This is a genomic window from Lutimaribacter marinistellae, from assembly GCF_042648365.1.
GTDB classification, from domain to species: domain Bacteria; phylum Pseudomonadota; class Alphaproteobacteria; order Rhodobacterales; family Rhodobacteraceae; genus Lutimaribacter_A; species Lutimaribacter_A marinistellae.
The window spans coordinates 57672-112774 of sequence record NZ_JBHRXI010000049.1 but is presented as its reverse complement, the minus strand read 5'-3'; the positions used below and the strand labels follow the sequence as shown (position 1 = coordinate 112774).

The following is a 55103-nucleotide window of genomic DNA, read 5'->3' as shown; positions in this document are numbered from 1 at the left end:
GCTTGTTCACCGGAACGTCCGTCGGTTCGCAAACCGTGCCGCCGGAGTGGTGAAGCCATTTCGACATGTATCCCAGTTTCACGAACTTGCGGAAATCCTCCATCGTGGCATAGCGACGGCCCCCATTGGCATCTCGCACGAAGGGCGGACCGTAGACCGGGGCGAGGACAAGGTTTCGCCCTCCGATCACCACCGACTTTTCAGGGTTGCGGGCATGTTGCGTGAATTGGCTGGGCGCGGTCTTGATCAGTTCGCGCGCAAGACCGCGCGGAATACGGACCCGTTCCCCCTGAACGTCGGCACCGGCATTGCGCCAGCGTTCCAGCGCCGCAGGGTTGTCGACGAAGTTCACACCAACCTCTTCCAGCACCGTTTCGGCGTTGGTCTCGATGACCTGCAGCGCCTCTTCGTTCAACACCTCGAAATTCGGGATGTTGCGTTCGATGTAACGGGCGGTTTCGATCTTGACCGCAGTGCGCTCGGCGCGACGCGCCGCACCACCGCCGCCACGGCTCCGTCGACGGGCAGTTGCTGCTTCAGCCATTCTCATTCCTCATCAAGGGATCCTGGGATTGGCTTCTTTTAGCGCCGGGGCGACGATGCGCCTGAGAGAATTGCGGCCTCTAGCGGTGAAAAGCGACATTCGCGCCTGAACCACGGGCAGCGGTCCATGTCGAGCCATGGTGTATGTCACAAAACGACACGACCGGGCGCCACTGGGCCGAGGTCCTCATGTCGACCTCCGATCAGCACTTGCGCGGTTCACGGCGCTTGACTATTGGCAAGCCATGCAGAGCACTCCCAGTTCCGGCCATGACCGCCTTCTCATCGTCGATTTCGGCAGCCAGGTAACCCAGCTGATCGCGCGTCGCCTGCGCGAGCTGAATGTCTATTGCGAAATCCATCCCTACCAGAACGTGACAGAGGAAAGCCTGCGCGCGCTTTCACCCCGGGCGATCATCCTGTCCGGCGGCCCCGACAGCGTCACGCGCGAGGGTAGCCCGCGCGCGCCACAGGCACTGTTCGAGATGGGCTTGCCCGTTTTCGGCATCTGCTATGGCCAGCAGGTGATGATGGAACAGCTCGGCGGCCGCGTCGAAGGCGGACATCACGCCGAATATGGCCGGGCCCATGTGACGCCGGCCGATGGCCATTCTCTTGACGGCATTTTCGCCGGCCTGTTCGCCGAAAGCGGGCGCGAACAGGTCTGGATGAGTCACGGCGACCGTGTCACCGCGCTTGCCCCCGGTTTCGAAGTCGTTGCGACCTCTCCCAATGCGCCCTACGCGATGATCGTGGACGAGGCGCGCAAGTTCTACGCGGTTCAGTTCCACCCCGAGGTGCATCATACGCCAAACGGCAAGGTCATGCTGGAAAACTTCGTCCGCATGGCCGGCTTTACCGGCGACTGGACCATGGCCGCCTACAAGGACGAAGCGATCCGCAAGATCCGCGAGCAGGTCGGCGATCGCAAGGTGATCTGCGGGCTGTCGGGCGGGGTCGATTCCTCGGTCGCGGCCGTGTTGATCCACGAGGCGATCGGCGATCAGCTGACCTGCGTCTTTGTGGATCATGGCCTGTTGCGTCTGAACGAAGCCGACGAAGTCGTGTCGATGTTCCGCGACAATTATAACATCCCGCTGATCCACGCCGACGAATCCGACCTGTTCCTTGGCGAACTCGAGGGCGTCAGTGACCCAGAGGAAAAGCGCAAGACCATCGGACGTTTGTTCATCGACGTGTTCCAGAAACATGCCGACAGAATCGACGGCGCCGAATTCCTTGCCCAAGGGACGCTCTATCCCGACGTGATCGAATCCGTCTCCTTCAGCGGTGGTCCTTCGGTCACGATCAAGTCGCATCACAACGTGGGTGGACTGCCCGAAAAGATGGGCCTGAAACTGGTCGAACCGCTGCGCGAACTGTTCAAGGACGAGGTCCGTGCCCTTGGCCGCGAATTGGGGCTGCCCGACAGTTTTATCGGCCGTCACCCCTTCCCCGGTCCAGGCCTTGCGATCCGATGCCCAGGCGAGATCACCCGCGACAAGCTCGAGATCCTGCGCAAGGCGGACGCGGTCTATATAGACCAGATCCGCAAGCATGGGCTCTATGACGAGATCTGGCAGGCATTTGTCGCCATCCTGCCCGTTCGCACGGTCGGTGTCATGGGCGACGGGCGCACCTACGACTACGCCTGCGCCCTGCGCGCAGTCACGAGTGTCGATGGGATGACGGCGGATTACTTCCCGTTCACGCATGACTTCCTCGGGGAGACCGCAACGCGCATCATCAACGAGGTGAAGGGCATCAACCGCGTCACCTATGACATAACCTCGAAGCCCCCGGGAACGATCGAGTGGGAGTGATCCCGGCACGTGCGAGCTAGGCCGCGCCGCAGGCGCGGCCCGGCCCAACGCCGAGGACAGCGCCCGAAGGGCGGTGCCACAGGGGGCGGGAGCCCATCCTACTCGGGATATTTTCGCTGGGCCTTTGCCGTTCCCAACGTCTTTCCGCCGCCAAGTTTCGTCTTGGCTACAGCCGTCCATTCATATTGATGGACCCGTCCGGGCGGACACGGGCTCTTGTAGCGGAACTTGCCGGGCGGCACGACGCCATCTCCGGTCATCTCGACCCAGCCACCGCCGTGGTCGTAATGCGGCACGTCCAGATCCTTGAGCCGGAACCGAACCGCCTTGGTGCCGGCCGGCAGACCGGAGATGCGGAATGCCGGACTATTGACGACCGCCGGGCGGCCAGTGGTGCATCGCTGCAGACCGGACCCGTCAAAAGCGATACGAAATTCGGCCGAAACGGGGGCCGACTGCAAGGTCAGCGCAACGGCGGCCAGGGAAAGAAACCTGAAAAACATGGATCGTCTCGAATCTCGCAAAGTGCAATTCAAGATCTATAACCTCGCGCGCAGGTTTCAAACAGGGCGAAACAGGCTTGACCTTCGTGCGCGTTCACGGTCCTCGTAGCCGGCGGGAGGTATCGTCATGCAACACAAGCCCGCCGAGATCGGCAAGGCCGCGCTCTGGATGACCGGGGCGATTGCCTCTTTTTCGTCCATGGCCGTGGCGGGACGCGAACTGGGCGCGGTGCATGATACGTTCGAGATCATGATGTATCGCAGCTTCGTCGGCATCATCGTCGTTTCGCTCATTCTTTCCGTCCGCGGAATCTGGCACCAGGTATCGACGGATCATTTCGGGCTTCACGTCTTGCGCAACACGGTGCATTTCACCGGGCAGAACCTGTGGTTCTTCGCACTGACGGCGATTCCGCTGGCGCAGGTCTTTGCGCTGGAGTTCACCCAACCGCTCTGGGTCATCGTTCTGTCGCCGCTCCTGCTGGGTGAACGGCTTACCCCCGTGCGCCTGCTGGCCGCCATGATCGGCTTCGCAGGCATCCTGATCGTCGCGCGTCCCGGCGCGGCCACCCTGAGCATCGGCGTCGGCGCGGCCGCGCTGGCGGCCATTTTCTTTGCATTGACAACGATTTCGACAAAAAAGCTAACGCAGATTGCGCCGATCGCCTGCATCATGTTCTGGCTCACCGTGATGCAGGCGGTCTTTGGGCTCGTCGCCGCCGGTTGGGACTGGCAGATTCAGGCACCCACAGCGGAAACTCTCCCTTGGCTCGTGCTTGTAGGCTTTGCAGGTCTTCTTGCGCATTTCTGCATCACCAACGCCCTGTCGGTCGCGCCAGCCACAGTCGTGGTGCCGTTCGACTTTGCGCGTTTGCCGACGATCGCGGTCATCGGCATGATTCTTTATGGTGAACCGCTCGACATGTGGGTGCTGCTCGGGGCTGCCGTCATTTTCGGTGGCAATTATCTCAACATCCTCGCCGAAAGGCGCAAGAACCGGGTCGCCTGAGGCGATATCGCAGGCGAGATAGCCATATGACACAGCAATCTCTCTCTGCGCGCGCGTGGGCCGAGCTTTTACTGCTTGGGCTGATCTGGGGCGGTTCGTTTCTGGCCATCCGGGTCGCGCTTGACGAAGTGCCGGTTTTGACAAGCGTTCTGCACCGGGTCTTCTGGGCAATGCTGGCCCTTTGGCTGGCGGTGTTCGCAATGCGCCTGCCCATTCCCCGCGCGCCCAATGTTTGGGGTGCCTTCCTGGTGATGGGCCTTCTCAACAACGTCATCCCTTTCGGCCTCATGGCCTGGGGGCAACTCTATATCGAGACAGGGCTAACATCGATCCTCAATGCAGCGACGGCGGTCTTCGGTGTGATCGTCGCAGCAATGGTCTTTGCCGACGAACGGCTCACCCTTCAAAAGGCCGTCGGCGTCGCCATGGGATTTCTGGGCGTGGCCACGGCTATTGGGCTGAACGCGCTGACACAGTTCGATCCGCGCAGCCTTGCCCAATTGGCCGTGCTCGGCGGAACGGTCTCTTATGCCTGCGCTGCGGCCTGGGCCCGCTCGAAACTGTCGGGGTTGTCCCCGCAGGTCGCCGCTGCCGGAATGCTCACGGGATCGACCCTTGTTCTTGTGCCGTTGACATTGCTGATAGACGGACCGCCGGACCTGGGCCTCAGCGCCTCCAGCTGGCTTGCCATCGCCTATTACGCGCTGATCGCGACAGCCGGGGCCTATTTGCTTTACTATAGGGTGCTGGCGATGGCCGGGTCCGGCAACCTGATGCTGGTGACCCTTGTCATTCCGCCTGTCGCGATCCTGCTTGGCGCATGGGTGAGGGGCGAAACGCTTCGGCCAGAGGCCTTTGCCGGTTTCGCTTTGCTGGCCTTGGGGCTTTTGGTGCTCAACGGCACGCTCTGGCCCCGGTCGCGAGCCCGTGCACGCGATTGACCCGCCCAGCGGTGCGGTCTAGCAAGGGCGAAAACTAACGGGACAAAACCACATGATCTATGCTTCGGCGGATGACTGGCGCGCGGCAGAGCGCAAGCGCGTGTTGTTTTTCGGCATGTCTGGCCTTGGCAAGACCCATGTCTCGAACATCCTGCGCGATCAGGGCGAGTGGTTCCACTACTCGATCGATTACCGCATCGGCACCCGCTACATGGGCGAGTACATCACCGACAACGCAAAGGCCCACGCGATGAAGGTGCCCTTCCTGCGCGATCTGCTGATGTCCGACTCGATCTACATCGGTTCCAACATCTCATTTTCGAACCTTACACCGGTCTCTGCCTACCTCGGCAAGCCCGGTGACGAAGCGCGCGGCGGACTGCCGATTTCAGAGTACCGACGCAGGCAGGAGCAATTCCGCCTGGCCGAGATCCACGCCTTGCTGGACACCGAGTATTTCGTCGATCGGGCCGAGCGCCTTTATGGCTACCCGCATTTCATATGCGATACGGGCGGATCGATCTGCGAGTGGGTCGACCCTGACAACCCGTCCGACCCGGTCCTGTCGGAACTGGCCAAGCACACGCTCATGATCTGGATCGAGGGCAACGAGGCCCATACCGAAGAGTTGATACGCCGGTTCGACAAGGCACCGAAACCGATGTCCTATCAGCCGGAATTCCTGGCAGAGGTTTGGGACGGCTATCTGGCCGAAACCGGGGCAGCGCCGGATGCTGTGGATCCCGATGCCTTCATCCGTTGGACCTATGCCCGCGCGCTTGCACACCGTCAACCGCGATATGCTGCAATGGCCCGGAACTGGGGTGTTTCGGTCCAAGCCGAGGACATGGCACGCGTGCGTGACGCGACCGATTTCGAGGACGTGATTGCACAGGCCCTTGCCGCGCCGCGCGCCGCGTCTTAAGTCGCCCTTTCCCGAAGACAACTCGAGCTTTCCCAAATGCCGATCAAGATCCCCGCCGACCTGCCTGCCTATGACGTTCTGACCCGCGAGGGCGTCATGGTCATGTCCGAGGATCAGGCAGCCCGACAGGACATCAGGCCGCTGCATATCGGATTGCTGAACCTGATGCCCAAGAAGATTCAGACGGAAAACCAGTTTGCCCGCCTGATCGGAGCGACGCCGCTTCAGATCGAATTGAGCCTGATCCGGATGACCGAGCATCAGACCCGAAACACCGCAGCCGAACACATGGAAGAGTTCTATCAACCTTTCCAGGACGTGAAGGACCGCAAGTTTGACGGGCTGATCATCACCGGAGCGCCGATCGAGCATCTCGAGTTCGACGCGGTGACCTACTGGGATGAGTTACGCGAGGTCTTTGCCTGGACGCAGACAAACGTGCATTCCACCTTCGGCGTGTGCTGGGGCGGCATGGCGATGATCAACCATTTTCACGGCGTGAAGAAACACATGCTGGATCACAAGGCGTTCGGCTGCTTCCGTCATCGCAACATGGCGCCGGCCTCCCCCTATTTGCGGGGCTTCTCGGACGATTGCGTGGTTCCCGTCAGCCGCTGGACCGAGATGAAACAGGACGAGATTGACACCGTCGAAGGGTTGCAGACGCTCCTCGGCAGTGACGAGGTCGGCCCCTGCCTTGTCGAGGACCCGGACCATCGCGCGCTCTACATCTTCAACCATTTCGAATATGACAGTGACACGCTGAAGCAGGAATACGACCGCGACATCGCCTCCGGAACGGCTATCAACGTGCCGATCAACTACTACCCTGACGACGATCCTACGAAAACGCCGCAGAACCGCTGGAGAAGTCACGCGCATCTTCTATATGGCAACTGGATCAACGAGATTTATCAGACCACGCCTTTCGATCTGGATGCAATTGGCCGTTAAACTCCTGCTCTTCGCCCTTGTGGGCATCGCGCTGTTTGCAGCCGCAACCGCCTTTTTTGCACGTCGGCACGAGGCGCGGGCGAATGCCAGCTTTCCGCCTCATGGGCAGTTGATCGAAGTCGACGGTGTCGAGGTTCATGCCGTTGTGTCGGGACAAGGCCCGGATGTCGTGCTTATCCACGGCTCCAGCGGAAATGCGCGGGATATGACTTTTCGCCTTGCTCCCTTGCTGGCTGAGAAATACCGCGTGATCGCGTTCGACCGGCCCGGCCTAGGTTTTACCGAACGGGTAAACGACAGCGGTGCCACCATCACGCAGCAGGCAGAGCTTTTGTCGCGCGCAGCCGTGCTATTGGGGGCTGAGCGCCCGGTCGTCGTGGGACACAGCTATGGCGGCGCTGTTGCCTTGGCCTGGGCGGTGAACCAGCCCGACCGTGTATCCGCGCTGGTTCCGCTTGCCGCGGCATCGAACCCCTGGACCACGCCCCTGGACACTCTGTACCAAGTGACCTCGCACCCAGTCGGTTCGACCCTCGTGGTGCCGATGCTGACCGCTTTCGTGCCTGACGGATATGTCGAAACAGCCGTTGCACGCGCCTTCGACCCGCAATCGGTCCCGGAGGGGTATTCCGGTCATTTCGGACCCGCGCTTACCTTGCGGCGCGTGTCGTTGCGAGCAAACGCGATGCAGCGGGCGAACCTGCTCGATGAAATCGAAGCGCTGCATACCCGCTACGGGGAAATTGCCGTGCCGACAGAAATCGTGCATGGCGATGCCGACGACACCGTGGCGCTGTCCCTTCATTCCGCCAACCTGGCAAACCAGATCCCCGGTGCGAACCTGACCGTCCTGCCCGGCATAGGACACATGCTTCACCATGCCGTTCCCGAAGAGATCGTCCAAGCGGTAGACAGGGCTGCTGCACGCGCGGGTTTGCGTTAATCCGATTCACATATCATATAGTAAGTTACGGATTTCTTTGGGAGGCGCCGGATGACCAAGGTGAAGCACGGGGCAATTGCCCGTTTCCTGCACGAGGAAGCCCCCAAGCACATAAAAAAGCGCGTTCTGGATGCGGGAAAGGACGAAATCCTGAACCCAGCATACCCTTACGACGAACGCATGTCGGGCAAGTCGTACGACAAGCAGATGGACGCATTGCAGATCGAACTGGTCAAGATGCAGTCCTGGGTCAAAGAGACGGGCCAGAGGGTTCTATGCATCTTCGAGGGGCGCGATGCGGCCGGAAAAGGCGGCACAATCAAACGGTTCCGAGAAAATCTTAATCCACGTGGCGCGCGCGTCGTGGCCCTTGCCAAACCGTCGGACGCGGAACGGACGCAATGGTATTTCCAGCGTTACATCACCCATCTGCCCTCGGGGGGCGAAATCGTCTTTTTTGATCGCAGCTGGTACAACCGTGGTGTCGTCGAAAAGGTATTCGGCTTTTGCACAGACAGACAGCGCGAAAGGTTCTTCCGTCAGGTACTTCCGCTGGAGCATGGGTTGGAGAACGACGGCATCAGAATCTTCAAGTTCTGGCTCAATGTCGGTCGGGCGGAACAGCTGAACCGCTTCCTCAAGCGGGAAGAGGATCCGCTCAAGCATTGGAAACTCAGCCCGATCGATGTTGATGGCTTGGGAAAGTGGGATGCCTATTCAGAAGCAATCGAAGAAACGCTCAGGCGCAGCCACTCTACCTACGTTCCATGGACAATCATCCGGTCCGACGACAAGAAACGGGCGCGCCTTGCTGCGATCCGAACCTTGCTGCACGGGCTGGATTACGACGACAAGGACATCAAGGCCATCGGCAAGATAGACGAAAAAGTCTGCGGAGGCCCCGAGCTCTGGGATGCCTAAACGCGGCTATCACCATGGCAATCTCAGGCAGGCGCTGATGGATGCTGCCCTGTCGCTGATCGAGGAGAAAGGCCCCACGGGCTTTACCCTGTCGGAGGCTGCAAAGAAGGCCGGGGTAACCCCTGCCGCCGTTTATCGTCATTACGACGGGCGCGAAGACCTGATTGCCGAGGCCGCGCGGCAGGGCTTTGAAATGTTCGCCGACTTGATGCAATACGCCTATGACAAGGGACAACCCTCGGCCCTCGCCGCGTTCGAGGCCACCGGTCGCGCCTACCTTGCTTTTGCGCGCAGACATCCTGGCCATTACATCGCCATGTTCGAAAGCTCGATTTCGGTCAACCGCACGCCTGAACTGGCTGCGGCCGCCGCACGGGCCAAATCGGTTCTTGAAAAGGCGGCGGCAGACTTGTCGCAGCATATTCCTCCCGAAAAAAGGCCGCCGGCATCGATGTTCAGCGCACATATCTGGGCGATGAGCCACGGAGTCGTTGAACTGTTTGCGCGCAATAACGGCGGGGCCTCTCCATTTCCGCCCGAGGACTTGCTGGAAAGCGGCATCGGGATCTACCTGCGCGGCTTGGGCCTGATCGAACAGGACTGACGCCAGCGCTTGCCGCAGACATGGTGGCTCGCTATGACCGAAGGGACCGTGTGGAGGAGCAGCACCCGTGAGCCATTCTATTTCGAACACCACCCTCGTCCGCCGCGATCGCCTGCGCCAACTCAAGGAACGGGAAAAGGCCTGGTTCGACCTTGGCTTCCTCAAGGCCGTTGAACCGGAGTATCGAAGCCGCTGCATCGACTTGCTGGACCAGTCGAAATCTCAGTTACGGCAAGATCTTTTCGCACTGTCCCGCAACGGGTTCGAGCGCGACAGGTTCTTCGTGGAGTTCGGTGCGACGGACGGTGTGGAGCTGAACAACACTCATCTTCTCGAGCACGCGTTCGGATGGCGGGGGATCCTGGCCGAGCCGGCACGCGGCTGGCATGACGATCTAAAGAAGAACCGCAGCTGTACGATCGAGACGCGTTGCGTTTGGAATGCCAGCGGCGAGAAACTGGGCTTTACCGAGGCGCCGCGGGGCGAGAACTCGGGCATTTCGACCTTCGTCAAGTCCACCCGGCGACTAAGGGGACAAAACTACGAGGTTGAAACGATTTCACTGAATGACCTTCTCGAAAGTCACGGTGCGCCCGCGCATATCGACTACATCTCGATAGATACAGAAGGCAGCGAGCTCGACATCCTGACGGCCGTCGATTTCGACAAGTGGAGTTTCGGCGCCATGACGATCGAGCACAACTTCCAGCCTCAACGCCAACCGATCCACGCCCTGCTGACCGAAAAGGGATACGTTCGGGTGCTGGAGGACTGTTCGCAGTTCGACGACTGGTACGTCCCGGCACCGAGAGAATAGCGCCAACAAAAAAGGCCGCGCAAAGTGCGCGGCCTTTGATCTTTGTGCCTGTTGGCGATCAGCGCTTCGAGAACTGGAAGCTGCGGCGCGCTTTCGCACGGCCATACTTCTTACGCTCGACCACGCGGCTGTCGCGGGTCAGGAAGCCGGCGGCCTTGAGCGCGCCACGCAGCGAGGGATCGTAAAGCTGCAGCGCTTTCGAGATACCGTGCTTGACCGCGCCGGCCTGACCGGTGAGACCACCGCCCTTGACGGTCGCCATCACGTCGAACTGACCTTCGACACCGGCGACCTGGAAGGGCTGGTTTAGGATCAGCTGCAGCACGGGACGTGCAAAGTATTTTGCCATTTCCTTGCCGTTGACCACGACCTTGCCGGAGCCGGGCTTGATCCAGACGCGGGCAACCGCGTCCTTCCGCTTGCCGGTGGCATAGGAACGGCCCAGTTCATCACGAACGGGCTCGCGTGCGATTTCGAGGTCTTCTGCAGTGGAGCCTTGAACGGCGCCGATATCGTCGGTCACGGCCTTGGCGAGCTCGTCGAGCGTCTTGATTTCGTCAGCCATCTGAATCAGCTCCGGGTGTTTTTCTTGTTCATGGACTTTACGTCCAGAATCTCGGGGTTCTGCGCGTCATGCGGGTGCTCGGCACCGGCGTAGATCCGCAGGTTGGTCATCTGCTGGCGCGACAGGCGGTTGCCGGGCAGCATGCGCTTGACGGCCTGGAAGACCACGCGCTCGGGGTGTGCACCCTCGAGGATCTGCTGCTTGGTGCGCGACTTGATGCCGCCGGGATGGCCGGTATGCCAGTAGAAGTTCTCCTGACGTTTGTTGCCGGTCATCTGCACCTTGTCGGCGTTGATGATGATAACGTTGTCGCCCATGTCCATGTGCGGGGTGAAAGACGCCTTGTGCTTACCGCGCAGGCGCATGGCAACGATCGAAGCGAGGCGGCCCAGAACGACACCCTCGGCGTCGATCAGGATCCACTTCTTGTCGATATCTGCCGGAGTTGCAGAAAAGGTTTTCATGGCAGGATGATCCTGTTTGATGTGAAAGACCGACCTGCGAACAGGCCGGTCCGAATTCGATGGTCGGCTTTTAGAGAAGCTTCATTTCCTCGTCAAGCGGCTCGATCCTTGTATTTTCATTACAAAACAACACCTTACAAAATAGGTATCAATATACCCCAAAATCTGATTCATACGCTGATCTGCTCCGGCGGATTATCCAGCAGGGCCCGGAGGCGAAGCATGGCAGCTTCGAACGTGTCCAGTGGTACGTGCCCGTTCATTGCGATGCGTACAGCGTTCGGCGCGCGTCCGTCGCGCAGGGCGAATTCATCCGCCGACCGGATCTGCACCCCGGCCTTCTCTGCCGCACGCGTGAACGCGGCAGCCCGCCAACCAGACGGCAACTTCAACCAGACAAAAGGAATTTCTGCGTCCCATACCAAGTCGAACCTGCCGAGAGCATTCACCGTGACACGAATGTAATCCGACATCCGGCGCCGGACCTTCGTCACCAGATCGGGCGTTCGCGGATCGGACAGCATCAACCTGATCAGTTCCGCCAGCGGCTGGGCAAGCCCGAAAAAGCCATACTCGGCTGCGCGACGCAAATCCGGACCGCGGCCTTCGGGAGCGACGGCAAAGCCGACGCGCAACGCGGGCGTCAACGTCTTGGATATGGACGCAATATGCCACCCCCGTTCGGGCGCCAGCGCGCGAAAGCTGGGCGCACGCGTCTCGCCGATGCGGTAACAATCATCCTCGACGATCTGGATGTCATGACGGCGCGCGACGTCGACGATCTGCTTCCGCCGTGACAGTGGCATGTGCGATGCGGTCGGGTTCTGAACCTCGGGCGAAACGCAGACCGCCTGCACCCTGTGCTGACGTGCGGCCGCCTCCAAAGCGTCCGGCAATACGCCATGCCCATCCATCTCGACGGCCACGACCTCGGCCCGCATCAATTCCGCTGCCCTGCGAAACCCGGCATAAGACAGTTCCTCGACCGCGATCGTTGGTTTCGGCGATTTCAGGATCGTCTGGAACGTGACGCAAAGCGCATTCTGCCCGCCATGGGTCAATACAACGTCCTCGGGCGTCAATGGACCAAGAGGCAGAGTCGAAAGCCAGTCCGCCACGACATGGCGCAGTGGAAGATAGGAATCGCGTGTAGGGTAGTTGAGAAACAATGCGGCATCGGCCTGTGCCACCTTGGACAGGCACTCGCGCATCAGGGCCACCTGCCCCACGTCGGCGAGACGCGGGCTGAACAGGCTCACATGGTCTGGATCAGCCTGTTCCAGTAGGTGCAGCTGTCGCGACCAGACATCGTCAAGCAAAGGTGACTTCGGTGGCGCGACAAAGGTCCCGCGCCCCACTTCGGCCGACAGCAACCCCTCATCCGTCAGGATGGTGTAAGCCCGCGCCACGGTTCCTGGCGTGATGCCCAATCGAAAAGCAAGGTCACGCACCGGGGGCAGCTTGGCCCCCACCGCAAGTGTCCCTGCGTCGATTGCTTGCCGTATCGTGTTCGCCACGGCCTTGTATTTCGGGCCGCTTTGGGTTGGTAGCGCCTCGGGCCAAATTGTATCCATTACAATCTTTCTTTTGCGCAGGGTGCATCATTGATTGTATCGGTATTTCGTACCAAGACAAAACGGATTGTGTCAATACAAACTGAAAGGCCACGATCATGACCCGTGCGATCCATCACCGCCCCCTCACGTTGCTGAACGCCAGCCCACGGCTGCCGCTGATCGCTGCGCTTGCGGTACGTTTCGCGGCGACGGTCACCCTATGGCAACGACGCCGCAGCACGCGATTGAACCTGGGCAAGTTGGATGATCGTCTGTTGCAAGATGTCGGCCTTACACCGAGAGCGGCGCATAACGAAGCGCGCCGCGCCTTTTGGCAGATTTGAGTGTTTCCCCTGTCCCTGTCCCCAGGGACTTCTTCCTGGCCGGGGTTCTCCCCGGCCTTTTTTCGTCTTAGCCCATGCGCGCCGCGGCAGACCCTTCGGGCGGCAGCGAATAGGTCATCGTGGCACGGGCCACCGGCTTGTCCGAGCCTTCTGAGTACATCAGAACATCGCCCACAGCGAGCGTACGACCCAGCTTTAGCAGCCGGCAATCGGCCAGCATGTCCCGGGCTCCCTCGGGCTTGCGCATGAAGTCCATCGAGCAATTGGTGGTAACGGCCAACGCCTGCCGGCCCTTTCGCGCCAGCACCATCGCGTAGACCGCAACATCGGCCAGACCGAACATGGATGGCCCCGAAACCGTCCCACCGGGGCGCAAGTGTCGATCGGTCACCAAGAGGCGCATTGTCAGGCTGTCTTCGTCCAGACGTTCGAGCGCGAAATCCTCGGCGACTTGCGGAAAGACCTGTTTGAGGTATTCCGACAATTCTTCTTTGGCCAGTGCCAGCGCCATGCTTTTACTCCTTGTTACTTGCGCCTAGAGTTGCCCCGAGTTTCTTTGGGAGAGCAAGATGGCAATTCTGGAACGTAACGACGCGGGCGCTGTCGCGTATCTGACGATGAACGCGCCCGAACGCCTCAACGCCCTGAGCGACGAGATGATCGCCGCGCTTCAGGAAACGTTCGACACCTTGAAAACCGACCGCTCGATCCGTGTCATCGTGCTGTCCGGTGCCGGCAAGGCATTCTGCGCCGGTCACGACCTCAAGCAGATGACCGCCGGCAGACAGGCAGAAGATGGCGGCAGGGCCTACTTCAAGGATCTCTTTGACCGCTGCGCCCGGATGATGACGACGATCCGGGGCTTGCCGCAACCTGTCGTGGCTCAGGTGCACGGCATCGCCACGGCAGCTGGCTGCCAGCTTGTCGCCAGCTGCGACATGGCCGTCGCCGCCGAGGGCACCCGGTTTGGCGTGAACGGTGTGAATATCGGGCTGTTCTGCTCCACTCCCATGGTTGCCTTGTCGCGAAACATTCCGCGCAAGCATGCCTTTGAAATGCTGACCACAGGCGAATTCATCGAGGCCGGGCGCGCCCGCGAACTGGGCCTCGTCAATCGCGTGGCCCCAATCGATGAATTGGGGACAGAGGCGCAAGCCCTGGCCAACACCGTCGCGGCAAAACTCGGCTCGGCAGTGAAGATCGGCAAGGAAGCGTTCTACAACCAGATACAGATGCCTGTCGATGCGGCCTACGCCTATACGGGCGAGGTGATGGTCGAAAACATGCTTAACCGTGATACGGAGGAAGGCATCGCCGCCTTTATCGAGAAAAGACCACCGGATTGGAGCCAGTGACAGCGCGTTTGGCATCAATCGAGACAAATTGTTTCCAAATTCGCCCTTTAAAAAAGGGCAAGAACGTGGCATTTCTCTGTCATCGGCTTCGGCCGCAATGATTTTGGGTCGCCGCGGGCGGAAGGTTCCTCCTAGCTGGCTCTCTCTCCAGCGCGACATTCCCGCAGCGGCGACCCCAAAACAGCGACACCCCCACTCGTTAAATCGTGCAAGCCGCGTGGCGCCGTGACATGGCCGTTGCGCATTGCCCCACCCTGCCCTATGTCGCGCCTCATGACAGAGAAACTGCATATCGTAGGCGGCGGCATGGCCGGGTCCGAGGCGGCATGGCAGGCCGCGCAGATGGGTGTGGACGTGGTCATCCACGAAATGCGCCCCAAGGTCGAGACCTTTGCCCATCGGACTGGAAGCCTGGCCGAGATGGTCTGTTCGAACTCGTTCCGCTCGGATGATGACGAGCAGAATGCCGTGGGCCTTCTTCATTGGGAGATGCGGGCGGCCAATGGCTTGATCATGTCCAGTGCCGACGCACACCGTTTGCCTGCAGGCGGCGCCTTGGCCGTCGACCGCGACCCGTTCGCGGAAACGGTCACCAACCGGCTGAAATCGCATCCCCGCGTTTCAGTGACCGAAGAAGAAGTGATCGATCTTCCAGAACACGGGCATTGGATTTTTTCCACCGGCCCGCTGACTTCGCCTGCCCTGGGAGAAGCGATCGCCAAGGCGACAGGCGCGGATTCCCTGGCCTTCTTCGACGCCATTGCGCCGATCGCCTATGCCGAAAGCATCGACATGAACGTGGCCTGGCGCCAGTCGCGTTATGACAAGGGCGACACCGAGGAAGAGCGAACCGCATATATCAACTGTCCCATGACACGTGCGGAATACGAGGCCTTCATCGACGCGCTGCTGGCCGCAGACAAGACCGAGTTCCACGAGGGCGAGACAGCCGGGTACTTCGATGGCTGCCTGCCGATCGAGGTCATGGCCGAACGAGGGCGCGAAACCCTGCGTCACGGCCCGATGAAACCGGTCGGCCTGACCAACCCGCACAAGCCCGACGAAAAACCCTATGCGGTCGTCCAGCTGCGGCGCGACAATGCACTTGGCACGCTCTACAACATCGTCGGGTTCCAGACGAAGATGAAGTACGGCGCACAGACCGAGGTTTTTCGGATGATCCCGGGCCTCGGAGAAGCGCGCTTTGCCCGTTTGGGCGGCATACACCGCAACACGTTCCTGAACTCCCCCACGCTCCTCGACGAGCAGATGCGCCTTCGGTCGCGGCGTCATATCCGGTTTGCCGGGCAGATCACCGGGGTCGAAGGGTACGTGGAGTCGGCCGCAATGGGCCTGCTGGCCGGTCGCCTGGCAGCAGCCGAGATCCTAGAGCGCCCGCTACCGCCTGTTCCGCAGGACAGCGCGATGGGCGCCCTAATCCATCACATCACCGGTGGAGCCGACGCCAAAACCTTCCAGCCGATGAACGTCAATTTCGGCCTGTTCCGACCTGTGGACGGTCTCAAGGGGGGACGACGGGGACGCAAAGATCGTTACAAGGCCTATACCGACCGAGCAAAACAGGCTTGGGCAGCATGGCTAGACAGCTGCGCCGAAACAGGTGTCGAACCTGCATGAATTAACGTCATAGCCGCTATTCCCTTCGCCATGTATGATGTCCTTGGGGGGATGAAGAGATGGTAGTCTTGATTGGCGGACCCGGCGATGACACGCTGCTGGGCCTTTCCGGCAACGATATGCTGATCGGCCTGGGAGGCAATGATCGGCTGGAAGACGATTTCGATGGCGACGATACGCTCGACGGCGGTCCGGGGCGTGATCTTCTTCTCGGCGGGTCGGGTAGCGATCTGATGTTGGGCGGAGGCTCCGCCGACACGATGAATGGCGGCGATGATGGCGACGACCTTCGAGGGGGCGATGGATGGGACATCCTGCGCGGACAAGCCGGAAACGATCGCCTGTCCGGAGCGGACGGCAACGACTCGCTATACGCGGGCATCGGCAATGACAGCGCGTTCGGAGGCAATGGCAGGGACGTAATGTACGGCCATGCCGGACGTGACCTGTTGTCGGGCCAGGCAGATGCCGACTCGATTTACGGCGGCGCGGCGAACGACACGATCTTCGGCGGCGATGGCAACGACACGCTCCATGGGGATGCGGGAGCGGACTCGATCTTCGGCGGTAGCGGCGCGGATGAGCTGCACGGGCATATCGGAAACGATACCCTGCTTGCCGGCCCCGGTAACGATACGGTCGAAGCGCTGGATGGCGACGACCACATCGAAGGCGGCAGCGGCGCGGACGTACTGATCGGTCATGACGGGAATGACGTGATCGATGGCGGTGACGGGGCGGATTCGCTTGCCGGGTGGGCCGATTCCGACACCTTGTACGGCGGTGATGGAAACGACACGCTGAATGGCGGCGCGGGCGACGACTTCATCTGGACCAACCAGGGCAATGACCTGTTCGTCGATTCCGCTGGCGGTGGAAACGACACTGTTATCGGAGGGTTCGGTCAAGACACCCTGACCGCCGTCGACGGCAACGATATCTTGCGAGGTCGCTGGGGAAACGACGTGGTTCAGGGCGGTCTTGGCAACGACACGATAGACGGTGGCATGGGTGATGACCTGCTGTCTGGCGGCGCCGGATCGGATCTGTTCCGTTTCCGGCCCAATTTCGTAATGGGCGATGATACGATCACGGATTACACGGATGGCGTAGACAGTTTTCGCTTCGACGGGTTGTCCTTCGACGCGCTTACCATCGAGGCAGATGGCTTGGATACGATGATCCGCTGGCATGATGGCAGCATCCGCCTAAAGGATGTGGAAAGCTCGGTTATCGCGGAGGAGGATTTCGCGTTTTTCTATCTATGACTGGATCATGCAAGGATCAGTCTGACTGGAAAACGGTTGACACCGCTTCGATCAGCCGAGACCCTTGATACATGTCCGAGAAATTTCTTGATGCCGTCTACAAGGCGCGAAATGCCAAGGAGACCCGCGATCTGTACGATGATTGGGCGTCGACCTACGATGCCGAGATCGCGGAGAACGGTTACGCTACACCTGGACGCGTTGCTGATGCACTGTGGAAACGGGTGTCCGAACCAACGAAACCTGTGCTCGATTTCGGCTGTGGCACAGGTCTTTCGGGTGTCGCGCTGCGCGCAGCTGGCTTTCAGGTCATTGACGGGATGGATCCGTCACCCGGAATGCTCGAAAGCGCGCGTGAAAAAGGCGCCTATCGCGACCTGTCGCTACTGGACCTCGATGACGAGACTCCGATCGCGGAAGGCGCGTATGAGCTGATCACGGCAACCGGTGTTATCGGAGTGGGCGCGGCGCCCCCTAAAACCTTCGACATGCTGATGAAGGCCCTGCCTCGCGGCGGCAAGCTTGCGTTTTCCTTCAATGACCATGCTCTGGCCGATGCAAGCTACGAGGGGCGGTTGTGCGAATGGCTGGACATCGGTGCAGCGCGCTTGCTGAGTAAAGAATATGGCCCTCACCTGCCCGGCCACAACTTGAAGGCAAATGTATACGTCGTTGAAAAGACGTGACCTTCAGAACACGTTTCGCACCTTCACCGACGGGTCCGCTGCATCTGGGCCATGCCTATTCGGCTTTGCTGGCCTATGACATGGCCAAAGCGGCAGGAGGTGAGTTCCTGCTGAGGATTGAAGATATCGACCAAAGCAGGTCCCGCGACGCTTGGGAACGGCAGATTTACGAGGATCTGCGCTGGCTCGGGGTGACTTGGCCCGACCCCGTCATGCGCCAATCGGATCGTCACTCACATTACGCCAAAGTGGTATCGAAACTTAGCGCGATGGGACTGACCTATGCGTGCAACTGCAAGCGGGCCGACATTGACGCCGCAGCGGGTGCACCGCAGGAAGGTATGCCTCAATTCGGGCCTGACGGGCGGATTTATCCCGGGACCTGTCGACATCGTCCCATGTCTGACGCAGGTCCAAACGACGTCATCAGACTGAACATCAAGAAAGCTGTGGATGTCGTTGATTTATCGACATTCAACGAAACAGGCCAGAGGTACTCCGGCATTCATGCCCTGAAGGCGGATGACCTGATCGAAACGATTGGCGATGTGGTTCTCGTGCGCCGGAACATGGCCGGGTCCTATCACCTTTCGGTCGTGATCGATGACGCGGATCAAGGAATAACCCATGTCGTGCGCGGCGAAGACTTGTTCGAGGCGACTCGAATCCATGTATTGCTGCAAACGCTTTTGGGGTTCCCGGTTCCGATCTATCACCATCACCGCCTGGTCAGGGACGCGGCCGGCAAACGTCTTGCCAAGCGCGACGATGCCCGCGCCATCTCAAAATACCGTGGCGACGGTGCAAGCCCGGCCGACATTCGGAAAATGGTCAGGCTGCACATGGCCCGAACCTAGTATTCCGGGCTCATCAACTCGACCTCTTCGCCGTCTCTGACCGCAGTGTAGAAACAGCTGCGCCGATTGGTATGGCAGGCTGGCCCGGTCTGATTGACAACCACGAGCAAGCAATCGCGATCACAATCCACCCGGAAATCAACCAGCTCCTGAACATGGCCCGAGCTCTCGCCCTTGACCCAGAAACTCTGGCGGGAACGGGACCAGTAGGTCACGCGCCCTGTCTCCAGTGTTTTCTGAACCGACTCCGCGTTCATCCAGGCCATCATCAGTATTTCACCGCTTTGCGCGTCCTGTGCGATGGCCGGAATGAGGCCGGCGTCATTATAGCTCAGGCTGTCAGTGGTGAAGTTCTGCGGACTGGACATGATGGAAAACCTTTTGCATCGAAGCGATCGGCCACTATCTATTGAGAACGAAAGACGAGGGAAAGCCATGTCCGGCGAAAACGACCTGATAAAGCTATACTCCGGGCGCATACTGGCGCTTGCAGCCGACATACCCCATCTGGGCCGACTCGACGCACCAGATGCGACCGTCAAGAAGCGTTCGCCCTTGTGCGGCTCGACAGTGACTGTTGATCTCAAGCTCGAAAATGGCCGGGTCGCTGAGTTCGCCCAAGACGTCAAAGCATGCGCGCTTGGCCAGGCTTCGGCAGCAGTTGTCGGTGAGGCCGTGATCGGACGCACCCGTGCCGAGATCGAAACGGCGCGTGACGAGCTAAAGGCAATGCTGAAGTCGGGCGGTGAAGCGCCCTCTGCACCGTTCGACGGTCTCGAAGTACTTATGCCTGCGCGTGAATACAAGAACCGCCATGCCTCGATCCTTCTGGCGCTGGAAGCGACCGCCGAGGCGATGGAACAGGCCGAGAAGGCCGCCTGCGCCTGATACTGCACGAAAAAACCGCCGCACTTCCGGATAGGGAAGAGCGGCGGCAAGAATAGCGTTTCCATGTGGGGTCCGGGCCGACAGGAGAGGCCGAGGCATGGCGTCTCAGGGGTCTTGGGACAGGCAGGTCACCCTTGGCATCGGATAGGATGGGATGCGCGGGCGGCCCGGCACGGTAAACGCAGGCAGAAATCAGAAACCGGGCAAGTGCAGCGCGACCATCAGGATCACTACGAGAGATGCCGCGCCGACCATGTCGTGAAACAGCGTTGCACGCGAACGAAGAAGTGTCGTCTTGATCTGGGTAAGCATGGTCTCTCTCCCGGCAAAGTCAGGTCTTAACTCTTTGTTGACCCTTTGTTCTCATCTTTCACCGACTCGGTCAAGAACTTTATGAGAACATTCGCGAACATCCGAGAACACATTCACCCGACAGATATCAATCGGATCGCTCTGTCCTGTTGCATCAACCACAGGAGGATGCGCGCAGCCTTGCCTCTGGGCCCATCCAATTCAGGATCCGCGGCCAACAAGGCTCTCGCATCGGATTGGGCGATGGCCATCAGACCGGCCTGCCGTTCAAGATCGGCGATCCGGAACCGTGGCAAGCCCGATTGCGCCGTGCCGATCAGGTCACCCGCCCCGCGCATTTCAAGGTCGGTTTCGGCGATGCGGAACCCGTCTTCGGTCTGTCGGAGCACCTCAAGCCGTTTACGCCCCCCTTCGCTGAGCGGGGCCTGATACATCAGAAGGCAGGTGCTTTCGGCCGCCCCACGCCCTACTCGGCCACGCAACTGGTGCAACTGCGCAAGGCCGAATATCTCGGCGCGTTCAATGACCATGATCGAGGCATTCGGGACATTGACGCCGACTTCGATGACCGTGGTCGCCACCAGGACCTTTGTCTGGCCAGACTGGAACGCTGCCATGGCCGCGTCTTTTTCGGCCGGCGGCATCTGACCGTGGACCAGACCGACAATCCCATCGCCCAATGTAGCGCGCAGCCGCTTGAACCGCTCTTCGGCTGAGGTCAGATCGCTGACCTCGGATTCATCCACCAGCGGACAGACCCAATAACACTGTCGGCCCTCACCGATTGCCCGCCGAAGATGACCAACCACGTCGTCCATGCGCTGCGTGCTGACGATGGCGGTTTTCACCGGTTTGCGTCCGGGAGGTTTCTCATCAAGAACGGAAACATCCATGTCGCCATATTGCGATAATGCAAGGCTGCGCGGGATCGGCGTCGCAGTCATAACCAGAACATCCGCGCCCTTGCCTTTTTCTGCCAGTTCCATTCGCTGTCGTACGCCGAAACGGTGCTGCTCGTCGACGATCGCAAGGCGCAGACCGTGAAACTTCACGTCAGATTGGAAAACAGCGTGGGTCCCCACGAGGATCTGGATATCGCCGCGTTCCAGCGCAGCGAGCTTTGCGCGCCGTTCCGGCCCCTTGTCGCGCCCGGTCAACAGTTCGAGGACCACGCCAGCCTCCTCGGCGAGCGGGCGCAACCCTTCGAGATGCTGTCGCGCGAGGATCTCGGTAGGGGCCATCATCACCCCCTGCCCGCCCGCTTCAACGGCGACGAGAAGGGCCATGAATGCGACGAGGGTCTTTCCCGCGCCCACATCCCCTTGGAGCAAGCGGTTCATCCGGGTGTCGGCAGCCATATCCGCGGCGATTTCTTCGATGGCGCGTGTTTGCGCCCCTGTCGGCCTGTAAGGAAGGGTTTTCAGCACTTTCGCCTGCAACCGCCCCGTTGCCCGGCTCGAGATGCCGCGTGACTTGCGCTCACGTCGTCGCGCCAGTGCCAGCGTCAGTTGATGCGCCAGCAACTCGTCATAGGCCAGCCGTGCCCGAGCCGGTGCAGTTGGCAGGATGTCGTCCAAACCGCGTGGCGTGTGGCAGGCACGAATGGCATCTCTCCAGGACGGCCAGTTCTCCCGTTTGACCTGCGCAGGATCAGCCCATTCCGGCAGGTCCGGCGCGCGTGCAAGCGCGCTGTTTGCCGCCTTGAAGGCAGTCTTTTGGGTCACCCCGTGTGTCAGGTGGTAGACCGGTTCGAACTCGGGAATTTCACCTGCGTCTTCGACCGGCGCGATATGGTCGGGATGGACCATCTGCGCCATGCCATCGAAAAGCTCGAGGCGGCCAGACACGAGACGGCGTGCCCCTTGGGGCAATACCCGCCTCAGGTACTCGCCGCGGGCGTGAAAGAAGACGAGTTGAAAGTCTGTCCGCGCATCTTCGACATGGATACGGTAGGCGCCACCACGACTCCGTGGTGGACGGTGCGCACCCACGGTGACCTCGACCGTGGCCGTGGATGGCAGGTCCAGCCCGTCGATCGTCTCGCGCCGCCGCCTGTCGATCACGGCGTATGGGAGGGCAAAGAGAACGTCGCGCGGACTCTCTATCTCGATTTGTCCCAATAATTTCGCGGTTTTGGGCCCCACGCCCTCCAGCGTTTCCAGGTCGGCAAACAGAGGGTAGAGGATTTCCGGTCGCCCACTCATCCGTCGCCGATAAGGGCGAGCCACCCATCCTCGTCAACGGTTTCAATTCCAAGTTCCGCTGCTTTCTTGGCTTTTGATCCGGCACCGGGGCCGGCGACAAGCAGGTCGGTCTTGGCGCTCACAGACCCCGACACCTTGGCCCCCAGCGCTTCGGCGCGGGCCTTGGCCTCGGCACGGGTCATTTTTTCCAATGTCCCGGTGAACACCACCGTTTTTCCAGCCACCGGGCTGTCGCTTGCTTGCGCCGCCAAGGGTTGAATATCGAGATGGGCGACAAGGCGCTCGATCGACGCCCGCTCTTCGGGCTGGGCAAGACTGGTGACCAGCGCTCGGGTCAGCGTATCACCCACACCGTCAATCCCGGTGAATTCGGCCCAGGCGGTTCCGCTTTCACCTTCCTTGGCGGCTCGGTCGGCCGCATCAGCCAGAGCGGCCCAATCACTGAAATGTCGGGCCAGATCCTTGGCAGCCACCTCGCCGAGGTGGCGGATCCCAAGGCCAAAGAGAAGCCGATTGAAATCCACGTTTCGGCTGGCATCAATGGCCGCGAAGAGGTTTTCGGCAGATTTCTCGCCCCAACCTTCGCGGTTCTTGAGTTGTTGAAGTCCGCTGCCGAACCGCTCACGAAGGGTAAAGATCTCAGCAGGTTCGCTGATCCAGCCATCGCGGTAGAATTGCTCGACCTGTTTCGCCCCCAAGCCCTCGATATCAAAAGCTGCGCGAGATACGAAATGCTTCAGCTTCTCCACCGCCTGCGCGGGGCAGATCAGCCCCCCGGTGCAACGGCGGACAGCGTCGCCTTCCTCCCGGATCGCTTCGCTACTACATTCGGGACAGATGGTCGGGAATTCGAAAGGCGTCGCATCTTTCGGGCGTTTAGAAAGGTCCACATCGGCAATCTTGGGAATCACATCCCCGGCACGATACACCTGCACCCAGTCGCCGATGCGGATGTCCTTGCCATCGCGGATCTGGCCGCCTTTTGCATCGCGTCCCGCAATGTAATCCTCGTTGTGAAGTGTCGCATTTGACACCACCACCCCTCCGACCGTGACCGGGGCAAGGCGCGCCACGGGGCTGAGCGCACCCGTACGTCCGACCTGAATGTCGATAGCCTCAAGACGCGTCCAGGCCAGTTCGGCCGGAAACTTGTGCGCAATCGCCCATCGCGGCGTGGTCGACCGAAACCCCAGGCGACCTTGCAGCGCCAGATCGTTCACCTTGTAAACCACGCCGTCGATATCATAGCCGAGGGTGGCTCGTTGTGCCTCAATCTCGCGGTAATGCGCGACCATCTCGTCGGGTCCGTCGCAAAGCCGCGTCAAAGGGTTGGTTGCAAAGCCAAGCGAACGAAGTCTCTCGATGGCCAAGATTTGCGTTTCCGCCAGTGCAGCAGAGGCCTCACCCCATGCATAGGCAAAAAATCGCAAGGGTCGATCGCGCGTGACACTCGGGTCGAGTTGTCTCAGCGACCCGGCCGCGGCGTTGCGCGGGTTGGCAAACCTCTTACCGCCCGCATCTGCCTGCCGCTCATTCAAGTCCGCGAAGTCCTCATGCGACATATAGACTTCGCCACGTACCTCAAGGACATCCGGTGCATCCGCCAACCGCTCCGGGATATCATCGATGGTACGAGCGTTGGCGGTCACATTCTCGCCCACCTCGCCATCGCCACGGGTTGCAGCCTGAACAAGGTTCCCGTTCTCATAGCGCAGCGACAATGACAGACCGTCGATTTTGGGCTCGGCCGTGTAATTCAATCGACTGTCCAGATCGAGGCCCAGATACTTGCGAACCGAACGGTCGAAATCGCGCACTTCATCGTCGTCGAATGCATTGCCAAGCGACAGCATACGAACGGCATGGGTCACCTTGGCAAAACCCTCTGCCGGGCGTGCGCCAACTTGCTCGGAAGGGCTGTCCTCGCGTTTCAGAGCGGGGAACGCGGTTTCGATTTCTGCGTTTCGACGCTTCAGCGCGTCGTATTCCGCATCGCTGATCTCGGGCGCGTCTTCGGTGTGATAAGCTTTGTTCGCGCGGGCCAGGAGATCGGCCAACCGCGCCAGTTCGGACCGCGCTTCAGCCTCGCTCAACTGGCTCGGTTCCTTTGTGTCTGTCATGACCTCGCCCCGGTGCGTTCAATTCCGCACAAGTGATAGGGCGAGGCCATGGGCAGGTCCAGACGTCCCGTGAGTGTGAGGCAAGATCGGTCAGGACTTATGGTGAGGTTCGTCAGGCCCCGACGGCTAGGCGCGGATCGTCGATCGAATCTTTCTGCGGATCGCGCAAAACGTATCCGCGTCCCCAGACGGTTTCGATATAGCTCTCCCCTCCGGTCGCGGTGGAGAGTTTCTTGCGCAGCTTGCAAATGAACACATCGATGATCTTGAGTTCCGGCTCGTCCATGCCGCCATAAAGATGGTTCAGGAACATTTCCTTTGTCAGCGTCGTGCCCTTACGCAAAGAGAGGAGCTCCAGCATCTGGTATTCCTTGCCGGTCAGATGCACGGGTTGCCCCTCGGCCTCGACCGTTTTTGCATCGAGATTGACCGAAACCTTGCCGGTTCGGATCACCGATTGGGAATGCCCCTTTGATCGCCGAATGATCGCATGGATTCGCGCCACGAGTTCTTCGCGATGAAAGGGCTTGGTCAGATAGTCATCCGCACCGAAACCAAATCCCTTGATCTTGCTTTCCGTATCATCCGCACCTGAGAGGATAAGAATCGGCGTTTCGATCCGAGCCATACGCAATTGACGCAAGACCTCGTGACCATTCATGTCGGGCAGATTGAGGTCGAGCAGAATCAGATCGTAATCGTAGAGTTTGGCGAGGTCGATACCCTCTTCCCCCAGATCGGTCGCGTAGACATTTAGGTTTGCGTGCGTGAGCATGAGTTCGATGCTTTTCGAGGTCGTCGGATCGTCCTCGACAAGAAGGATGCGCATTATCAGATCTCCGCCTTAAACCGATGTTCTCATTCGGTTCGACGGTGGCCAATAAAGGTTAACTCCGCGTTACCGATAATGTATTTATTCACAATCAACCTAAAGTTGTCGATATTTTTTGAGCGTCGTTACCTTGAGCGCATCCGCGCCATGTTCGGCCAAGGCACCGACCCAGGAATTGAATTCTTCGTCGCTCAACCCGTAAATGCGTTTCGCCTCGGACGTCGTGATCAACCCATAGAGAACGCCGCGCACCACGGCGATCTTTCGCGATGCTACCCAACGCCGCGTATCGGGCGCCGGAAGATCGGCGCGTGTCATTATCGTACCGTCCGGCAGTGTAACGGATCGCGGGCCTTCAACCTTTCGCAAGAACATCGTCTGCTCCTTTCTCGACTTCGGCTGGACTCTTGCGAAGCCTACTTAACCGCCGATGAAACCGCCCCTTGAGAGTGTGTCGGATTTTCCTATATTCTGGCGGTCTTCTCCGTTTCCGATCAGGATGAATCATCATGGCTCTCGACAGCGAGACACCGCTCAACTCTTTGGGCTTTGCGAAACCGCCCGCGCAAACGCGGGTCGTGGTTGCGATGTCGGGCGGCGTCGACAGTTCCGTCGTGGCGGCACATTTGCACGACCAGGGCTACGACGTGGTCGGAGTGACCCTGCAGCTCTACGATCACGGGGCTGCCCTTGCGAAAAAAGGTGCGTGCTGCGCTGGCATCGATATCCACGATGCGCGTCGGGTCGCAGAAGAACGCGGTTTTCCGCATTACGTTCTCGACTATGAGAACATTTTCAAGGATGCCGTGATCGATGAGTTCGCGGACAGCTATCTCGCTGGTGCAACACCGGTTCCATGCATCCGCTGCAACGAACGGGTGAAGTTCAAGGACCTATTGGAAACGGCCCGCGACCTGGAGGCCGATTGCATGGCGACGGGCCACTACATCCAACGCAAACAAGGCCCGCATGGCCCCGAACTGCACAGCGCCGAGGATGCGAACCGCGACCAAAGTTATTTCCTGTTCTCCACCACACCGGAGCAACTGGACTATCTACGCTTTCCGCTGGGCCATCTGCCTTCGAAGGATGCGACGCGAGCGCTTGCCGCACAGTACGGTCTTGCCGTGGCTGACAAGCCCGACAGCCAAGACATCTGCTTTGTACCCAACGGCAACTATGCCAGCGTGATCGAGAAGCTGCGGCCCGGGGCGGCAGAGCCGGGTGAAATTGTTCACGCGGACGGTCGCGTTCTAGGCGCGCATGAAGGCGTTATCCATTATACCATCGGGCAGCGCCGAGGCCTGGGCATCGGCGGATTGAGCGAGCCACTTTACGTTGTCAAACTGGATGTCGATAACAGGCGTGTCGTTGTTGGCCCCAAGGAAATGCTGGCCACGCGGACCATTCCCGTTCGTGAAATCAACTGGCTAGGCGACGCGCCCTTTACCTCGCAAAAGGAATGGCACCTCTCGGTTAAGGTCCGGTCCACGCGCCCTGGGCGCGAAGCGATCGTGCGTCCGATCTCGGAAACCGAAGCCGAGGTGGAACTGTTTACACCCGAAGAAGGGGTATCGCCCGGGCAGGCCTGCGTGTTCTATGAAACCGACGGAACGCGCATTTTTGGCGGGGGATGGATCTGGCGCGGCGCCTGATCATTGCAGATCGGTCGAGGTATTCGCCAGAATGTAAAGCCCCACCGAGATCAGGATATAGGGCGCAATTTTGTCGGAATGTTCGCCCAGACGTGCCAGCAGCCGTGAGCGATTGTGGCTAAGCGCCGCGAGACATCCCAGTGCTGCGACCGCGACCATTGCGCCGATCAACCCTGTCATTCGGAAAATGCCGGCGGACTCGGCAAGTAGCGGTGCCATGACCGAAAAACTGTCGATCGACAGGCCGAGAAAGACAGTTGCTGCTACCAGAAGTGACCCCTGAGGTCGAATTGCATCGTCACTTTCATTGCCGTTTCGAATCTGTCGCCAAACGCCGTGCACTCCAAGACCAAGGGGAAGCAGGCCGAGAAATCCCGTCCAGCGCGGGGAGATGTCACCGAGGCCAAGCCCGACGGCCATCGCGGCGAGCAAGACGAGGACCTGCGCAAGGATGTAGCCGCCGACGGCACGCGGAACGCCCATAGAAACGCAAGCCGCCATAAGCACCGCAAAGTTATCGAGGTTTGTAAGGATCTGCGCCAGCGCAGCCGTCGCGCCGAACAGAATCACATCAACGGAAGTCACGGCATACGGTCCAGAACGGCCCGCGCGGCGCGGAAGCCTGGCGCCTCACCGCCACGGCCCAGACGTTGCATCGTCGCGCTCATTGCCGAAGCTTGCGCTCCGGGCGATGAATAAACCGCGGTCAGTTTGTCCGCGATACGCTCTGGCGTGCAGTCCGGTCCGAGGCATTCCGGCACCGCCCGAGTTTCGCTCACGAGGTTGACGAGGGTCACTGTATCCACAGTCACCATGCGTTCGGCTATTTTCTGCGTCAGCCAGCTGACCTTGTATGCAATGACCATCGGGGTCGATTGAGCCGCAAGTTCCAGTGAAACTGTCCCGGACGCGGCCAATGCCAGTCCCGCTGCGCCGAACGCTGCTCGCTTTTGCGTCGCAGACCCGGTCGGATCCGAAGAATCCGGTGTGAGGACCACCGGCTTGCCGGGCCACCGGGCCGTGTAGTCCGACACCAGTGCCGCAACATGTGGCACGGTCGGGACAACCACGCGCCATTCAGGCTTGTCAGCAAGAAACCGGGAAACCGCCGCACCGAAAACCGGTGCGAGACGTTCGACCTCCCCACGCCGGGAGCCGGGCAGAACAAGAAGTATCGGCGCCTCACCCAGCCCTGATCGCGTCCTGAACGCCTCGATTTCAACGGCGGTGGCAACGGGTTCATTCACGACAGGATGACCGACGAAATCGCACTTCATGCCTGCACGCTCCATCCAGGGCGGCTCGAAAGGCAACAGAGCGAGAACATGGTCGATGACCTTGGCCATCTTGTCCGCTCGTCCCGGCCTCCAGGCCCAGACGCTGGGCGCGACATAGTGAACCGTGCGGATGCTGCTGGCGGCCTTGATCCGACGGGCTACACGCAGACCGAAATCGGGACTGTCGATCGTGATCAGAACATCGGGGCGGAATTCGAGAACCGCTTGTGCGGTTTCCTCTATCCGCCGTTTGAGGTGAAAGAACTTCGGCAGAACCTCCACTAGTCCCATCACGCTCAATTCTTCCATCGGGAAGCGACTGCTAAACCCTTGGGCTTGCATGTTGGACCCACCGACGCCGTCAAAAACGATGTCAGGGCACAGCTCTCGCAACCCCTCCATTAACGCCCCGCCAAGCCGGTCGCCCGAGGGTTCTCCGGCCACCAGGAAGACACGCATCAGGATGCGCGCTCCCTTACCATGAGGAACAAACCAAGCGCGTTGCATTCCGCTACAACGGCCTCTCGATCGAGAACGATCACCCCGCCCTTTTCAATCACGATGCCGGACAAACCCGCCGCAACTGCGGCATTGACCGTATCCGGACCGATGGTCGGCAAATCGACCCTTCGATCCTGATCGGGTTTGGGAGCCTTGAAGAGGACACCACCGCCTGCATCAGGGCGCAAAGTCAGAGAGCGCAACATCCAATCCGTGCCAAACAAGCTCTCTATCGCCAAAGCTTGTCCGCGCAGGACGACACAGGCTTGCCCCACATCGACAGAACTCATGGCCCGAACGATCCCGGCGGCACGCGCGGCGTCGTCAATATCTTGCTCTTCCGGATGGTGTTCGGTAAGGCACCCGACCGGTGGCAGAATGGCAGGTGCGATTTCATGCGCACCGCTTACGACAAACCCGGCTTCTTCGAAGATCTCGACAACCGCGCGTAGCGCACCGTCGTCACCGGCGAGGATCGCTTTCTGCAGTCGCGGAACGAGGCGCATGGTGGCTGCATCGATGCGGGACGGGTCAACCTCGGGTCGGCGGGTGGCACCCGCCATACAGACCCTCTCGACGCCCCGCTCCTTCAAATCACGCAGAAGCGTGCCAAGCGTTTCTATGCGGAACCATAGGTCGACAGACAGGTCATCCGGCGCGAACCCTTCCAGCCCACAGATCAACGGCGGTTCGGATTGGTGTCGAACCACCTCTGCCGGCAAGGCCCCTTCGCCTGCAATCAAGGCCAGAGCCATGTTCAGACCTTTGGCGTATGGAAGGAGCGATCACTGTCGCTCAGGATGAAATCGGTTATCTCGCGCACATAAGCGCTTTGCGTACTGTCCCGAAGCGCCCGCGCCCTGTCCTGAAACGAACCTTCGGACCCCGCCAGGGCTTTGAAACCGTCCCGCAGTGCAGATATGTCTTCGCGCGGCACGCCGCGCCTGCGCAAGCCGACGAGGTTGAGCCCCACGAGGCTACCGGCAGCGGCCTGAACCTGACCATAGGGAATCACGTCATGCGTGACCTTGGTCAGACCGCCAACAATTGCACCTTTTCCAACGCGCACGAACTGGTGCACGCCCGACAAGCCCCCTATGATCGCGTCGTCACCCAGAACGACATGACCGGCAAGCGCGACCTGGTTGACCACGATCACGCGATCCCCGACTTGGCAATCATGCGCGATATGGCAGCCGGCCATGAACAAACCGTCATCTCCGACCCGGGTTATCCCACCGCCGCCCTCGGTGCCGCAGTTCATGGTCACATGCTCGCGGATGCGGTTTCGCTTGCCGATGACAAGTTTGGTGTCCTCACCGCCGAATTTCTTGTCCTGCGGTATCTCTCCAATCACCGAGAAACTGTATATAGTTGTATCTTCGCCAATCTCGGTGTCTCCGGTGACGACAACATGCGGCTTCAACTCCACCCTGTCGCCCAGTCGCACCTTGGACCCGATCACACAATAAGCACCGATCACGCAATCGGCTCCGACCTGCGCGCCTTCTTCGATGATTGCTGTCGGGTGGATCTCGCTCATGTCGTCTTTTCCATGGTCCAGTCGACATAGGCCGAGAATTCTGCCTCGGCCGCGGTTTCACCGTCGACGACAGCCTTGCCACCGAACTTGAAAATCTTGCCGCCCTGTTTGCCGCGCAGGGTTTCGACATGCATCTCCATTACGTCGCCTGGGACAACCTTGCGACGGAACTTGGCTTTTTCGATGTTCATGAAGTAGATCAGCAATTCGCTGTCCACCACGTCGAACCCTACCCCCAACATTACGCCGGCCGTCTGCGCCATTGCCTCGATAATGGTGACGCCGGGCATGATGGGCGTGCCCGGGAAATGCCCCTGGAAATGCGGTTCGTTCATCGTAACGTTCTTGATCCCGCGCGCGGACTTGTACCCGTCGATGTCGACGACCTTGTCCACCAGCAGAAACGGATAGCGGTGCGGCAAGATCCGTTGGATCAACTGGATATCTGCGCTCTTTAGGGTGTCGCTCATCGTTGGAACGTCCTGTTCTTCGTCGGGAGATGTTTCGGCAACCGCCTTAGCAACCCCGCTCGCACAGGGCAAGCATGGCGGGCTTCACTCTTCCGGGCTATTGCCAAGCTGCGCACCGTCGCCGATGGCCGCATTGATACGGGAAATCGCCAGACCGGTTACATCAGTTCTGTCAGCACTGATGAAGACATTTGACCGCTCCAGAATGACACCGGCGCCGGTGTCCCGCATGAGTTCTGACAGGATCGGTCGCGCAAGTCGAAAGAAGGTGGCCCGCGCCTCGTCATCCTTGATCGCAAGGGCATCAAGCTTTGCCTTCTGGTTCTCGCGATGGCGCTGAACCTTTTCGTCGAACGCCTCTGCCAATGCACGAAATGCATCGGGCTCCATTTCCGAACGTCGCTGCGTCAGATCCTGCTCTTCCCGACTGAGTTCAGCGACAATGCGCTCATTCTCTGCCGCAAGCACCGCACTCTCAGCCTCAAGATCCGCCAGAACACGCTGCCCAAAAGCTGAATCGACAAAAAGCCGATCCGAAGAAATCGTCAGGATTCCGGATTGATCAGTCAACCCAAGTTGCTGTGCGGCAAGTGAGGAAGGGCCAGTGGCGACCAACATAACGGCGAACAGGGCCCCCAAGGGGCCCTGAAACATCGCGCGCAGGCGAGAAAGGAAACGCATTCGTCTCAGAACCGAGCCTGAAGTGTCAGGTCAAAGCTCTGCTCCTTGTCAAAGTCTTCCTTGCTCAAGGCCTTGGAGAAGTTGAAACGCAGCGGTCCGAACCCGGTCGTCCAAAGGATCGAGAAGCCAACAACATGGCGGAACGATCCATCGGCTCCGACGATACAGGCACCGGATGGCGTCGTGCAGTTCATCGGGTCCAGGCCGGTATTCACATCGGACAGGTTCCACAGGTTGCCGACGTCATAAAAAAGGCCACCCCGGATCCCCAGTTCTTCGGGCAGACCAAGCGGGAATTCGGCTTCGAAGCGGGCGACTGCATAGTAGTTTCCGCCTAGCGCGTCATCCTGGCCATTCGACAGGTCACGCGGACCGACACCTGCCGGTTCGAAACCTCGGAAAGTATCCGAACCCAGTACGAAACGATCGATCGTGCGGCTGAACCCGTTTCCGCGCCAGCTGAAGGCGCCTGCTTCGAAGGTGGCGCGCAGCGTCACTTCTTCTTGCAATACGAGAGTTTGCGCAATCGCCTTGGCCGAGGTCTTGACCCACTCGTTATCTCCACCCAAGCCGGCGGCGTCGACACCTGCCTCGAACAGCCAGCCCGCATTGGGGTTGAGACCGCTGCGGCGGCTGTCGAAAATGTACTTCAACCCGAGGGAACTGCTGGTCAACTCGCCCTGGGCGATTTCCGATGCAATCACGACACCGTTGGGTACCGTCGGACGAGAGATCATCTCGCTGTTGTCCCAGTTGTACCGCAACTGCAGCGCCGATTGCTCACCGATGTCGAAGGTGAGCGCCGGATTGAAAAACGCGCGCTTGGTGTCGAACGACGCAAAGCTCGAATTCTGGCGGGCAAGACCCAGATCAACATCGAACCTCAGGCGACGGCCGAGCAGGTAGGGTTCGGTGAACGAGATCACGTATTGCTCTGCATCCTGCGCCGTCGAAAGCGTCAAACCAAGGCTCTGGCCGCGACCAAGGAAGTTGCTTTCCTGCAGTCCGAGAGCGACACCAAATCCATCGGCAACCGAGTAACTACCACCGATGTTCAACGACCCTGTGGGCTGCTCCACGACGTCTACGTCTACGATCACCTGATTGGGCGACGATCCTTCGCGCGTTTCGACATTCGCATCGCTGAAGAACCCGAGCGCACGGATACGTTCCGCCGCATTTCTGATCTCGCGCGGATTGAACGGGTCGCCTTCGACCGTCAGGAACTGGCGACGGATCACGCGATCCAAGGTCGTCGTGTTGCCCTCGATGTCGATGCGCTCGACGAACACCCGGGGTCCTTTGACGAGCGCAAATTGCACATCGAGTGTGAGGTCCCGATCATTCCGCGTAATTCGCGGCTCGACGCGAAGAAAATCGACATTGTTCTTGAGACCTTGCCGCTCGAGGCGCGCAATGGAATTCTCCACCAGGGAGGGTGAGTAGATCACGCCGGGTCGCACCTTAAGTGCGGCCTGGTACTCCGCAGGGTCAACGCCGGGGATTTCGCTGATTGTCGATATTCGGCCGAACGAAAACTGCTGGCCCTCGGTTACGTTCATAACGAGGAAAAAGGCATCGCGCTCGCGCGTGAACTCCACGTTCGAGCTGTTCACGCGGAAATCGACATAGCCGCGCGACAGGTAGAAATCGCGAAGGACTTGTTTGTCGAACTCGATCCTATCGGCGATGAACGTGTCGGACCGGATAAAGGTACGAAGCAAGCCCGCCTGTTTGGTTTCCAGAACCCGACGCAAGCGGCGGTCCGAGTAGGCACGGTTACCCACGAAGCTTACGCGCTCGACCTCGACCGTGTCGCCCTCGGCGATCTCGAACACAAGATCGACCCGGTTGTCGTTCCGGCGGATGATACGCGGAACGACCGTCGCGGCTACCCTGCCCTGCGCCGAGTAGATTTCAGCCACGCGCGCGGCGTCGGCTTCGGCCTGATCCGGAGAAAACACGCGACGTGGTTGAGATGTGATCGCCTCGGTCAGCGCGTCATCCTTGATCCGGCGATTTCCCTCGAAACTGATCTGGTTGATCGTCGGGCGTTCCTGCACTTCGACCACAAGGGTGTTGCCGCGCGGCGTCAGTTCGACTGTTTCAAAAACGCCACTGTCAAGAAGCCGCTGATAAGCGTCATTGAGCTGTCCGCCAGTGACGGATTGACCGCGTTCGATTCCCAAACGGTTGACGATCGTCGATGTCTGTATGCGCTGGTTCCCCTCGACCTGAACGTTGGTAAAACTGTAGGACTGAGCCCGGACTTCGGTAACAAAAAGCGCTAAGGTCATTGCAAAGACGGCGAAAAAAATCCCTGCCGTTTGCGTCAACATCTTGCTGCAGGTGAACCTTTTACCACAGGATCTACCTGCCATTGTCCCGTTATCCATTTTTCGCACAACCCAAATTCAAGCAGACATCGGGTCGTGAGTAACGGCATCGGGAGGCGTTGTCAAAAGCACAAAAAGTAGCGCGGCCTCATGGGCCGCGCCGCTCCGTTCGAGGTATGTGTAGGTAGTCTTGGAGGGGAATCAGAAACTGCCGAGCCACGCTCCCGCGACAAGCGCGAGCGCGATCATTCCGACATATAGAATGCGGTCCCAGTTGAGCTCCATGACAAGGCTCAGGCCGCGGTATGAATGCTGCAATACCTGCATCGCATCTGGTCCTTCGGTTCGGATATTATCCAGACACTAACGGTCGAATATGGCCAGATTTGGGCATATCGTCGCCGATGCGCACATTCCTCAGCAGAAGAGATCGTTGGTCACCGAGAAAACCATCAGCGAAAGGATCAACGTCAGGCCCGCGACCATGAGAACCCGCAACACCTTGTCGCTGGGAGGCCGGCCGGTCACCGCCTCGTAGGCATAAAATACCAGGTGGCCGCCATCCAGGACCGGGATCGGAAAGAGGTTGAGAAGCCCAACTGCTGTCGACAGAACCGCAATGAACCAGATGAAGCTCTGTGCCCCCTGGCTTGCCATTGCGCTCGAGGTTTCGGCGATACCGATCGGACCCGAGATGTTGCAGGTGCTGATCGCACCCGTGATCATGTGCCAGATTCCCGAAAGCGAACCCTCCACGATCCGCCAAGTCTGGCCTACGCCATCGGAAAATGCGTCGACGAAACCCATCGGCTCTGACGCAGGTTCGACCGCCATGCCGCCGACAATGCCAATACGCCAATGGGTGATGAAACCGCCATCTGGCTGCGGTTCGTCTGTCCGTCGGGGTTTGAGCGCGAACTCCAGCATTTCGCCATCGCGCCAGACATCCAGCAGCAGGGCACGCCCATCTGAACCTTCGACCTTTTCCTTCAGCTGCGAAAAGGCAACTATCTTGTCACCGTCGATCGCCGTGATGATGTCGTCCGATTTAAGCTCGATATCCATCGCGGCGCTGCGCGGAGCGACTTGCGCGATCCGCGGTGGATAAAGCCAAGGGCCACGGACAGTCGTCTCGTTACCATCGCGCCGAATGGTGTATTCAACCGTTCGATTTACCGGATGCTCATCGAGAAATGCTTCCCACTGTTTGGTATCGGCAAAACTGGGCAGAGTACGACCGTCGACCGCAACAATCTCGTCGCCGATCTGCAACTCCTGCACTTGCTCCGGCAATGGGTGCAACTCACCAACGGTCAAAGGATCGCTCGGGGCGCCGCGCGCCATGAAGATGGCCCCGAACACCAGCACCGAAAGAACGAAGTTGAACACGGGTCCGGCAGCTACGGTCGCGGCCCTTGCCCACAGGGGTGCGCCATGGATGGTGCGCCGTAGGTTTTCCGGGTTTTCGCGGTACAGCTCTGCTATCGACTTGTCGTCTTTGCCCGATGCCGCATTCGCATCCCCAAGGAACTTCACGTAGCCCCCGAATGGCAAAAGCGCCAACTGCCAGCGGGTACCACGTCGATCAACCCTGCTGAAAAGAACCGGACCGAACCCCAGCGAGAACACCTCGGCATGGATGCCGGACCAACGTCCGACGATATAGTGACCGAATTCGTGAACGGCGACGATCACCGACAGTGCGACCACGAATGCAACGATCGTATAGAGAAGCCCGCCAAACTCGGGTATCAAGGAAACCGCGTCCAAAACCTCACCCTGCCCAATTTTTCACTTCTTCGTCGACCCATTGCCGGGCGACATGGTCCGTTTGCATGACGTTATCAAGGGTCATTTGGGCGTCAATAAGTCCCGACTCGGTCTCAAACCTGTCCAGAACGGCCTCCACGACAGCAGCCATGCTCGGGAAACGGAGCCGCCGAGCGATAAAATGATCGAGGGCACGTTCTTTTGCAGCGTTGAAAGCCGCACCACACAAGCCCCCCCTGCGCATAACAACCCAGGCCAGCCCCAAAGCGGGATAGCGCGCGGGGTCAGGTTCCCTGAAGCTCAAGCGGCCAAGCGCAACGAGATCCAACCGCTCGACAGGTAACGCGCGCCGCTCTGGCCAATGCAATGCGTATCCGATGGCATGTCGCATGTCGGGCGCACCGAGATGGGCCATCAGGGCGCCGTCCTCGAACCCCACCAATGCGTGCACCATCGACTCGGGGTGAACGACGACCTCGATCTTCTCGGGAGCTATGCCGAAAAACTCATGTGTCTCTATGACTTCCAGAGACTTATTGAACATGGATGCGCTATCGATCGTGATCCGTTGCCCCATGTCCCAATTCGGATGGCTCGATGCCTCTTCAACGCTGGCATTAGCCAGGCGGTCCAAAGGCCAGTCACGGAACGCGCCACCGCTTGCGGTGATGATGATGCGCTCTACCTTGCTCATCTCTTCACCGGCGAGCGCCTGAAACACCGCGGAGTGTTCGCTGTCTACGGGCAGGATGGTTCCACCATGCCTTTGGGCCGTTTCCTTGACCAACGACCCGGCACAGACAAGCGACTCCTTATTCGCAAGCGCGAGAGTAGCACCCTGTTCCAGCGCTGCCAGTCCCGGGGCAAGACCTGCCGAGCCCACGATGGCCGACATCACCCAATCGGCTGGTCGCGCACCGGCCTCGATTATCGCGGTTTGCCCCGCAGCCGCTTCGATACCGGTGCCGGCAAGCGCGTCCCTCAGGTCGTCAAGACGATCTTCATGTGCGGTGACAGCCAGTTTGGCCCGCAGTCGACGGGCATCAGCAGCAAGCTGCCCGATGTTTCCGGCCCCTGTCAAAGCGACCACATCATACTCGTCCGGGGTCCGCGCGATGAGGTCGATGGTGTTCTGTCCAATCGACCCGGTCGCTCCAAGGATCGAGACACGGCGCATCACATCCCTCCCGGCACGTAGAAAACGCCGATCACAAGAACGAAGACGGCCGCCCCCATCATTCCATCGAACCGATCGAGAAATCCGCCATGCCCGGGGATCAGGTTCGATGCATCCTTTACGCCCACGCGCCGTTTCAGGGCGCTTTCGGCCATGTCACCAGCCTGGCTGGCCATGGACGCCAGGACCGAAACGATGACGAACCCGGGACCGAACCCGCCATGGATCGCGAAGGCCAGACCGACCAACCCCGCAGCGCCCCATCCGCCTGCCGTTCCCGACCATGTCTTTTTCGGACTGACCCGCGGCCAGAATTTCGGCCCACCAAAGGTCTTTCCGACAAAATAGCCCGCGACATCGGTGGCGACGACAATGCACACCAGCCAAAGCATCCACTCGAGGCCGAGACCCGCACGAATGGTGACAAAACCAAGGCCCGCCGCCACGATCCAGACTGTGAACCCGGCAAAGGCCCTCCGGCGGCGTTTCACCTGTCCCAGACCGACAAGGATCGGGGCCGAAAGAACCGGAAACTGATATAGGGCAGGCAAATGCAGGCTAAGCAGCAAGGCAGCCGCCGTCAGGAACCCCAGCTGAAGCGAAGCCGCTACGGCTTCGGGATCGAGAAGGCGCACGAGCTCCCAGACCATGATCCCGCAGACAACTGCTACAAACACTTCGAACCAGACGCCGCCGAGCCAAAGCTCCACTGCAAAGACCGCAACAAGGACAAGCGCAGACAGGACCCGCGCCAATAGGTCGGACCATCGTCCTTCACTCATGCCTTGACGGCTCCGAACCGTCGGTCACGAGCGCCGAAACTCAGGCAAAGCCGTTCCAGTTCGGCGGCGGTGAAATCCGGCCATAGGGTGTCGATGAACTCGTATTCCGAGTAGGCCGACTGCCAGAGAAGGAAATTCGAGATACGCGCCTCGCCGCTGGTGCGAATGACGAGATCAGGGTCGGGCAAGACATGCGTGTCGAGATAACGCGGCAAGGTCTCTTCATCAACGTCATGAGGGCACAGACGCCCCTCGGCAACGTCCCGCGCCAGCCGCTTGGTCGCTCGGGCGACCTCGTCCCGACCGCCGTAGTTGAGTGCGATCGTCAGGTGGACCCGGTCGTTCCCGCGGGTCAACGCTTCGAGCTGGTCCATCATTTCGACCAGCTTGCGATCAAGACGCACCCGGTCACCGATGAAGCGCACCCGCACACCTTCGGCATGCAGTGCGTGCGCTTCCTTGGTTATGTAGCGGCGGAACAAGCTCATGAGCCCTGCCACTTCGACCTGTGTCCGCTTCCAATTCTCGGTCGAAAAAGCAAAAATTGTCAGATACTTGATACCCAGCCGGGGACAGGCCTCGACGACCTCGCGAACGCGTCGCGCACCGGCATGATGACCGAAAAGACGCGGTCGGCCGCGGGCCTGCGCCCAGCGACCGTTTCCGTCCATGATGATGGCCACGTGGCGCGGGCCGGCGCCCGGTTCGGTATGAGGGTCCTTGGGCATCTGCAGGGATCAGACCTGCATGATTTCGGCTTGCTTCGTCTCCAGAGCGTCATCCACCGCCTTGATCATGCGATCCGTGAGATCCTGTACTTCGGTTTCCCAGAATTTCTGGTCATCTTCGGACATGCCGTCCGATTTCGCCTTTTTTATCTGGTCCATACCGTCGCGGCGTACATTGCGGATTGCGACACGCGCATGTTCGGCGTACTGCCCGGCAACCTTGCCCAGTTCGCGGCGACGCTCTTCGTTCAGCTCCGGAATCGGCAGCATGATGATCGTGCCGTTGGTTTGCGGATTGATTCCCAGCCCGCTTTCACGGATGGCCTTCTCGACCTTGCCCACCAAGCCCTTGTCCCAGACATTGACGGTGACCATGCGCGGCTCGGGGACGTTCACGGTGCCGACCTGGTTGATCGGCGTGGCCTGACCATAGGCCTCGACCATTACCGGCTCAAGCATCGAGGCCGAGGCCCGCCCGGTGCGCAGCGAGGCAAATTCGGTTCGCAGATTGGCCATCGCGCCGTCCATGCGCCGTTTGAGATCGTCGGTATCGAGTTCGAAATCATCAGACATGCTGCTCTTCTCCCCGTCTTGCAGGTGCCATCCGCAAGGCTCTTACCCCAGCGGTTTCGGGATGTATAGCGATGTTGGGCGGCTTTGCGTATCCCCAAAGCCGTCCACACCGACAGGGCCGTCCGGAAACCCGGGACGGCCCTGCCTTTCAAGTCCGATCAATTATGCGTTCACATCAACGACGACGCGCCCCTTGACCTGCCCCTTTAGGATGTCTGCGCCAAGCGACGGCAGGTTCGACAGTGTGGCGGGCTGCACCATCGCTTCTAGCTTGCCCATCGGCAGATCGTTCGCAATCCGCTCCCAGGCACGGACGCGGTTGTCATACGGCTGCATGACCGAGTCGATACCCAGAAGGTTCACACCACGAAGGATGAAAGGCGTTATCAGCGCGCCCTCGATCGCCGCGCCACCGGCAAGCCCCACGGCAGCGACCGAACTGCCATACTTCATCTGTTTGAGAACGCGACCCAGCATTGCGCCCGCAACCGCATCGACGCAGCCGGCCCATTGTTCGCTTTCCAGCGGCTTTCGCGTGACCTCGGTCAGGTCTTCTCTCGCCACGATGCTGGTTGCGCCCAACTCCTTGAGGTAGTCGCCGGTTTCCGGCCGTCCGGTGACAGCGGCCACTTCGTGACCCAGTTGCGCAAGGATAGCAGTCGCGACCGAGCCTACACCACCCGCCGCGCCTGTCACGAGAACCGGCCCGTGCCCCGGCTCCAAACCGTGATCCTCGAGGGCCATGACGGACAGCATAGCGGTCAACCCGGCAGTACCGACGGCCATCGCCTGGCGTGCATCGATACCCTCGGGAAGCGGAACCAGCCAGTCGGCTTTCACTCGCGCCTTTTGCGAGTAGCCGCCCCAGTGCGCCTCTCCGACGCGCCAGCCGGTCAACACGACGCGATCGCCGGGCTTGTAGCGCGAATCCGAGCTTTCCTCGACTGTTCCCGCGAAATCGATCCCGGGCACATGCGGGTACTTGCGGACCAGTCCACCGCCCTTCGCGCTCATGCACAGGCCGTCCTTGTAGTTGACCGTGGAGTACTCCACGGCAACCGTCACTTCTGCGTGGGGCAAATCGTCAATGCCCAGTTGCTTGACCGAGCCGGAGGCCAGACCCTCTTCGTTCTGCTCCATCACCAGCGCGTTGAACATTTCCTATCTCCTTTTCTTCCGGGGTCGGATCCTCGCCCTTCCCCTGTCGTGAAGTTTCCATTCCGTCGGGAACCGCCTGTCCCCGTCCCGGTCAATTCCAGAACGACTCGCGGACCGTCGCGCGGCGCATGCCTGCGGGCGTCTCGACCTCTACCTCTGTGCCGTCATCCCAGTGGCTCAGCCGGATCATCCCGATGGCAACGTTGGTTTCGAAATCCGGCGACCATGCGGCCGAGGTGACCTGACCCACCTTCTTGCCACCTGCAAAACAGGGCCATACACGGTCGCAGGGCGGCACCGCGTCGCCCGCGATCTCGATCGCCCGGATTTGCTGGACCGGGCCTTCCTTGGCGACCCGCAACAGCGCGTCGCGCCCGATGCACCCGATTGCCGTGTGCGTATTGCAGAACCGTCCCAACCCGCACTCATGCGGCGTGTTGTCGTCGGTCATGTCGTTTCCATACGAGAGCAGGCCGCTTTCAATCCGCTCGATCAGGTTGGGACACCCGGCGCGCACGTCCAGATCCTCGCCCGCGGCAAACAGCGCATTCCAAAGTGGCATGCCGATATCGGATCCATCGACATAGATTTCGAACCCGCCCTGCTTGGAGTATCCCGAGCGCGCAACGGCCAGTTCGCGCCCCTCGAACGTAAACATGCCGAAGCGGAAAAACCGGATATCGCGCACCTTGTCGCCAAAAACCCGGGCCATGAGGTCGTCCGCCTTCGGCCCCTGTACGGCCAGCGGCGAAACATCCGGTTCGTCCACCAGAACATCGAGCCGCCAACCATGCGCAATCGCCTTGACCCAAAGCAGCAAGTCACTGTCGGCGATGGAAATCCACCAACGATCTTCGGCCAGTTTCACCGCGACCGGGTCGTTCAGCATCCCGCCTGTCTCGTCCACGATGGGCACGTAGTAGCATTGCCCGGGCAGCATCCCTCTCAGATCGCGTGGCGTCAGCATCTGCATCAGCCGTGCCGCATCCGGCCCGCGCAGTTCGATCTGACGTTCGCAGGCTACGTCCCAGACCTGCACCGCGCGCTTGAGGTGGTGGTAATCAGCCACGACGCTCTCGAAGACCGTGGGCAGCAGCATCCGGTTGTAAACCGTGTAACCCTTGACGCCTGCAGCCTCGACCCCGTCCGAAAACGGCGTCCGGCGCACCCGTCGCGAGGGAGATATCGTGGCCATCAGGCATCCTCCGGCATGAAGAACAGGTCCGACACGGGCGCCTTCGCGTCCGCCTCGGTCAGCATTTTGTGGATCTGACCGTGATGGTGGGTCTGGTGATTGTACATGTGTACAACGAGCATACCCAAAGGCTTCGTCACCTCATGTCCGGCCGCGCCGGAGAACCAGGTCAGAGTTCCGGCCAAACGCTCATCGCTCAGCCCATCCGCCCACGCGACAATCCGAGCATCCATGTCTTTGCGCGCGCTTTGCCAATCGACAAGATCAGCGCACAAAGCTTCGCTGCCCGTAATGCCACCAGCGGGTTTGTCGCCCCCATCGAAACGGGACATCCACATCAGGTCGCCCCACAACAGGTGATTTGCTGTCCCGAGGATCGATCCAAAGTAGGCTCCCCGCTCCCGCCGCAGTTCGACATCAGGCAGCGACAGAAAGCATTCCGTCAACTGCCCGTTCTGCCAGCGGTTATAGGCAGCCATCATCCTGACATAGGACGCCGAGATCATGACGGTTTACCGCGGACCGTGCCAGTCGATCTGACAGATCTCGGCCGAACGTCCATCGAAATCCCAGACGCGACCGAAAGCGCGCACGCGACCCTTGGTGGCCTTTGCGACGGTGATGTCGGGACCCATCCAATACTCGGTATTCGTGACCACGATATCCTTGCCGTCCTTGCCTTCCACCGGCACAACCGCACCCTGGATCTTTCGACCGACCTGGAGTCTGCGTTCATTGCCTTCAGTCTCGAACACGACCTGCTCGCGCTGCGCGCCAAGGAACTCTCCAACGAGAACACCGAACAAGCCGGTCGTGCCACGGGCCGCGCCGCTGAAGATATTGACCAGCGCGTCATATGCGGCTTCGCTTGCGCGGTCGTCGATGAAGGCCGCCGCTTTCCAGTTGCCACGCCCCATGTTGCCGGGAATCTCGAGGAAAAGACCAACGTTCAGGCCAGACAGATCCTCTTCCCCGTAAACGCCTTCATCGATGCGAACGCCTGCCCAAGCCTGGCAATGACCTTCCGTAGGCGGGTGCTGACCCAATGAGACCACGCACGGGCAGAAAACCGTACAATTGCAGTTCAGGATCAGTTCACCCTTGATGGTCCAGGGAACTGTTCCGACCTCCATAGTATCCAACGCCATCGTCACATCCTCCGTTTCTTTTTCGTCAAAATACACCGGCAGCGATCAGACCCGCCGCGGAGATCAGGCAGTAACCGAGCGGCCTCGTGATCCTCCGACCAATCTCGGGCAGTTTCTCAAGAACCATCAGAACCGTCGCCAACCCCATGAAAGCAAGGTTCATGACCCCGCCAACGAAAGCCAGCGCCATGAGCGCCCAGCAACATCCAAGGCAGACCAGACCAAGACGCAGGCCATTGCGCCAGGGGCCTTCTTCGTAATGCGTCATGAAAAACGTCAGGGGATGGCGGCACTTGCTCAGGCAACTCTCCTTGAGCGCCGAGAACTGATAGGCTCCCGCTCCGATCAGCAATAGCGCGGACACCCAAGCAGACGCGCTCTGCCCCAACGGATCCAGCAGCCCCGCGCTGTACAGTGCAAGTTGAGCACCGGCAGCCATACCGGAATATCCCAACCACACGGTTAGATACCCGCCCAACAGCCGCCAAAGATCGGTAGATGCACCGCTGTGCCGAAGATCATCATAGGTCGCGATCGCCGGGAGAACCGTCGGGGCCATCATGGCGGCGGACATCAAAGACCACATGAGCCACATTCTGGCAAAACCCGCAGCATCCGGCGTAACGACGCACAGGTTCCGCCAGAACTCGGCGCCATAGACCGACCCCAAAAGACGCGTCTCTGCCGGGACTGCCATCAGATAGAGCAATGACCATGCAACAAGGATCACCGCAAACACCGCCAGCCAATGTGGCGCGCTCATCGCTCTGATCCTTTCTGCCAGCATGGTTCCTCCCTCCAGACCGACTCGCCTCTTGCCAAATCAAATGTCAGACTTTTAAATGTCAGACAAATAAAAAATCGCGACCATGAAACTTGACCCCCAAAACCCTGCCGACCTGTCGGCCCAGATCGCCCAGGCCATTCGTGATGCCATTGTCTGCGGCGAGTTGATTGTCGATGCCCGGCTGCCATCCGAATCCGAGTTGGCGGCGCAGTTCCACGTATCACGCCCGACTGTCCGCGAAGCGCTCAAGCGGCTGGCCGCTCAATCGCTCATCCGCACCCAGCGCGGAGCCTCTGGCGGGGCCTTCGTCAATCGGTTGAGCTTCGAAGAAGCCTACAGCCAACAGATCACCACGTCGACACTGCTGCTCTCCATGAACGAGGTCAGCTTCGACACGGCTTGCGAGGCGCGATATGCCCTTGAGCGAGCCTGCGCGCCCTTATCGGCCCAGCGGCGAAGCGCGGATCACCTTGCCACGATGCGGGCCGAGATCTTTCGTCAGTCGCAACCCGGATTGACCGACGAGGCGTTCTGCGCGTCTGACGTGGCCTTTCACCGTGCCCTCGTGGATGGTGCGCACAATCCGGTACTGTCCTACCAGCTGGCCGGAGCGGTCGAGGCGATGCAGCCGCTCATGAACATGATCACCTTTACCGCAAGGTCACGCGAAAAAATCGTTATCCTCCACAGCCGGATCGCCGACGCGATCGAGACGCAGGACGCGGATCAAGCCGCCTTGGGGCTGAGCGATCTGGAAAGCGAAACCCGAGCATTGGCGCAGAGTGTCTTCGCAGCCCGCGCCCTTGCCGCAAAGGACAGGGGTGTTAGCTCACAACCGGAGCCTGAGGGAAAACCATGATAGCTGCACTCAATACCATCGCCGCACTTCTGACGATCGGCTTCGGATTGTTCGGTTTCCTGGCCCCGTCATATACCGCGAACGCTCTTGACCTTGCGCCGTCGGGCAGCACGATGGGACTGAGCGAGATACGTGCATCCGTTGGTGGCCTGTTCGTCGTCAGCGGCGTCGCCGTCCTGATCCTTGGCCACCCAATGGCTTGGACCATGCTGGGCATAGCCTATGCCGGTGCCGCCTTGGGACGTTTTGTTTCCATAGTTGCAGACAATCCTCCGGTTGTGAAGGCATTCATTTTCGGCGGCATCGAGGCCGCGCTGGCCGCTTGGCTGATCCTTGCCAATATCGGTCGAACGGGTTGAAGGCATCGAAGCACCGTTTTTTTCTTTACAGCCCAATTGCATGACCGCGTCCCCTCGCCTATATTTCAACTGTTCTTCGGAACTATGGGCATAAACGCGCATGTAATAAGCGGATCGGACCCGGGGGCGGTACCCGGCGGCTCCACCAACATCCCATCGTTGGGGGATCATGGGGCCGAAACAGGATCGACGAACGTGTAAAGATGTGGCTTTGTCCCGGTGAGATACCACCGTTATCGGTTCATTAAGCATAATTGCCAACGACAATCGTGCTCCGGTTGCAGTTGCCGCGTAAGCGGTAACAAGACCGAAATCTAAGCCCTTGCGCCTAGCAGCGTAAGGCGGGGTTCGCAGGTACCTGGCAACAGAAACCTGCATTTCCAATCTCCTATCAGGTTTGTTCAGGGTTTCTTCACCGGTTGGGTCTCATGCTGAGGACTGCAGCGATGGAGGCTTCGATGTCAAAAGCGGAACTGTTGAAGGAATGGTATCAAGAGGTGTGGGAACGCCGGAACTTCGATGCGATCGAACGGCTGTTCAACCCGGATACAATGGCCGAGGGACTTGTTCCTGACATGCAGGTCGGTCCCGGCGATTTCCGCGATCTAGTGATGGCGTTGGGGCATCTTTTCGGCGAAATCGAGGTCGAGATTCCAAAGATCGTGGAAGGTGGCGACTGGGTTTCGGCGCTGTTGAGGTTTCATTCCACCCGTGCCGACAACGGTGCCCCCATACTCGCGACCGGACAGGTCATGGCAAGGTTCGACGGCGATCGCATGGTCGAAGCGTATAATCATTTCGATTTCGTTTCGCTTTTCGAACAAACCGGGCAATTTCCGCAGGACACCTTGCCTGTCTGCATGACAGGACAGCGCCTTGACTGGGCGTGATGCCGTTGACCCGATGCTCCATGCGATCTAGCACCGCGGCCAACCGCCCGGTGAGCAAAACCTGACACGATCTCGTCGTACATCACCGATAGGCAGGGAAGTGTTGGTGACAAAAGGCGAAACATGGACGCTATCAGTTCAAAATCGGGCTACGGGAAGCCGGTTTCCTGGGGTCAAATTCACTCTGTGATAACCTGATGAAAGTCACCTCGCGCGATCTCATCGAGGTTTTTGGCAGGATCGGGCTCTTGTCATTCGGAGGGCCCGCCGCTCAGATCGCGCTCATGCACCGCGAACTGGTAGAGCGCCGCAATTGGTTGGATGAACAGATTTTTCTGCGGGCGTTGTCACTGTGCATGATGCTGCCCGGGCCCGAAGCAATGCAACTTGCCACCTATGCCGGCTGGCGTTTGCGCGGCGTCCCGGGGGGCCTGATCGCTGGCACCCTTTTCATCCTGCCCGGCGCCGTGGTGATTGCCGGGCTCTTTGCCGTTTATGTCACTCTTGGTATTCAGCCCTTGGTTCAGGCGGCATTCCTGGGCATCAAGGCGGCCGTCATCGTCATCGTTCTCCAAGCCTTGCGAAACCTGGCGCGCAAGGCGCTAACGTCGAAGACTGCGTGGGTGATGGCGGGGATGAGTTTCACGGCTATCTACGTTCTTGACCTCCCCTTCCCTCTTATCATCGCCACGGCGGCGCTTTGGGGTTTCGCACGGACCCCCACCGTCGAAGAACCGTCGGATCAGGTTTCTCAAGTCGCTGCGACACCGTTCCGAACAGTGGTCACCTGGTTACCCCTCTGGCTGGGTCCGCTTGCCGCGCTCAAATTGCTCGGGCCGGACATCCTGGCCGAAACAGGATGGTTTTTCGCCAAGCTGGCCGTCGTGACCTTCGGCGGCGCCTACGCGGTGCTTGCTTACATGACACAGACGGTCGTTCAGGACTACGGGTGGATCACCACTGCACAGATGATAGACGCTCTTGGTCTGGCAGAAACCACGCCCGGGCCGCTAATTCTCGTGACGCAGTTCGTCGCTATGTTGGCTGGCTACGGAACAGGCGGCTTGCCGTTGGCTTTCGCAGCAGGCTGCGTTGCCCTTTGGGCGACTTTCGTCCCTTGCTTCCTGTGGATCTTCTTGTCAGCACCGTATCTTGAGAGAATTTCGGCCAATGCCCGACTGGAAGCTGCACTCAAGGGCATAACGGCCGCTGTGGTAGGTGTGATCCTCAACCTTTCGATCTGGTTTGCGCTGCACGTCCTGTTCGGCAACCTTGTCGAGGCTACTCTAGGTCCCGTCAAACTGTCGGTACCGGACATTTCGCAACTCGACCTCAAGGCGTTGATCCTGACCCTTGCGGCCGTCATTTTGCTGATTTGGTTCAAGCGAAGCCTTGGTTTTACGCTCTTCCTTCTGGCTCTTGCGGGGATGGCCCTGTATCTGGTCTGAGCGATGCATCAGCGGCCTTTTATATCGCACCGAATCTTCTATGCTGACCGCAAGTCAAACGGGAACAAGCCATGTCGCGCGACATTGATTATGGAAAACTGATGCATGCGGCTATGCGGGGTCTGATCAAGACCGTGCTGGCCGATGTCGCCCGCGACGGCCTGCCCGGCGCGCATCATTTCTTCATAACGTTCGACACCGGGGCACCGGGCGTCGAAATCGCCGATTGGCTCGCCGATCGATATCCCGACGAGATGACGATCGTCATGCAGCACTGGTTCGAAAACCTCGACGTCGGTGATGACGGGTTTTCAATCACCCTGAACTTCGGCGATTCTCCCGAACCGCTCTACGTGCCTTACGACGCGATCAAGACCTTTGTAGATCCGTCGGTCGAGTTCGGCCTGCGACTGGAAAGCACCTCGGACGAGGACGATCTCGAGGATGAGTTGGACGCGCTGCCCGAACTTGATGATGACGAGGAAGACCTGCCGCCGCAGCGCGATGCCGAGGTTGTGTCGCTCGATAAGTTCAGGAAGTAGCGGGCCTACTCGGCGCGCAGAAACGTTTCGACCGAGCGTGCCTCTTCGCCATTGCGGATTCTCGTGAAGGATAGGTTCAACCCACCATCCGCGAGCGTGCGGTCATATTGTTGAAGTTCGTATCCTCCATCGTCATCGATGAAGAGCGAATAGACCGTCAAGGTTTCCCCATCGATGCGCCCCCAGACGAACGGCTCCCCCTTCATCGGATCGAGTTGGACGGCATGCCCGAACACGTTCCGTTTCATTGCGGCGGAAAATACTCCCTCGCGTGCCGAGGGCAGGAACGCCAGTGAATAGGCCTGCTCTTTGACGCGACCGTCCGTCTTGTAGGTCGTGGTCGTCCAACTCACGGTAAACCCGTCGTCCAATGCGGCAATGTCCACGCTCATGTCGCGCGGTGTCACGGTTCCGTCAGCATCCCGCAACTCGGCCGACCCGACATAGGAGCCTACGAATGGCTCGATTTCGTTGGCACCGGCCGTGGCCGCGAACAGGATCGCCGTCACGACAAGGCCCACGATCCATCGCAGCGCCGACCCGGCGGGGGTCAAGATCTCAGCTCGCATGTAGAACCTCGCAAATTCGAACCCCCCCCATAGTATAGGATGGGATGTTCAGGACAATCTGCCAACAGGACAAGGCTGCGAAAATGTGATCCGCAACTTGGATGCTTGTACCCGTTTGGGCGTCGCGCCTAGACTGCGCGCGAATGCCCGATTGCACCAGCGCGGTCGCGGCAGTAAACGGCATACGACCGCATACCAGACGGAGTGACTTATGTCCCGGACACGCACCGAAACCGACAGCTTCGGCCCGCTCGAGGTTCCCACAGACAAGTATTGGGGCGCGCAAACGCAGCGTTCGATCATGAACTTCCCCATCGGCTGGGAAAAGCAGCCGGTTGCCATCGTGCGCGCGCTTGGCGTGATCAAGAAAGCCTGTGCAATGGCCAACAAGGCGTCCGGCAAGCTCGACGCGAAGATTGCAGATGCAGTCATCCAGGCAGCCGGAGAAGTGGTCGAGGGCAAGTTCGACGACAACTTCCCGCTGGTCGTCTGGCAGACGGGATCGGGAACGCAGTCGAACATGAACTCCAACGAGGTGATCGCGAACCGTGCCATCGAGATCCTTGGCGGCGAGATCGGGTCCAAGGATCCCGTACACCCCAACGATCATTGCAACATGGGGCAGTCATCCAACGACACCTTCCCCACCGCGATGCACATAGCAACCGCCATGATGGTACGCGACGTGCTGATGCCGGGTTTGACCAAACTGGCCGAAGGGTTGGAGGCAAAATCCGAAGAGTTCAAAGACATCATCAAGATCGGACGCACCCACACTCAGGATGCCACGCCGCTTACCTTGGGCCAGGAATTCTCGGGCTATGCGCACCAGATCCGGCAGGGAATTAGACGAGTCGAAGCCGCGATGCCGGGCATTTACGAGCTCGCCCAAGGCGGCACAGCCGTTGGCACCGGCCTGAATACGCAAAAGGGTTGGGGCGAGACGGTTGCTGCCAACATGGCCGAGATCACCGGCCTCCCCTTCGTGACGGCACCGAACAAGTTCGAAGCGCTCGCCGCGCATGACGCGATGGTGTTCCTGTCCGGGGCACTCGCGACCATCGCGGGTAGCTGCTACAAGATCGCCAACGATATTCGTTTCCTCGGTTCGGGGCCGCGGTCCGGCTTGGGAGAACTGATCCTTCCCGAAAACGAACCGGGCAGCTCGATCATGCCGGGCAAGGTGAACCCCACCCAGGCAGAGGCGCTGACACAGGTGGCCGCGCATGTGATGGGCAACGACGCCGCAATCAAGTTTGCCGGCAGTCAGGGGCATTTCGAGCTGAACGTCTATAACCCGATGATGAGCTATAACCTGCTCCAGTCGATCCAACTTCTTGGCGATGCAGCCGACAGTTTCACAGAACGGATGCTGATGGGAATCCAGGCGAACGAGCCGCGGATCGACAAGCTGATGAAAGAGTCGCTGATGCTCGTCACCGCCCTCGCGCCGACGATCGGGTATGACAACGCCACGAAGGTGGCCAAGACGGCACACAAAAACGGCACCACACTCAAGGAAGAAGCCATCGCCTTGGGTTTTGTCGATGAAAAGACCTTTGACGAGGTGGTCCGCCCCGAGCAGATGATCGGGCCCAAAGACTGATGTCAAAGCCGGTCAATCTGAACCGGTATCGCAAGGAAAAGGCGCGGGCCGAGAAAAAGGCCCGCGCTGACAACAATGCCGTCACATTCGGTCGGACCAAGGCAGAAAAAGAAAAGCAGAAGACCGAGAACATCCTTGCTTGGAAAAAACTCGACGGTCACGAGATCGAAGAATGAGCGGTCCACCGGTCAAACGGTCCCTTACCCTCAAGGGTCACCGGACCAGCGTTTCGCTGGAGGAGGAGTTTTGGCGGGCCTTCCGGGAAATCGCCAAGGAAAAAGACATCCCAATCAACAGGCTGGCCGCAGAGATTGATGTCGCGCGCCACCCTGAAACAGGCCTCGCCTCGGCAATCCGCGTCTATGTGCTGAACTGGTTCAAGGACCGTCGGTAGGTACTCCAGCACGGTGTCGGTTGATGTCTCTCCGAAGATAAGCCCCGGCACTGCCAGACAATCCCGGGGCCCGGTTTTACGCAGAGGCCGTGTGGATCTTGTCGATATTGGCTTTGAGGGCCGCATCGAACTCAGCATCCGATTGTTGCTTGGACAAGCCTTCTGTCAGCGCGCGAGAGAACGAGGCAATCATCTTGCCGTTCTTGGCAAGCTTGTCGCAGGCGTCATCTGTCGAGTACCCGCCAGAGAGCGCAACAACACGCAATACACGCGGATGATCGGCAAGCGTGTCATACAGGTTCGGCTCGGTCGGTATGGTGAGCTTGAGCATCACGTTCTGCCCATCCTCAAGCGTGTCGAGATGCTTGAGAAGCTCAGCCTTGAGCATTTCTTCGGCTTCGCTCTTCGTTTCGGAATGGATGTTCACCTCGGGTTCGACAATCGGAACCATCCCTGCCGCGATCACTTCCTGTGCAACGTCGAACTGCTGCGCAACGACCGCTGCAATCCCCTCGGCATTTGCCTCGTGGATGACAGAGCGTTCCTTGGTACCGAACACGCTGGGATATTTGGCAAGCGTATCGCCCAGACCCGGGATGGGCTTCATCATCTGAACACCGTTTTCCTGATCGGCCAGACCCTTGTCGATTTTCAGGAATGGCACGATGCCTTTTTCCTGCCAAAGGTAATCGGCGACACCCTTGCCTTCGATCATCTCGTGCAAGGTCCGTTCGAACAGGATCGCACCGATGATCTTTTCCTTGGTGAAACCGTCGGCAAGGATGATACGCGCCCGCATTTTCTGGATCTCGTCGAACATCTCTTGCTCGGATCCGTATTCCGAGGCATCCACGCCATAGAGCGCCAGCGCCTTGGGCGTGGAACCGCCGCTTTGATCCAGAGCCGCTATGAAGCCTGCGCCATTCTGCATCTGGTCGCGCTGTTCCGCCTTCGACATGTCACTATCCCATGAATTGATTCCGTTCGCCCCTCCGCATACAGCAAGCCCTTGGACGATGGTAGTTTGTTAGCGCTCAAGAACGCGCAGCCAGATACCGTCCGCCGCCCGCACCGTGAGATGCGCTACAGGAACGGGTTCGCGTCCTTCGACGCGTTCGAAGCGGAAGTGACGCAAGAGCATCGAGAGGATAAGAGGCCCCTCCACCATGGCAAAGCCAGCCCCTGTACAGACACGCGGGCCTGCCGAAAATGGCAAATAGGCCTCGCGCCCACACTTGCGCCCGTTTTCGGTTTGCCATCGCGCAGGATCGAAATCGTCGGGGTTTTCCCATAGCCTTTCGTGCCTGTGCAGATGCCATGGGCTTAACACGATCTGTGACTTCTTCGGGACATCACGGTCGCGGAATCTCTCGGGACACGAAGCCTCACGCACCATCATCGGCACCGGAGGGTAAAGACGCAGCGCCTCGCGAAAGACATCGCGGCTTATCCTCAGGCTGGACATGACCGAAAACCCTGCGCCCTCGAGCGCATCAGCCTCTTCTGCCACGCGGTCTTGCCATTCGGGGAACAGCGCCATCAGGTACAACGTCCAGGCAAGCGCCGAGGCACTTGTTTCATGTCCGGCAAGAAAGAAGATCGCGACCTGGTCGACCATCTCTTCGGTGTCAAAAGTCTCTCCCGTCAGCGGATCTGCAGTGGTCATGATCTTGGTTGCAAGATCGTCAGGTGCGGTCCCTTCTTCGATCTGGGCCATGCGAGCGGCCGTCAGTTGCGTAATCAAACCGCGGATCTCTGCCGCATTTGCGCGCGTCCTTCGCGAATGAAATCGCGGCATCCACGCAGGCAACGGCACGAATGCTGCCAGATTGAGAATTGGCTGCTCGCGCTGATAGGCACGGAAGCGATCGAAGACCCGTGTAGCAATCTCATGTTCAATGGGAATCGAGAACAACGTGCGGAAAATAACGTCGGCCGCTGCGTGGCTTGTTTGCGCCTCAATCTCGACCATTTCGCCGACATGAACTCTCAAGCGTTCAACGGCGGCCTCGGCAGCGGCGCGCATGGCGGGAAAGGTGTCTCGCAACCGGCCGCCTTCAAAAGCGGGGTCAATTATGCGCCGCTGCCGTTTCCAGGTCTCACCATTGGTCAGAAAGACGGAGTTGCCAAGAAGCGGCTTCAGGCCCTCGGATATCCGGCCCGACTTTGGAAAATCGTCGGGTCTTTCCTTCAGAACCGTTTCGACCAGCGAGGGCTGGTTCACAAGGTAGGATCGAAAGAAAGGCGTACGGAACTCGGCCATCCACGCCCGGTAAAGGCGGGCCGGCTGCGCCGACAGAAGGTCCTGACGAAATAGCTTCATGTAACGCCAGAGCGATACCCTGTCAGGCCGTGCCTTCGGTTTCGGTGGGATCATGCTGCAGCCACGCTCGTGAACCGCGAGACGGCCTTTTCGATCCGAGATTTCGAGGGCGCGCGACCGTAGAACCGCTCCCCAAGGGTCAAGGGGCCGGCCGTAATGCGGAAGTAATCATAGTCGCCCGGCTTGTCGAAGGCACAAAGGTACTGAAAATGCAGGCGAAAAAAACGCCAGCGAAGGGTCTGCCAGGTCTCGGGCGACAACGTCTGTGTAAACGCCGCCGAGATGACGAGGGGCCAGCGTTTCCCTTCTGGGGCAACACCGCTGACCGAAACCGGATCGCACAGAGCAAAGGCACAGCCATCTCCGGGTGCCGTGACATCAAGCCATGTCAGCAGATCAGACTGACACAAATCCCGCAGATCCGCGCGGAGTTCGTGCGCATCCGGCAGAAACGACACCATTGGAACGACCTGACCAAGTGTCAGAAAGGACAAAGCGGGTCCCCCTGCGGGCACCCTGCCTGCACGGACCAGCTCGGCCAGTACCGATACGCCAAGATGCGCCCCGGAACTGTGGCCAACCACGAGCACTTCGTCCACCGGATCTTGCAAAGCACCAGCGATAGCGTCGCCAAAGCTCTCCAGGCGTTCACGCAGATCGTTGGGTATCGCGCCCCTGTTCTGCGCCGTGTGCGCATAGTCGTGCATCAGGTAATAGGCAAAGAACTTGCCATCGCGCGCGCGGAACCACCGCAGGACAAATACAGCCGCGACCGCGCCACCAATCGCGCCGACCAGAGTTGCACCGAACTCCGTCAATATGGTGCTGGCCAAACCGGCGACCTGCAGGCAGAGCCAGAAGGCCAGAATGGCAAGCGCAAGCTGGGCCAGGAGCATGGCCACCGGATAAAGGGCTGCGATCACGGGCCCCTTGCGCAGCCGCATCAGACGAAAAAGGGCCCCTGAACCGATATAGATCCAAGCGGTGCGCGCGAGTTGCAGATAGGTTGCCGGGATGGAGTTCGACATGCTGTCGCGGACCAGGTCGGACCAGACCAACACTTCGATATCGCTTTCGACCTGATGATCATCCTGAACCGAGGTGACGTGCCAGCCGTAAGGTCCCTTGGTCGTCTTGGGCGTCAGGGCGATCTCATATCCCGAGATCGCGGCCTGCGCGGCCGCTTCCTTGCGATAGAGTTCGCGGTACCGGCGTGGATGAAACGGATCATAGCCGGGTATGTAGAATACCCGGCGCCGTTTCACCGTCTTCACCGTTTCGCTGTTGCTCATGTTCCGACCCTCTGAACACAAGCCTAGACCAGCAATCGGGCGGGTTTAAGACCTCAAAGCGGCGGCTCACCCCAGAACGGCCAGAGCGGGGAAGGTCTCGAGCAGCCAGAAAGAGAAAGTGGTGAAAAGCCCGGTCACCAGCATCACGCCGACCACAAGAAGCAAAGCACCCATCGCCTTTTCAATCGCGCCCATATGAGGTTTGAGCCGGTTCATCACGGCCATCGACCGGCCCAGGAACATCGCAGCAAGCAAGAATGGTATCCCCAGACCTGCCGCGTAAACGCCCAACAACACCGTTCCACGGGCTACCGAAGCCTCTGACGCGGCCAGCGACAGGATTGCCCCCAATTGCGGCCCGATGCAGGGCGTCCATCCAAAGGCAAAAGCCAGTCCCAGAACATAGGCACCGAAGGCCGAGCCGCTTGCCTCGCCGGTCTGCATCCGCGCTTCACGGTCAAGGATCGGGATACGGAACACTCCCAAGAAGTGCAGGCCGAAAACAATCACCACCGCCCCGGCAATCCGGGCGAACAGGACTTGGTTCTGCAAGAAAAACGCCCCGAAGGCGGAGGCCGTGAATCCGAGGAACAGGAACACGGTCGACAGCCCCAACACAAAGAACAGCGCCGACACGACCGCCTTTCGTCTTGCTGTATTCGTACCCTGTATCTCGCCAATGGTAACGCCGCTCATATAGGCGAGATATGGTGGCACGATAGGCAGAACACAGGGACTGAGAAAGCTGATGATCCCGGCCATCAGCGCCACGGTCATGGCGGGCAGCAATCCCGCGTCGATGATATCGATTCCGAACATGCCCTGCACATAGGCCATCGCGCTGCCAAGGTCACGAGGCAGCGCAGTCACATCCGCGTGCCGGTATGCATTTTCCGATCTGGACAGACCCTGCCGACCTGCCTAGGTCTCGGTCATGAAAACCGTTGATGATACGTTGGACGCATTGGGGTTGCTTTGCCCCCTGCCAGTCCTCAAGGCTCGAAAACGCCTCAAGTCTCTGCCGGTCGGTGCGACACTTACCCTTTTGGCCGATGACCCCGCCGCAGTCGTCGACGTGCCGCATTTCTGCACCGAAGCCGGGCATGAACTCCTGTCGCAGGATCATGACGGCGCGCACCAAGTCTACGTGATCCGCAAAGGCCGATAAGAAAAGGGCGGACCGTTTGGCCCGCCCTTTCAAAGTCAGCTTCCCAGCGACCACCAGCCACGCCGCTTGGGCTTGGCCGGTTTCTCCGGTTCATTCGCCGGTTTCTCAGGCTCGGCCGATACTTCTGCGACTGGTTCAGCCACTGCCTCGGTCACCTCTGTTTCGGCTGCAACCGTCTCTGCGGGCGAACTGTCGGCCTCTTCCACGACAGGTATCTCGGCCGGAATCTCCGGTGCTTCAATTTCCGTTTCAGGCGACGCCTCAGCAACTTCAGCCGGGATCTCCGGGTCCGGGAGGGGCTGGGCGGGTTCGGCATCCGCAGGCACCGCCTCGACAGGCTCGGCCTCGGCGAGACCGTTATCTCCGGCTTCCTCCGCACCCTGCTCGGGAGCGACAGGGTCCACCGCAGGTGCAGTCTCGGCAACTTCGGTCGGTGCGGTTTCAGCGGGTTCAACGGTGTCCTCGCGCACCTCCGCAATGGCTTCATCAGCGGGCGCAGTCACTTCGTCGGTCCCTTTGCCGGGTTCAGCTTCGGTCGTCTTGCTTTTGCGACGACGCGGCGCGCGACGGCGTTTGGGCTTTTCCTCTTCGGAACCAGCCTCGCCACCCTCGTCCGAAGCAGCATCTTTTGCAGTTTCGTCCGCAGCTTGGCCTTCGGTCCTGTCCGAAGGTTTGTCATCGCCCTCGGACGCCTGATCTTCCTGCGCTCCGGAATTGTCTGCATTTCCGCCATTGCCGTTCTTTTTCTTGCGGCGGCGGCGGCGCTTGCGCTTTGGCTTGCTATCGTCCTCGGCAGCTGG

The 55103-nt window shown here is 59.8% G+C and carries 60 protein-coding genes, 1 other RNA gene and 1 pseudogene (2 of these 62 cut by a window edge); 27 read left to right on the top strand and 35 right to left on the bottom strand.

Translation table 11 applies throughout. The features are described 5' to 3' along the window. Positions 1-544: the beginning of a trimethylamine methyltransferase family protein gene (locus ACFORG_RS21895; RefSeq protein ID WP_386737718.1), read on the bottom strand. The gene continues 1004 nt to the left of window position 1, outside the view; the window shows 544 of its 1548 coding nt (coding positions 1-544); its start codon is at positions 542-544; its stop codon lies off the left edge, out of view. A gap of 244 nt (positions 545-788) precedes the next feature. On the opposite strand from ACFORG_RS21895, the gene guaA reads away from it, so the two are divergent. Next, positions 789-2366, top strand: a complete 1578-nt coding sequence (gene guaA / locus ACFORG_RS21890) for a glutamine-hydrolyzing GMP synthase (protein WP_386737717.1) — start codon at positions 789-791, stop codon at positions 2364-2366. A 98-nt stretch (positions 2367-2464) separates the two neighbouring features. Here guaA and ACFORG_RS21885 read toward each other — a convergent pair whose 3' ends face one another. Next, positions 2465-2869 (bottom strand): hypothetical protein, encoded by a 405-nt coding sequence (locus ACFORG_RS21885; protein ID WP_386737716.1) that lies wholly within the window; start codon positions 2867-2869, stop codon positions 2465-2467. Positions 2870-2996: 127 nt separating this feature from the next. Here ACFORG_RS21885 and ACFORG_RS21880 point away from each other — a divergent pair, with 127 nt between their 5' ends. The 8 genes from ACFORG_RS21880 to ACFORG_RS21845 all read left to right on the top strand — a co-directional run bounded on the left by ACFORG_RS21880 (position 2997) and on the right by ACFORG_RS21845 (position 9983). After that, entirely contained in the window at positions 2997-3878 is an 882-nt protein-coding gene (locus ACFORG_RS21880; protein WP_386737715.1) for a DMT family transporter, read from the top strand. A 26-nt stretch (positions 3879-3904) separates the two neighbouring features. Continuing rightward, a complete protein-coding gene (locus ACFORG_RS21875) occupies positions 3905-4819 on the top strand; it encodes a DMT family transporter (protein ID WP_386737714.1) in 915 nt (304 codons plus the stop codon). Between the two features lie 52 nt (positions 4820-4871). Further along, complete coding sequence (locus ACFORG_RS21870) at positions 4872-5744, top strand: ATPase (protein WP_386737713.1); 873 nt, start codon at positions 4872-4874, stop codon at positions 5742-5744. A 36-nt stretch (positions 5745-5780) separates the two neighbouring features. After that, positions 5781-6698: a homoserine O-acetyltransferase MetA gene (metA, locus tag ACFORG_RS21865; protein WP_386737712.1), complete on the top strand. Its 918-nt coding sequence runs from the start codon at positions 5781-5783 to the stop codon at positions 6696-6698. Then, positions 6682-7641 carry an alpha/beta fold hydrolase gene (locus ACFORG_RS21860; RefSeq protein WP_386737711.1) on the top strand — a complete coding sequence of 320 codons (960 nt, stop codon included), beginning with the start codon at positions 6682-6684 and terminating at the stop codon, positions 7639-7641. Before metA ends, ACFORG_RS21860 begins: the two co-directional genes overlap by 17 nt. 51 nt (positions 7642-7692) lie before the next feature. Beyond that, positions 7693-8562: a polyphosphate kinase 2 gene (gene ppk2 / locus ACFORG_RS21855; protein ID WP_386737710.1), complete on the top strand. Its 870-nt coding sequence runs from the start codon at positions 7693-7695 to the stop codon at positions 8560-8562. Beyond that, positions 8555-9166: a TetR/AcrR family transcriptional regulator gene (locus tag ACFORG_RS21850; protein ID WP_386737709.1), complete on the top strand. Its 612-nt coding sequence runs from the start codon at positions 8555-8557 to the stop codon at positions 9164-9166. The genes ppk2 and ACFORG_RS21850 overlap by 8 nt, the downstream gene beginning before the upstream one ends. 67 nt (positions 9167-9233) lie before the next feature. Continuing rightward, positions 9234-9983 carry an FkbM family methyltransferase gene (locus tag ACFORG_RS21845; protein ID WP_386737708.1) on the top strand — a complete coding sequence of 250 codons (750 nt, stop codon included), beginning with the start codon at positions 9234-9236 and terminating at the stop codon, positions 9981-9983. 58 nt (positions 9984-10041) lie between these two features. Here ACFORG_RS21845 and rpsI read toward each other — a convergent pair whose 3' ends face one another. From rpsI to ACFORG_RS21830, 3 genes are all read right to left on the bottom strand, one after another. Then, positions 10042-10548, bottom strand: coding sequence for a 30S ribosomal protein S9 (gene rpsI, locus ACFORG_RS21840; RefSeq protein WP_386737707.1), 507 nt, complete (start codon positions 10546-10548; stop codon positions 10042-10044). A gap of 5 nt (positions 10549-10553) precedes the next feature. After that, positions 10554-11012 (bottom strand): 50S ribosomal protein L13, encoded by a 459-nt coding sequence (gene rplM, locus ACFORG_RS21835; protein WP_386737706.1) that lies wholly within the window; start codon positions 11010-11012, stop codon positions 10554-10556. Between the two features lie 170 nt (positions 11013-11182). Next, positions 11183-12586, bottom strand: a complete 1404-nt coding sequence (locus tag ACFORG_RS21830; protein WP_386737705.1) for an aminotransferase-like domain-containing protein — start codon at positions 12584-12586, stop codon at positions 11183-11185. Positions 12587-12684: 98 nt separating this feature from the next. Between ACFORG_RS21830 and ACFORG_RS21825 the strand changes: the two genes are divergently transcribed. Next, positions 12685-12912, top strand: a complete 228-nt coding sequence (locus tag ACFORG_RS21825; RefSeq protein WP_386737704.1) for a DUF1127 domain-containing protein — start codon at positions 12685-12687, stop codon at positions 12910-12912. Positions 12913-12979: 67 nt separating this feature from the next. On the opposite strand, the gene ACFORG_RS21820 is transcribed toward ACFORG_RS21825, so the two are convergent. Continuing rightward, positions 12980-13423 carry a PaaI family thioesterase gene (locus ACFORG_RS21820; protein ID WP_386737703.1) on the bottom strand — a complete coding sequence of 148 codons (444 nt, stop codon included), beginning with the start codon at positions 13421-13423 and terminating at the stop codon, positions 12980-12982. Positions 13424-13481: 58 nt separating this feature from the next. Here ACFORG_RS21820 and ACFORG_RS21815 point away from each other — a divergent pair, with 58 nt between their 5' ends. From ACFORG_RS21815 to gluQRS, 5 genes are all read left to right on the top strand, one after another. Beyond that, complete coding sequence (locus ACFORG_RS21815; protein WP_386737702.1) at positions 13482-14267, top strand: enoyl-CoA hydratase; 786 nt, start codon at positions 13482-13484, stop codon at positions 14265-14267. 273 nt (positions 14268-14540) lie between these two features. Then, positions 14541-15905: a methylenetetrahydrofolate--tRNA-(uracil(54)-C(5))-methyltransferase (FADH(2)-oxidizing) TrmFO gene (trmFO, locus tag ACFORG_RS21810; protein ID WP_386737701.1), complete on the top strand. Its 1365-nt coding sequence runs from the start codon at positions 14541-14543 to the stop codon at positions 15903-15905. A 59-nt stretch (positions 15906-15964) separates the two neighbouring features. Next, positions 15965-17173, top strand: a complete 1209-nt coding sequence (locus tag ACFORG_RS21805; RefSeq protein WP_386737700.1) for a calcium-binding protein — start codon at positions 15965-15967, stop codon at positions 17171-17173. A 71-nt stretch (positions 17174-17244) separates the two neighbouring features. Beyond that, positions 17245-17859: a class I SAM-dependent DNA methyltransferase gene (locus ACFORG_RS21800; protein ID WP_386737699.1), complete on the top strand. Its 615-nt coding sequence runs from the start codon at positions 17245-17247 to the stop codon at positions 17857-17859. Next, entirely contained in the window at positions 17856-18716 is an 861-nt protein-coding gene (gluQRS, locus tag ACFORG_RS21795; protein ID WP_386737698.1) for a tRNA glutamyl-Q(34) synthetase GluQRS, read from the top strand. Before ACFORG_RS21800 ends, gluQRS begins: the two co-directional genes overlap by 4 nt. Here gluQRS and hisI read toward each other — a convergent pair. Further along, positions 18713-19103: pseudogene (gene hisI / locus ACFORG_RS21790) on the bottom strand (phosphoribosyl-AMP cyclohydrolase). The gene gluQRS and the pseudogene hisI overlap by 4 nt on opposite strands. Before the next feature lie 48 nt (positions 19104-19151). On the opposite strand from hisI, the gene ACFORG_RS21785 reads away from it, so the two are divergent. Beyond that, the gene (locus ACFORG_RS21785) at positions 19152-19604 is read left to right on the top strand and encodes an iron-sulfur cluster assembly scaffold protein (protein ID WP_386737697.1); all 453 of its coding nucleotides are present in this window, start codon (positions 19152-19154) and stop codon (positions 19602-19604) included. A 425-nt stretch (positions 19605-20029) separates the two neighbouring features. On the opposite strand, the gene recG is transcribed toward ACFORG_RS21785, so the two are convergent. The 4 genes from recG to sciP all read right to left on the bottom strand — a co-directional run bounded on the left by recG (position 20030) and on the right by sciP (position 25447). After that, on the bottom strand, positions 20030-22120 hold the full coding sequence (gene recG / locus ACFORG_RS21780; protein ID WP_386737696.1) for an ATP-dependent DNA helicase RecG: 2091 nt from the start codon (positions 22118-22120) through the stop codon (positions 20030-20032). Next, a complete protein-coding gene (gene ligA / locus ACFORG_RS21775; protein ID WP_386737695.1) occupies positions 22117-24240 on the bottom strand; it encodes an NAD-dependent DNA ligase LigA in 2124 nt (707 codons plus the stop codon). Before ligA ends, recG begins: the two co-directional genes overlap by 4 nt. Positions 24241-24352: 112 nt before the next feature. Beyond that, positions 24353-25069 carry a response regulator transcription factor CtrA gene (ctrA, locus tag ACFORG_RS21770; RefSeq protein ID WP_386737694.1) on the bottom strand — a complete coding sequence of 239 codons (717 nt, stop codon included), beginning with the start codon at positions 25067-25069 and terminating at the stop codon, positions 24353-24355. Positions 25070-25168: 99 nt separating this feature from the next. Beyond that, complete coding sequence (sciP, locus tag ACFORG_RS21765) at positions 25169-25447, bottom strand: CtrA inhibitor SciP (protein ID WP_386737693.1); 279 nt, start codon at positions 25445-25447, stop codon at positions 25169-25171. Between the two features lie 134 nt (positions 25448-25581). On the opposite strand from sciP, the gene mnmA reads away from it, so the two are divergent. Further along, entirely contained in the window at positions 25582-26727 is a 1146-nt protein-coding gene (gene mnmA, locus ACFORG_RS21760; RefSeq protein WP_386737692.1) for a tRNA 2-thiouridine(34) synthase MnmA, read from the top strand. On the opposite strand, the gene ACFORG_RS21755 is transcribed toward mnmA, so the two are convergent. The 18 genes from ACFORG_RS21755 to ACFORG_RS21670 form a co-directional block, all read right to left on the bottom strand. After that, entirely contained in the window at positions 26728-27312 is a 585-nt protein-coding gene (locus tag ACFORG_RS21755; protein WP_386737691.1) for a hypothetical protein, read from the bottom strand. Further along, positions 27309-28463 (bottom strand): lipid-A-disaccharide synthase, encoded by a 1155-nt coding sequence (gene lpxB / locus ACFORG_RS21750; RefSeq protein ID WP_386737690.1) that lies wholly within the window; start codon positions 28461-28463, stop codon positions 27309-27311. Before lpxB ends, ACFORG_RS21755 begins: the two co-directional genes overlap by 4 nt. Next, entirely contained in the window at positions 28463-29260 is a 798-nt protein-coding gene (locus tag ACFORG_RS21745; RefSeq protein WP_386737689.1) for an LpxI family protein, read from the bottom strand. Before ACFORG_RS21745 ends, lpxB begins: the two co-directional genes overlap by 1 nt. 2 nt (positions 29261-29262) lie before the next feature. Next, complete coding sequence (gene lpxA, locus ACFORG_RS21740; protein WP_386737688.1) at positions 29263-30048, bottom strand: acyl-ACP--UDP-N-acetylglucosamine O-acyltransferase; 786 nt, start codon at positions 30046-30048, stop codon at positions 29263-29265. Beyond that, the gene (gene fabZ, locus ACFORG_RS21735; protein WP_386737687.1) at positions 30045-30518 is read right to left on the bottom strand and encodes a 3-hydroxyacyl-ACP dehydratase FabZ; all 474 of its coding nucleotides are present in this window, start codon (positions 30516-30518) and stop codon (positions 30045-30047) included. Before fabZ ends, lpxA begins: the two co-directional genes overlap by 4 nt. Positions 30519-30602: 84 nt before the next feature. After that, on the bottom strand, positions 30603-31088 hold the full coding sequence (locus tag ACFORG_RS21730) for an OmpH family outer membrane protein (protein WP_386737686.1): 486 nt from the start codon (positions 31086-31088) through the stop codon (positions 30603-30605). 116 nt (positions 31089-31204) lie between these two features. Further along, the gene (gene bamA / locus ACFORG_RS21725) at positions 31205-33595 is read right to left on the bottom strand and encodes an outer membrane protein assembly factor BamA (RefSeq protein ID WP_386737685.1); all 2391 of its coding nucleotides are present in this window, start codon (positions 33593-33595) and stop codon (positions 31205-31207) included. Between the two features lie 141 nt (positions 33596-33736). After that, on the bottom strand, positions 33737-33862 hold the full coding sequence (locus ACFORG_RS21720; RefSeq protein WP_386737684.1) for a hypothetical protein: 126 nt from the start codon (positions 33860-33862) through the stop codon (positions 33737-33739). A 90-nt stretch (positions 33863-33952) separates the two neighbouring features. Then, positions 33953-35305, bottom strand: coding sequence for an RIP metalloprotease RseP (rseP, locus tag ACFORG_RS21715; protein ID WP_386737683.1), 1353 nt, complete (start codon positions 35303-35305; stop codon positions 33953-33955). A 4-nt stretch (positions 35306-35309) separates the two neighbouring features. Then, positions 35310-36482: a 1-deoxy-D-xylulose-5-phosphate reductoisomerase gene (gene dxr / locus ACFORG_RS21710; protein ID WP_386737682.1), complete on the bottom strand. Its 1173-nt coding sequence runs from the start codon at positions 36480-36482 to the stop codon at positions 35310-35312. Further along, entirely contained in the window at positions 36482-37264 is a 783-nt protein-coding gene (locus ACFORG_RS21705; RefSeq protein ID WP_386737681.1) for a phosphatidate cytidylyltransferase, read from the bottom strand. The genes dxr and ACFORG_RS21705 overlap by 1 nt, the downstream gene beginning before the upstream one ends. Next, positions 37261-37992, bottom strand: coding sequence for a polyprenyl diphosphate synthase (uppS, locus tag ACFORG_RS21700; protein ID WP_386737680.1), 732 nt, complete (start codon positions 37990-37992; stop codon positions 37261-37263). The genes ACFORG_RS21705 and uppS overlap by 4 nt, the downstream gene beginning before the upstream one ends. 9 nt (positions 37993-38001) lie before the next feature. Continuing rightward, on the bottom strand, positions 38002-38565 hold the full coding sequence (frr, locus tag ACFORG_RS21695; protein WP_386737679.1) for a ribosome recycling factor: 564 nt from the start codon (positions 38563-38565) through the stop codon (positions 38002-38004). 162 nt (positions 38566-38727) lie between these two features. Beyond that, positions 38728-39723 (bottom strand): acryloyl-CoA reductase, encoded by a 996-nt coding sequence (gene acuI / locus ACFORG_RS21690; RefSeq protein WP_386737678.1) that lies wholly within the window; start codon positions 39721-39723, stop codon positions 38728-38730. A gap of 91 nt (positions 39724-39814) precedes the next feature. Then, positions 39815-40918 carry a dimethylsulfoniopropionate demethylase gene (locus ACFORG_RS21685; RefSeq protein ID WP_386737677.1) on the bottom strand — a complete coding sequence of 368 codons (1104 nt, stop codon included), beginning with the start codon at positions 40916-40918 and terminating at the stop codon, positions 39815-39817. Beyond that, positions 40918-41424, bottom strand: a complete 507-nt coding sequence (locus ACFORG_RS21680; RefSeq protein WP_386737676.1) for a DinB family protein — start codon at positions 41422-41424, stop codon at positions 40918-40920. Before ACFORG_RS21680 ends, ACFORG_RS21685 begins: the two co-directional genes overlap by 1 nt. Before the next feature lie 6 nt (positions 41425-41430). Then, positions 41431-42066, bottom strand: a complete 636-nt coding sequence (locus tag ACFORG_RS21675) for a DUF1326 domain-containing protein (RefSeq protein ID WP_386737675.1) — start codon at positions 42064-42066, stop codon at positions 41431-41433. Between the two features lie 25 nt (positions 42067-42091). After that, positions 42092-42829 (bottom strand): DUF2182 domain-containing protein, encoded by a 738-nt coding sequence (locus ACFORG_RS21670; RefSeq protein ID WP_386737674.1) that lies wholly within the window; start codon positions 42827-42829, stop codon positions 42092-42094. 106 nt (positions 42830-42935) lie between these two features. Here ACFORG_RS21670 and ACFORG_RS21665 point away from each other — a divergent pair, with 106 nt between their 5' ends. The 6 genes from ACFORG_RS21665 to ACFORG_RS21640 all read left to right on the top strand — a co-directional run bounded on the left by ACFORG_RS21665 (position 42936) and on the right by ACFORG_RS21640 (position 46951). Next, complete coding sequence (locus tag ACFORG_RS21665) at positions 42936-43712, top strand: FadR/GntR family transcriptional regulator (protein ID WP_386737673.1); 777 nt, start codon at positions 42936-42938, stop codon at positions 43710-43712. Then, positions 43709-44071, top strand: a complete 363-nt coding sequence (locus tag ACFORG_RS21660) for a DUF4345 family protein (protein WP_386737672.1) — start codon at positions 43709-43711, stop codon at positions 44069-44071. Before ACFORG_RS21665 ends, ACFORG_RS21660 begins: the two co-directional genes overlap by 4 nt. A 32-nt stretch (positions 44072-44103) precedes the next feature. Beyond that, positions 44104-44450: a transfer-messenger RNA gene (ssrA, locus tag ACFORG_RS21655) on the top strand. A gap of 79 nt (positions 44451-44529) precedes the next feature. Then, positions 44530-44961, top strand: coding sequence for an ester cyclase (locus ACFORG_RS21650; RefSeq protein ID WP_386737671.1), 432 nt, complete (start codon positions 44530-44532; stop codon positions 44959-44961). Between the two features lie 197 nt (positions 44962-45158). Continuing rightward, the gene (gene chrA / locus ACFORG_RS21645; protein WP_386737670.1) at positions 45159-46409 is read left to right on the top strand and encodes a chromate efflux transporter; all 1251 of its coding nucleotides are present in this window, start codon (positions 45159-45161) and stop codon (positions 46407-46409) included. A gap of 71 nt (positions 46410-46480) precedes the next feature. Next, positions 46481-46951, top strand: coding sequence for an SspB family protein (locus tag ACFORG_RS21640; protein WP_386737669.1), 471 nt, complete (start codon positions 46481-46483; stop codon positions 46949-46951). A gap of 5 nt (positions 46952-46956) precedes the next feature. On the opposite strand, the gene ACFORG_RS21635 is transcribed toward ACFORG_RS21640, so the two are convergent. Continuing rightward, positions 46957-47520 (bottom strand): hypothetical protein, encoded by a 564-nt coding sequence (locus tag ACFORG_RS21635; RefSeq protein WP_386737668.1) that lies wholly within the window; start codon positions 47518-47520, stop codon positions 46957-46959. A 211-nt stretch (positions 47521-47731) separates the two neighbouring features. Between ACFORG_RS21635 and fumC the strand changes: the two genes are divergently transcribed. Genes fumC through ACFORG_RS21620 form a run of 3 tightly spaced genes read left to right on the top strand, consistent with a single transcriptional unit; the run spans position 47732 to position 49520 of the window. Continuing rightward, a complete protein-coding gene (gene fumC / locus ACFORG_RS21630; RefSeq protein ID WP_386737667.1) occupies positions 47732-49126 on the top strand; it encodes a class II fumarate hydratase in 1395 nt (464 codons plus the stop codon). After that, positions 49126-49302, top strand: coding sequence for a DUF4169 family protein (locus ACFORG_RS21625; RefSeq protein ID WP_386737666.1), 177 nt, complete (start codon positions 49126-49128; stop codon positions 49300-49302). The genes fumC and ACFORG_RS21625 overlap by 1 nt, the downstream gene beginning before the upstream one ends. Then, positions 49299-49520, top strand: coding sequence for a ribbon-helix-helix domain-containing protein (locus ACFORG_RS21620; RefSeq protein ID WP_386737665.1), 222 nt, complete (start codon positions 49299-49301; stop codon positions 49518-49520). Before ACFORG_RS21625 ends, ACFORG_RS21620 begins: the two co-directional genes overlap by 4 nt. A gap of 76 nt (positions 49521-49596) precedes the next feature. Here ACFORG_RS21620 and ACFORG_RS21615 read toward each other — a convergent pair whose 3' ends face one another. From ACFORG_RS21615 to ACFORG_RS21600, 4 genes are all read right to left on the bottom strand, one after another. Further along, the gene (locus tag ACFORG_RS21615; protein ID WP_386737664.1) at positions 49597-50478 is read right to left on the bottom strand and encodes a fructose bisphosphate aldolase; all 882 of its coding nucleotides are present in this window, start codon (positions 50476-50478) and stop codon (positions 49597-49599) included. Positions 50479-50547: 69 nt separating this feature from the next. After that, positions 50548-51897: a cytochrome P450 gene (locus ACFORG_RS21610; protein WP_386737663.1), complete on the bottom strand. Its 1350-nt coding sequence runs from the start codon at positions 51895-51897 to the stop codon at positions 50548-50550. Continuing rightward, positions 51894-53135 (bottom strand): hypothetical protein, encoded by a 1242-nt coding sequence (locus ACFORG_RS21605; protein WP_386737662.1) that lies wholly within the window; start codon positions 53133-53135, stop codon positions 51894-51896. The genes ACFORG_RS21610 and ACFORG_RS21605 overlap by 4 nt, the downstream gene beginning before the upstream one ends. Positions 53136-53201: 66 nt before the next feature. Further along, a complete protein-coding gene (locus tag ACFORG_RS21600; RefSeq protein ID WP_386738078.1) occupies positions 53202-53954 on the bottom strand; it encodes a cytochrome c biogenesis CcdA family protein in 753 nt (250 codons plus the stop codon). 115 nt (positions 53955-54069) lie between these two features. On the opposite strand from ACFORG_RS21600, the gene ACFORG_RS21595 reads away from it, so the two are divergent. Continuing rightward, the gene (locus ACFORG_RS21595) at positions 54070-54303 is read left to right on the top strand and encodes a sulfurtransferase TusA family protein (RefSeq protein WP_386737661.1); all 234 of its coding nucleotides are present in this window, start codon (positions 54070-54072) and stop codon (positions 54301-54303) included. 35 nt (positions 54304-54338) lie between these two features. On the opposite strand, the gene ACFORG_RS21590 is transcribed toward ACFORG_RS21595, so the two are convergent. Continuing rightward, on the bottom strand, positions 54339-55103 hold the end of the coding sequence (locus ACFORG_RS21590) for an Rne/Rng family ribonuclease (RefSeq protein ID WP_386737660.1). Its footprint extends 2130 nt past the window's final position; the window shows 765 of its 2895 coding nt (coding positions 2131-2895); the start codon falls outside the window, past its right edge; its stop codon occupies positions 54339-54341.

What these genes read in the sequence shown, in the direction of transcription:
- ACFORG_RS21875 (WP_386737714.1), top strand. Translation starts at nt 3,905, where the DNA reads ATGACACAGCAATCTCTCTCTGCGCGCGCGTGGGCCGAGCTTTTACTG.
- recG (WP_386737696.1), bottom strand. Translation starts at nt 22,120, where the DNA reads ATGAGTGGGCGACCGGAAATCCTCTACCCTCTGTTTGCCGACCTGGAA.
- ACFORG_RS21815 (WP_386737702.1), top strand. Translation starts at nt 13,482, where the DNA reads ATGGCAATTCTGGAACGTAACGACGCGGGCGCTGTCGCGTATCTGACG.
- ACFORG_RS21660 (WP_386737672.1), top strand. Translation starts at nt 43,709, where the DNA reads ATGATAGCTGCACTCAATACCATCGCCGCACTTCTGACGATCGGCTTC.
- rpsI (WP_386737707.1), bottom strand. Translation starts at nt 10,548, where the DNA reads ATGGCTGACGAAATCAAGACGCTCGACGAGCTCGCCAAGGCCGTGACC.
- acuI (WP_386737678.1), bottom strand. Translation starts at nt 39,723, where the DNA reads ATGTTCAACGCGCTGGTGATGGAGCAGAACGAAGAGGGTCTGGCCTCC.
- ACFORG_RS21670 (WP_386737674.1), bottom strand. Translation starts at nt 42,829, where the DNA reads ATGAGCGCGCCACATTGGCTGGCGGTGTTTGCGGTGATCCTTGTTGCA.
- chrA (WP_386737670.1), top strand. Translation starts at nt 45,159, where the DNA reads ATGAAAGTCACCTCGCGCGATCTCATCGAGGTTTTTGGCAGGATCGGG.
- ACFORG_RS21870 (WP_386737713.1), top strand. Translation starts at nt 4,872, where the DNA reads ATGATCTATGCTTCGGCGGATGACTGGCGCGCGGCAGAGCGCAAGCGC.
- rplM (WP_386737706.1), bottom strand. Translation starts at nt 11,012, where the DNA reads ATGAAAACCTTTTCTGCAACTCCGGCAGATATCGACAAGAAGTGGATC.
- ACFORG_RS21720 (WP_386737684.1), bottom strand. Translation starts at nt 33,862, where the DNA reads ATGCAGGTATTGCAGCATTCATACCGCGGCCTGAGCCTTGTCATGGAG.
- ACFORG_RS21745 (WP_386737689.1), bottom strand. Translation starts at nt 29,260, where the DNA reads ATGGCTCTGGCCTTGATTGCAGGCGAAGGGGCCTTGCCGGCAGAGGTG.
- fumC (WP_386737667.1), top strand. Translation starts at nt 47,732, where the DNA reads ATGTCCCGGACACGCACCGAAACCGACAGCTTCGGCCCGCTCGAGGTT.
- ACFORG_RS21805 (WP_386737700.1), top strand. Translation starts at nt 15,965, where the DNA reads ATGGTAGTCTTGATTGGCGGACCCGGCGATGACACGCTGCTGGGCCTT.
- uppS (WP_386737680.1), bottom strand. Translation starts at nt 37,992, where the DNA reads ATGCCCAAGGACCCTCATACCGAACCGGGCGCCGGCCCGCGCCACGTG.
- ACFORG_RS21850 (WP_386737709.1), top strand. Translation starts at nt 8,555, where the DNA reads ATGCCTAAACGCGGCTATCACCATGGCAATCTCAGGCAGGCGCTGATG.
- bamA (WP_386737685.1), bottom strand. Translation starts at nt 33,595, where the DNA reads ATGGATAACGGGACAATGGCAGGTAGATCCTGTGGTAAAAGGTTCACC.
- ligA (WP_386737695.1), bottom strand. Translation starts at nt 24,240, where the DNA reads ATGACAGACACAAAGGAACCGAGCCAGTTGAGCGAGGCTGAAGCGCGG.
- guaA (WP_386737717.1), top strand. Translation starts at nt 789, where the DNA reads ATGCAGAGCACTCCCAGTTCCGGCCATGACCGCCTTCTCATCGTCGAT.
- ACFORG_RS21880 (WP_386737715.1), top strand. Translation starts at nt 2,997, where the DNA reads ATGCAACACAAGCCCGCCGAGATCGGCAAGGCCGCGCTCTGGATGACC.
- ACFORG_RS21615 (WP_386737664.1), bottom strand. Translation starts at nt 50,478, where the DNA reads ATGTCGAAGGCGGAACAGCGCGACCAGATGCAGAATGGCGCAGGCTTC.
- ACFORG_RS21665 (WP_386737673.1), top strand. Translation starts at nt 42,936, where the DNA reads ATGAAACTTGACCCCCAAAACCCTGCCGACCTGTCGGCCCAGATCGCC.
- sciP (WP_386737693.1), bottom strand. Translation starts at nt 25,447, where the DNA reads ATGTTCTTGCGAAAGGTTGAAGGCCCGCGATCCGTTACACTGCCGGAC.
- ppk2 (WP_386737710.1), top strand. Translation starts at nt 7,693, where the DNA reads ATGACCAAGGTGAAGCACGGGGCAATTGCCCGTTTCCTGCACGAGGAA.
- ACFORG_RS21595 (WP_386737661.1), top strand. Translation starts at nt 54,070, where the DNA reads ATGAAAACCGTTGATGATACGTTGGACGCATTGGGGTTGCTTTGCCCC.
- ACFORG_RS21675 (WP_386737675.1), bottom strand. Translation starts at nt 42,066, where the DNA reads ATGGCGTTGGATACTATGGAGGTCGGAACAGTTCCCTGGACCATCAAG.
- ACFORG_RS21685 (WP_386737677.1), bottom strand. Translation starts at nt 40,918, where the DNA reads ATGGCCACGATATCTCCCTCGCGACGGGTGCGCCGGACGCCGTTTTCG.
- ACFORG_RS21825 (WP_386737704.1), top strand. Translation starts at nt 12,685, where the DNA reads ATGACCCGTGCGATCCATCACCGCCCCCTCACGTTGCTGAACGCCAGC.
- ctrA (WP_386737694.1), bottom strand. Translation starts at nt 25,069, where the DNA reads ATGCGCATCCTTCTTGTCGAGGACGATCCGACGACCTCGAAAAGCATC.
- ACFORG_RS21625 (WP_386737666.1), top strand. Translation starts at nt 49,126, where the DNA reads ATGTCAAAGCCGGTCAATCTGAACCGGTATCGCAAGGAAAAGGCGCGG.
- ACFORG_RS21705 (WP_386737681.1), bottom strand. Translation starts at nt 37,264, where the DNA reads ATGAGTGAAGGACGATGGTCCGACCTATTGGCGCGGGTCCTGTCTGCG.
- ACFORG_RS21800 (WP_386737699.1), top strand. Translation starts at nt 17,245, where the DNA reads ATGTCCGAGAAATTTCTTGATGCCGTCTACAAGGCGCGAAATGCCAAG.
- mnmA (WP_386737692.1), top strand. Translation starts at nt 25,582, where the DNA reads ATGGCTCTCGACAGCGAGACACCGCTCAACTCTTTGGGCTTTGCGAAA.
- metA (WP_386737712.1), top strand. Translation starts at nt 5,781, where the DNA reads ATGCCGATCAAGATCCCCGCCGACCTGCCTGCCTATGACGTTCTGACC.
- trmFO (WP_386737701.1), top strand. Translation starts at nt 14,541, where the DNA reads ATGACAGAGAAACTGCATATCGTAGGCGGCGGCATGGCCGGGTCCGAG.
- ACFORG_RS21680 (WP_386737676.1), bottom strand. Translation starts at nt 41,424, where the DNA reads ATGATCTCGGCGTCCTATGTCAGGATGATGGCTGCCTATAACCGCTGG.
- ACFORG_RS21885 (WP_386737716.1), bottom strand. Translation starts at nt 2,869, where the DNA reads ATGTTTTTCAGGTTTCTTTCCCTGGCCGCCGTTGCGCTGACCTTGCAG.
- ACFORG_RS21610 (WP_386737663.1), bottom strand. Translation starts at nt 51,897, where the DNA reads ATGATCCCACCGAAACCGAAGGCACGGCCTGACAGGGTATCGCTCTGG.
- lpxB (WP_386737690.1), bottom strand. Translation starts at nt 28,463, where the DNA reads ATGCGTGTCTTCCTGGTGGCCGGAGAACCCTCGGGCGACCGGCTTGGC.
- ACFORG_RS21820 (WP_386737703.1), bottom strand. Translation starts at nt 13,423, where the DNA reads ATGGCGCTGGCACTGGCCAAAGAAGAATTGTCGGAATACCTCAAACAG.
- ACFORG_RS21620 (WP_386737665.1), top strand. Translation starts at nt 49,299, where the DNA reads ATGAGCGGTCCACCGGTCAAACGGTCCCTTACCCTCAAGGGTCACCGG.
- ACFORG_RS21605 (WP_386737662.1), bottom strand. Translation starts at nt 53,135, where the DNA reads ATGAGCAACAGCGAAACGGTGAAGACGGTGAAACGGCGCCGGGTATTC.
- ACFORG_RS21635 (WP_386737668.1), bottom strand. Translation starts at nt 47,520, where the DNA reads ATGCGAGCTGAGATCTTGACCCCCGCCGGGTCGGCGCTGCGATGGATC.
- dxr (WP_386737682.1), bottom strand. Translation starts at nt 36,482, where the DNA reads ATGCGCCGTGTCTCGATCCTTGGAGCGACCGGGTCGATTGGACAGAAC.
- ACFORG_RS21600 (WP_386738078.1), bottom strand. Translation starts at nt 53,954, where the DNA reads ATGTTCGGAATCGATATCATCGACGCGGGATTGCTGCCCGCCATGACC.
- ACFORG_RS21860 (WP_386737711.1), top strand. Translation starts at nt 6,682, where the DNA reads ATGCAATTGGCCGTTAAACTCCTGCTCTTCGCCCTTGTGGGCATCGCG.
- ACFORG_RS21830 (WP_386737705.1), bottom strand. Translation starts at nt 12,586, where the DNA reads ATGGATACAATTTGGCCCGAGGCGCTACCAACCCAAAGCGGCCCGAAA.
- lpxA (WP_386737688.1), bottom strand. Translation starts at nt 30,048, where the DNA reads ATGAGCGAGATCCACCCGACAGCAATCATCGAAGAAGGCGCGCAGGTC.
- frr (WP_386737679.1), bottom strand. Translation starts at nt 38,565, where the DNA reads ATGTCTGATGATTTCGAACTCGATACCGACGATCTCAAACGGCGCATG.
- ACFORG_RS21650 (WP_386737671.1), top strand. Translation starts at nt 44,530, where the DNA reads ATGTCAAAAGCGGAACTGTTGAAGGAATGGTATCAAGAGGTGTGGGAA.
- fabZ (WP_386737687.1), bottom strand. Translation starts at nt 30,518, where the DNA reads ATGAGCGACACCCTAAAGAGCGCAGATATCCAGTTGATCCAACGGATC.
- ACFORG_RS21640 (WP_386737669.1), top strand. Translation starts at nt 46,481, where the DNA reads ATGTCGCGCGACATTGATTATGGAAAACTGATGCATGCGGCTATGCGG.
- ACFORG_RS21785 (WP_386737697.1), top strand. Translation starts at nt 19,152, where the DNA reads ATGTCCGGCGAAAACGACCTGATAAAGCTATACTCCGGGCGCATACTG.